The sequence below is a fragment of the Acinetobacter sp. BEC1-S18-ESBL-01 genome (genome assembly GCF_014169935.1).
Taxonomy (GTDB): Bacteria; Pseudomonadota; Gammaproteobacteria; order Pseudomonadales; family Moraxellaceae; genus Acinetobacter; species Acinetobacter pittii.
The window spans coordinates 3,456,412-3,514,082 of the sequence record NZ_AP022302.1; the positions used below are offsets into that span (position 1 = coordinate 3,456,412).

Below are 57,671 nucleotides of genomic sequence, written 5' to 3' on the forward strand. Positions count from 1 at the left end.
AACGATTGGAATAACAATCATTTTAATCAGGCTAATAAAGATCTTACCAAGTGGTGTAAGAACATTATTCACAATACTGTCTTTGATTTCAGGCTGGTTATGTAAAACAGCCCCGACAACTATCCCTAGGATTAAAGCAATTAAAATTTGCCAAGCAAGGCTAAATTTAAAATTCTTCATAAGACAATCCTTATGCACCGCAAAGTATCAAATATGAGAGGGAGAAGACCACTAACTAAGAGTGAAACCTCAACATGTACACTAATTCCCAAACAGAAATTTAAATGTACAAACAAATCACAACCCGCCGATCCGGCGAAGTAAAAAACAATGCCTGTTGACGATCCAACATGTCAACGATCGGCACATTCTATTGAGATTTATTAATTAAACAACCCCAATTTATCTTTAAATAAATTAAAGCCTATATTTATTCGTCAATAAGCTATAAAAACAAAAACTTAGATAAAAAAAATTTTGTATCTTTTTTCATTAAAAATTGCGCACATGTACATGAAAATTTATGAAGGCTTAACGCGAATTAAATAGATTTTAAAAATAAGATAATCTTGGAAATTTTTATATGATTTACAATAAATTTAATAAGGTATATAAAAATATCAACCCGAGTTCTGCGTCCTGCAAAACTCGGGTAAATGAGGTTGTGCTTTCAGGTTAATAATTATTTTTATCGTTTCCGTTCCAACATCCGATCCGTGATGCTATTCCATATCAGCTTTGTGTATCCTTACGTGGGACTATCCATTCCCGGTTCCGTGTGCCGATGAATGTAGAATAAGGTTTTTATAACCCTCTGCCTATTCGCCCTAGACTCAAATCTTTGTACGATATTGCTTACATCACTTTTTATATTCTTTTTATTTATAAGGCTGTGCAATTTTATCAGTCACCACTTTTTCTTCGGCTTCAGCCTTTGCAATTCCTTCTTGGATGGCTCTTTGCGCCTCTTCTTCATCATCTTGAGTTTGTTCTAGCTCCTCTTGAATATGCTCAAATATTCGACTAGTCTGCAAAACCACATAGACAGGAAAATGATCAGATCCAACATGAGGTAAACGCTGCATCTTCACCAAACCGAAATCGGTACTATGGAAAATATGGTCTAAAGACCAACGCAACAATGGATAATCTGCATGAAAAGTATTAATGAAATGTCGCCCAACACGCGGGTCAAGCAATCCACTAATTCGTTGAAATAACCGTGTAGTACGTGACCATGCTACATCGTTTAAATCCCCCATCACAATACAGCTTTCATCTAGATCTTTAATTTGGTCGCCCACAATTAAAAGTTCAGCATCGCGTAAAGTCGAATCCTTCGCCTCAGTTGGACTAGGTGGCTTAGGATGCAAACAATAGAGTTGAACTGGCATACCAGACCGTAAAGTAACAGTTGTATGAATGGAGGGAATTTCATCACTGAGAATAAATTTAACTTCAGTATTTGATAAAGGTAGACGGCTATATAAATGCATGCCGTAGAGGTTATCTAAAGGTACAGGAACGCGATAAGGATAGTCACTTTCAATCTCTGTTAAAGCATTTTCCCATGTCGTATCGCTTTCCAATGTAAGCAGCAAATCTGGTTTTAATGTCCTGATCTGTTCAAGCAATAAATGATACTTATCATTAGGAGTGAGCACATTCGATACAATTAAGGAAATCTGCTTTTGTGGATCTAATTGAGATGTCTTCACCTGTTTAACCTGTTTTTTCCAAAACAAAGTATAGGGCAAAATCATTTTAAGCTGATAGGCAATGGCAGCAATGAGCGCAGCCAGCACGACTTCACGCCAGAGATTCCATTCGGTGGGCCAAAACAGCATTCCTATAAAGGCTAAAAGACCAACAAATAGAATCTGCAACCGAGGGAAGTCGGCACCACGAAACCACCACTCATCACGAGGAATAAGTGACCAGAAACTCAACCAAATCACCAGACCAGCTAGAACTTCGATATAAATCATTGAATTTTCTCTTTTAAGATGATTTGTTTTTTAAAGTTTTTGTCATCTTTATCAATTTTGTATGTAACATAAACAAGATATTCTACTCAATAAAGATGGTGTTTTGTTTCTGTAACGCTTGCAGTTGTGGACACTTTTGATACACTCAACTCCCCCTAACAATTTTAACGCACCGAGGCAAAATGACATGAAAGTAGGTCTGGTCGGTTGGCGCGGGATGGTCGGTTCCGTCCTTATGCAACGTATGGTTGAAGAGAATGATTTTGCTCATATTGAGCCATTTTATTTCTCTACCAGTAATGCAGGTGGTGAAGCTCCTTCATTTGGTGGTAAGACTGCCCCAGCACTTATGGAAGCTACAGACATTAATAGTCTGAAGCAAATGGATGTCATTATTACCTGTCAAGGTGGTGACTATACGTCTGAAGTTTTCCCACAGTTAAAAGCGACTGGTTGGGATGGCTACTGGATTGACGCAGCTTCAACTTTACGTATGTCAGATGATGCGATCATCGTTCTTGACCCAGTAAACCTTAACGTTATTAAAGACGGCTTGGTTAACGGCACCAAAACTTTCGTAGGTGGTAACTGTACAGTATCACTTATGTTGATGGGTGTAGGTTCACTTTTCCAAAATAATTTGGTGGAATGGATGACTGCTATGACTTATCAAGCAGCATCAGGCGCTGGCGCACAAAACATGCGTGAGCTACTAACTGGTATGGGCTACTTATACAACAATACTAAAACATTGTTAGATGATCCTAAATCTGCAATTTTGGATATTGATCGTCAAGTTGCCGAGTTACAACGTGGTGAAGGTTTCCCATCTGCTAACTTTGGTGTGCCATTAGCTGGTTCATTAATTCCTTATATTGATAAACAGCTCGAAAGCGGTCAATCAAAAGAAGAGTGGAAAGGTCAGGTTGAAACCAACAAGATCTTGGGTAACTCACAAATTGTTCCTATCGACGGCCACTGTGTCCGTATTGGTGCGATGCGTTGCCACTCTCAGGCGCTTACTATCAAGTTGAAAAAAGATGTGCCGCTTGATGAAATCGAAGATATGATTCGTACTTCAAGCCAATGGGCGAAAGTTGTACCAAACACTCGTGAAGCGTCTATGACTGACCTTACACCTGTTGCTGTAACTGGTACCTTAACTGTGCCTGTAGGTCGTCTACGTAAACTCAACATGGGTAAAGAGTATCTAGGTGCATTTACAGTCGGTGACCAGTTACTTTGGGGTGCTGCTGAGCCTTTACGTCGCATGTTACGTATTTTAGTTGAATACAAAAGCTCATAATTTGATTTGAATTATTCAGTCAAAATAAAAAGCCGATCACATTAGATCGGCTTTTTCGTAACTGGTTTGTGAAAATTTTACAATTTATTTACATTTCATTATTGTATAATTTTGAATGACTTTACGACTTATTAGGTCATGGATTGAGATGACTGTTTATAACAAATTAAAAATTGCCATTTTCACCATTATGTCTTCGCCTTCTATTTATGCGATTACATTAGACCCTATACAAATTCAGTCCGCACCTGGCGATTTGTTATATGCCGAAATGAATTTTCAACAAGCTGACCCCAACGCTAATCTAAAAGTCAGTCTAGCGACTCCTGAAGATTTAAGCGCGTTAGGCGTAACTCATCAGCCGCCCGGAAATCTTAATTTTTATACACGCCAAAACGGTCAAGGCTCAGGGGTTATTGTAATTACCTCATCTCGCCCTGTGATTGATCCTGAACTAAATATTGTAGTAAAAATTAGTGAAGGTTCTGCCACACGTTTGCAGCATATCAAAACCGTAATTAAGCCTTCTTCTATAAAAAAGACTGAAAATAACGAAAGTACTTTGTCACCTCAGTTTATTGTCAATGAAAAAGACATTGCTCTAAATCTGCCAGAAAGTACTAGATATGCATCACCAACTTCGGCCTCAACTACAAATAATTCAAATGGTGAACACAGTCTTAGTATTAACGTTGGAACTGCTCCAGCAATAAACACAAATTCATCCAATACACTTAGTGCAAATCCTTCTACTCAGGTTGCTCAACAAGTTACAACAGCTACTACTCCAGATCAGACAGAAATTAAACCAACCAGCGCTAAGACAGCTACAAATAATTCACCAAAAACTCCGGTCAAAAATCTAACAGCGCAAAAGAAATCTGTATCTCAAAAAGCGCTTAACCAAAATCCTGCGAAGAAACAATCGTTAAGTTCCTACAAAGGACCAGCATCATCAGGTAAATATGTGGTACAGCGAAATGAGTCTTTATGGAGCATTGCTAATCGTATTGCCGCGAAAACAAAACAACCTGTTGCGAAAGTCATGCATGATATTCAAACACAAAACCGACATGCTTTTATTCAAGGTGATGTAAATCGTTTGCGTCAGGGAATCGCACTTAACCTAGCTCACTCTCCTGCAGCTAAACCTCATCAAAACAAGTCAAAAACAGATATCGCACATACTGCAAAATCAACTTCTGGCAAAGCAAAATACCGTTTACAACAAGCCGAAATGAGTATTGTGGCTGAAAACAGTCAAAATTCTACACATGGAAGTGCTAAAAAGAGCACACAACAAAGTCAAAACAATACTGAGTTAGCAGTAAAAGTTATGACAACAAGAGAAAAAACCGTTACATTACAAAGGAATGTAACCAAACTAAATCAAACTTTACGTTTAAAAGACCAACGTATTCAACTTCTGAATGCACGTTTGGCAGAGTTACAACAGCAGTTACAAGCACAGCAACAGACTCATAAGCAAAAGCATTAAGTTAAAACCAGAGTCAGCTCGCTTTATATTGCAAATATTTATTTTTTAAGGGGAAAGTAATGTTATATGTGATTCCATTCATCATATTGCTCGTGGTCGCTGTCATTTTAAAAAAACGCGAAAATAGCCAAAAGCAAGAGTCGAATTCCCCTAAAACAATAAATAGAAAAACCAATAAAAAAGCGAACTCTAAATCAAGTAAAAACTCGCGTGAAAAAACTAAAGTAAATGTAGTTGAAGAATCTATTCCCTCTACTCCACAAAGCAGTCCTGTTCCAGACGCTGTTCGTCAGAAGATTCAGCTACTTATTCAAGAAAAACAATTCTCAGCCGCTGAAGCTCAAGTCAATCAGGCGCTCAAAAAAGATAATACGCAACATGAACTTTATTTATTGCTACTTGAGATTCATATTGCACAAAAAGATGAGTTTGCAATAACTCAACTGATTAGCCATATTCGTAGCTTAGCGCTCAATGAAATAGCCATTCAAGCAGAAGCCAGACAAAAAGAATATGAGTCATCAAGACAACCAGATGCGATCGATTTTCCTCAAGCTCAAACATACCAAGAGCCAAAAAATACATCTGATGCAACAGCTCAGTTTGACCAATTAACAACAAGTTCTTCTGAAACTTCTTTTTTTAATGAATTGCAGCAAGACTATACCCCTGTAAAGCAAGAACCTGCTGTTGAAGTTGAACCTTTAGAGTTTAACTTTTCATTTGAGCAAACCACGACTACCGAAAGTACCAGCCAACCAACACAGAAATCAGAGTTATCGCTATCTCAAGAAACAAATGAGCTAGCTGACCTAGAGTTTTCTTTTGACTTGGTACCTCTGCATGAATCTGAGGAAAAAAACCAGACAATAGCGGCACCAGCAGCTCAAGAGAACACCAATGCTTTGGATTTTAATCTTGAATTAACCCATGAAGATCCAGAAGTAAAACCTAATGAACAGATCTCATCATTAGATGAGCTTCAACTCGTAGAACAAGCGCCATTAGACTCGAATTCAATCGCACCTCTTGAGTTTTCGCTAGACGAGCCTGCATTAGTTACAGCACCAGAGATTGAAACTCAAAACCTTGTAGACTTAGTACGTGAAGAAACTACCCCAGATCAAACCAAAGATCCCCTTGTAGAAGCTTTTCCAGAATTAAAACAGTTAGATGAAAATGAACTTGATCTAAAACTAGCTGAGCAATACATCAAGTTAGGAGCCTACCCAGCAGCTCAAGCCTTATTGGCAAGCAATGAGCAAAAATTCAACACAGAACAACAACAACGCGCGAAAAACTTACTTAATCGCATAGCTTCTTAGAACTGTTCGATTTACCATAAGCAGTCAGAGATGACTGCTTTTTTATGCCTGCAAAAATATGAAAAAAATAGCCTTATTTTATATGGGTGGTACTTTTGGTTGCATTGGTGAACCTCTAGCTCCTATGCCTTATGAGCAATTCTTACCTCAACTTGAAAAAGTGATTCCCCCACACTTAACAGTTGACTGCTTTGCTGCACCCAATATTGTTGATAGCAGTGCATGCACGGCACCTGATTGGTTACGCCTGATTCAACGTATACAACAACTACAACTTGAAGGTTATCAGCATTTCGTTGTTATTCATGGTACAGACACGCTCAGTTATGCGGCTGCGACCCTAGCCCGCTTTTTGGGCCAAAGCTGTCATATTGTGATTACCGGTAGCCAATACCCGTTACTCAATATTCAAGGCGATAACACCCGTGAATTTACTGATGCAATTGAGAACTTATATCTTGCATTAGAACAAGTGATTGCTTTACCTGTGGGTGCTTATCTCGCATTCCACCATCAAGTATTCCACGCGCAAACTGCATTAAAAACGCATACGACTGAACTCGATGCATTTTCAGGGTTAAATAGTGAAGCTGAGTTTACGCCTCAGCAAAATGAATTGATCGTACAAGATGCCCAAATTGAACGAGCTGCTTCCTTCCAGATTTTAAACTGGATGATGCAACCCATTGCAACACAGCACTTAGTACAACAATTACGTCACTTACTTTCAGCCCCACCACACTTTTTAGTGTTACAAGGTTTTGGTACTGGCAATATTGCAGTAAACCAAGAATTACTCGCAACATTAGATGAGCTTTACGCACGTGGCTGTGTTCCAATTCTTACCACTCAGGTGACATTCGGTGGTATTGATCAACGTTATGCGATTAGTGCATGGGCCAAAACTGCAAAAATTGTCATCAGTGATGCTCATAGCCATGCAGATCTCTATGCAAAAGCACTTCAAATCTATTTAAAATACCCAAGCCCAGAACAATGGCTCAGCCATTGGAATGAAAATTAGCATTAAATAGAGGTAAAGCTATGCAACGTTATGCGGTCGGTATTGAATTTAGCGGAGTTCAATACCGAGGTTGGCAAACACAACAGCCAGGCGTTGCCAGCGTTCAGGAAACGATCGAGCGTGTACTGAGTAAAATTGCAGATGAGCCCATTGCACTTCACGGTGCGGGTCGTACTGATGCGGGAGTACATGCAACAAATATGGTAGCACACTTCGACACGAACGCTATTCGTCCAGAAACGGGGTGGTTAAGAGGGGCAAATAGCCAACTACCTAAAGATATTTCCATTCAGTGGATTAAACTGATGGATGAAAATTTTCATGCCCGCTTTAAAGCGACTGCTCGACGTTACCGTTATATCATCTATAACGCACCTCATCGCCCAGCACTATTACATAAGCAAGTTACGCACATTTACCAAAAGCTAGATGTGCAAAAGATGATTAAAGCTGCTAGTAAGTTCGAAGGAACGCATAACTTTGAAACTTTCCGCGCAGCAGCATGCCAGTCCAATAAGCCTGTACGACATGTAACGCATTGCCTTCTATTTGAACATGGACGCTATTTAGTTTTAGATATTCAAGCAGATGGTTTTTTACACCATATGGTGCGCAATATTGTTGGTTGCTTACTCGAAATTGGTCAAGGTATGTATGAGATTGATCATATCGATGCAATGTTTGCGGCGCAGGATCGTAAGGCAGCTGGGGTAACCGCCCCACCCGATGGCCTTTATTTTATTCAGTGTAATTATCCTGAGCAGTTTGATTTACCGCAGCCACCACTTGGGCCACATTGGCTAAACTTACCAGATTAAAACATTTAAAACTCAATATCCAAATTAAGCATTAAATAAGATACGCGACAAAGTCATACGCAACCTGCCCTAAATATATAACTATATGTTTTTGCGATGTATTAGATATTGATAATTATCTAACAGGTTTTGCGTATGACAATGGTTTTGGTTACTTTTCCCGAAAGAAAAGTAACTCTAGCTGAAAGCCAATCCAATTATTAAAGCCTCAATGGCACGACTCCGTCATGACATTGAATAAATTAACGGTGTTGTTTACGCTTACGGTATTCCACAGGTGTTTCATTCGTCCAACGCTTAAATGCACGATAGAACGTACTTGGTTCAGAGAAGCCAGTTAAATACACAATACGTTCAACACTCTCATTGGTATTTGCCAGAAGCTTTTTAGCCAAACGACAACGATAGTCAGAAAGTATTTGTTGAAAACTGGTATTTGCCTCACTGAGCTGAGTACGTAAACGACGCGGCGTAATATTCAACTGAGCAGCAACCGTCTCTAAAGTTGTTTCTCCACTTTCAAGTGTCGAACCAATCGCACGACGAACCTCACCCACTAAATCATAACGGGCGAGTTCTTGTAACTTTTCAATCGCTAATTGTTCATGCAATTGAAGTAACTCAGGCTCTGCCTGCCAAAGCTGAAAATCTAGAATAGCTGGATCAAAATATAAACGTGTCTCTTTCTGACCTAAGCTAACTGGGCAGCCAAATACACGGAAATATTCATCCTCAGAAGCCCCTTCGCTAAAATTAAAATCGATGAAGATAGGATGAAATTGTCCTTCAGTAATGAACTTAAAAAATCTAAGCACGCCCGAAATTGCACATTCAGAGAAATGACGATTGACGAGATTGTCAGCACCAATCTGTTCGCCATTGGTTAAATAACAACGTCCTTCTTCAACGACTAGTTTTGCATCAAATGCATCACTAATCAGTCGTTGATAAGCTAAGGCTCGTTTTAAGCCTTCACCAAAGGTTTCACTACTAATAAATAGATGTTCAATCACCTGCCCTCGATACAAAGGCAAATGTTCACCTAAATGCAGACCGATGTCTGGATCTTTACTGACTTCCTGAGCGGCAGTCCAAAAGGCGTACTGTGCACTTAACGGTGTACGTGCATTGGTATCGACCTGATTTAAAGCAACTCCCGCTTTGGTTAATATTTCTTCTGTTGGCAAACCCGCACGACGAATCGCTTGGTAGCCAAAGCGTAATACAACTGATGCATCTGTTAGCTGACCCACGCAGTGCCCTTCCATGTAGATACTTCATTGATATTTAGGGCTGTTGACCTTTATGCAATTAACAGTCCCTAATAACTATGATTTTAGATTAGCGTTGATTGACCAAACTGACAACAGAATTACACTTCTTTTGTGAAAAAAATTACATCTTTTTTTATTAGTCATACTTTAACCAGATGCTTTAGCAGAAGTGTGTCTATCTTGTTTTTTTTAAAAAAATTGACTATAATTTGCGCCTTTCCAATTTGATCATCAGGTAGGCTATGGCCAATAAAGAGGAACTCATTGAGTTCGAAGGCGTTGTCACCGAAACGCTTCCTAATACGATGTTCCGTGTACGTCTTGAAAACGGTCACGAAGTTATTGCACACATTTCTGGTAAAATGCGTAAACACTATATTCGTATTCTTACTGGCGACAGTGTAAAAGTCGAAATGACTCCATATGACTTAACTAAAGGTCGTATTACGTACCGTGCTCGCTAATTAGTGAATGCAAAAAAGCCACTTTATGATGTGGCTTTTTTATTGCGTTATTTATTCACTTAAGCGACTGGTTTTACATCCCACCGTTTGGCATTCACGCAATCTTTCTTGCAGCCAATGGTTTCTTTCTTGCGTTGTCTGTAAACGACATTGCACGTCTACACTATTCCTATTTGAATCTGTACACTCGGCATCACGTTGACGTATCCATGCAAGCTGAGACTTCTTAAGAATATTTTTCTGCGCGGTGTTTAACTTTACTCGCAGTGCTTGATAATTCTTATTCAGATCAGCATCAGCACTCGCATAAATTTTATTTGTACAGTAAATATCATCGTAAGTATTGCGGGCACTATCACAGTTATCTGCATAGACTGAAGTCACGCCAAAGCTGCATAAAAATGCAAAAAATATTTTTTTCATCATGTTTTCCTTAAGTTTTTTACAAAATAATTATAAAGCCTTTTGAATATTAGTATGAATCTCTAAATAAACTTATTCTCCATTTATCTTAATCCTCCTTTTTTGCTTTACAAGCTTGTAAATACAACCTATTGTTCTTTAATAATAAATATAATTTCATATAGTGAGAAAAATGAACATATATACCCGCTGCCAAATTGGCTTATTATCTTTCATCATTATTTGTCTTAACGGTTGTGCTAGCCACCCACGTCAATCCGTAGATTTACAGGAATATTTAAAAGGCTTTTTAGGAAAATCATCGGCAACCATTCAACAAGATATCAATCTACGTAGTCTTGGTTTTCAAGTCGCCAATACACCGCAAAAAACACCCAATCAGCTCATCTATACGATTTTGCGTCCTTTAAGCATTCCTATTCCGATGGTAAGTAATGTTGATATGAGAGGAAGCTCTATTCCTGTCCAATCAGGAAATCTGAGCGGCAATTTTTATGATATTAATTTCAATTGCAAAGTGATTTTCCAGCTTAAAAATGACATTGCCGAGTCAATTCAATATGAGGGTAAAGCCTGTTAAAACATCGGCACAAAAAAACGCAGCTCAACGCTGCGTTTTTTTATAATAAGCTTTTAAGCAAGAGCAGCTACAACAGCCTCACCCATTTCAGCCGTACCTACTTTTGTCATACCTTCAGACATAATATCTGCTGTACGCAAACCTTGATCAAGCACTTGACCTACTGCATCTTCAATTGCTTTTGCAGCCGCTTCTTCACGGAATGTGTAGCGAAGCATCATTGCAACTGAAAGAATAGTTGCTAATGGGTTTGCCACATTTTGACCCGCGATATCAGGTGCAGAACCATGGCAAGGCTCATACATACCTTTGCCATTTTCATCTAACGAAGCCGATGGCAACATGCCGATTGAACCTGTAAGCATTGCTGCTTCATCAGATAAGATATCGCCAAACAAGTTACCCGTTACGATCACGTCGAACTGCTTCGGCGCACGTACAAGTTGCATGGCAGCGTTATCGACATACATATGTGAAAGCTGAATATTTGAATAATTTGCTTGCTGTAAATCAGTGACTGTTTGTTTCCAAAGCTCTGTAACTTCTAAAACGTTAGCTTTATCTACAGAACAAACCTTCCCACCACGTAGACCTGCAAGTTCAAAAGCTACTTTTGCAATACGCTTAATTTCACTTTCAGAATAAACGTCGGTGTTATAACCTTGTTTTTCACCGTTTTCGAGTTCGCGGATACCACGTGGCTGACCGAAATAGATACCGCCAGTTAATTCACGAACAATTAAAATATCTAAGCCAGCAACAATTTCAGGCTTCAAACTAGAAGCATCTGCTAATTGCGGATATAAAATCGCTGGGCGCAAGTTAGCAAACAAGTTAAGTTCACTACGAATTTTTAAAAGACCACGTTCAGGGCGAATAGAGCGCTCAATAGTGTCCCATTTTGGTCCGCCTACCGCACCTAATAAAATTGCATCAGCTTTTTTTGCTTGTTCACTTGTTACTGCTGGGTACGGTTCACCATGCGCATCAATTGCCGCGCCGCCTAATAAGCCATGTTCCCAAGTTAACGATAAATTAAATTTTTCATTTACTGTATTTAATACTTTTTCTGCTGCCCCAACAATTTCAGGACCAATACCATCACCAGCTAAAATTAAAATCTGTTTAGACATGAACTTTTTCCATTTTCCAAAGACAAGCAGTGCTACAACTACCGCGGTGTTAGTTTTTTCTGCTCAAGGAATTCACCTAGTCCTGTTGTAACATCAAATGGTCGACAAAAACGGCGAATGACATGCCCATCTTGTTCTAAATCGACACATAATGGATCTGGTACAGAAACATTCAGCAAACTACCCGAACGGTTAGATTTGTCTCGGTACATTTTAAATGTATAGCGATGGTTAGCATTAAACTGGTGAATCACATGGAATGTTTCTGCACGATCCGGAGAGATCGGATAGAAACGGATCACCACTTCATATTGTTTAGCAGGCACTGATAAATATAAGCTGTTAGTTTGGCTAAGTACTGAACCTTGTAATCTCACAATCCCTTGATGAATTGCCTGATTACTAATTCTTCGTGTTTGCGCATCCACTACAGTAATATCATTTAGTCGTTCAAATTCACAACTCTTCGCGCCCGAACAATATATTGCTGCATTCTGCCCCAAATTTTCTTGTTCAGCCTGCTTAATGCGGACAGTATCCACTACATTGTAAGTGCTTTGACAAGCACTGAGTGTTATTGCGCACAGGCTCAACAAAAAGCTATGAGTAACGTTCCTCTTCATTGTTCAAGCCCAATCCTCATCTAGTGCATAATTCTAAGGTGTTTTTATGCTTTAGCATGTTAGCAAGAGTTTGAACGCTACGCCATGGCTATGTTTAAAATGTACCGAAAGGTTAATTCAACTCTTGGAATACCCAAGGACGAACTTGTTTAGTTTTTTCTTCATAAGCGCGAATTGCGTCCGCATTTTGAAGAGTTAAACCAATATCATCCAATCCATTTAACAAGCAGTGCTTACGAAACGGATCAACTTCAAATTTAAATGCTTCACCTGTTGGAGTACGTACTTCTTGAGCTGCTAAATCAATTGTTAATTGATATCCCTCATTAGCAGCACATTCTTTAAATAACTGCTCAACTGTTTCTTCTGGCAAAATGACAGGTAACATGCCATTTTTGAAACAGTTATTAAAGAAAATATCAGCAAAGCTTGGTGCAATAACGGTACGGAATCCATATTCATTTAATGCCCAAGGCGCATGCTCACGACTTGAACCACAACCAAAGTTAGTACGAGCAATTAAAACTGTTGCTCCTTGATAACGAGGCTGGTTTAAAACAAAGTCCGGATTTTTTGGACGTACTGAATTGTCTTGTCCCGGATAGCCTTCGTCTAAATAACGAAGCTCGTCAAATAAGTTGTCGCCAAAACCTGTACGTTTAATCGACTTTAAAAACTGTTTTGGAATAATTAAATCTGTATCAACATTGGCACGATCTAATGGTGCAACGATACCTTGTTCAACTGTATAAGCTTTCATGGTTTGCTCCAGACCGAATTAAAATGAACGAACATCAACGAAGTGACCAGCGATTGCAGCCGCTGCCGCCATTGCCGGGCTCACCAAGTGAGTACGACCACCATTGCCTTGACGACCTTCAAAGTTACGATTAGACGTCGAAGCACAGTGTTCACCTGGTTGTAACTTATCAGCATTCATTGCTAAACACATTGAACAACCCGGCTCACGCCATTCAAAGCCAGCTTCCAAGAAGATTTTATCCAAGCCTTCTTTTTCAGCTTGTTGTTTGACTAAACCAGAACCCGGAACAATCATGGCTTGCTTAATGGTGGATGCCACTTTACGACCCTTAACCACCTCAGCAGCAGCACGAATATCTTCAATACGTGAGTTCGTACAAGAACCAATAAACACACGATCAAGCTGAATATCAGCTAATGCTTGACCTGCATTTAAACCCATATATTGATAAGCACGTGTCCAGTCATTGCGTTGTACGTCATCTTTCGCTTGTTCTAAAGTTGGCACAGCTTCAGTAACAGGAATAACCATTTCTGGTGAAGTTCCCCAAGATACTTGTGGTTCGATTTCTGCGCCATTTAACTCAACTACAGCATCAAACACAGCATCTTCATCTGAATGCAATGTGTTCCAGTAAGCAACTGCTTGTTCCCATTGCTCGCCTTTTGGTGCATAGCTACGGCCTTTCACGTATTCAATAGTTTTGTCATCAACTGCAACCATACCGACACGAGCACCGGCTTCAATCGCCATGTTACATACCGTCATACGCCCTTCAATCGACATATCACGGAAAACTTGGCCACCGAATTCGATTGCATAGCCCGTACCGCCAGCAGTACCAATTTTACCGATAATGGCCAACACAACATCTTTTGGTGTTACGCCTTTACCCAATACGCCATCTACACGAACTAACATGTTTTTAGATTTTTTCTGAATCAGGCACTGTGTTGCTAACACATGTTCAACTTCAGATGTTCCAATACCATGCGCCAAGCAACCAAAAGCACCGTGAGTCGCTGTATGTGAATCGCCACATACGACCGTCATGCCCGGTAAAGTTAAGCCCTGTTCAGGTCCAACCACATGCACAATACCCTGACGGATATCATTAATACTAAACTCAACAATATTAAAGGCTTTACAGTTGTCATCTAAAGTTTGAACTTGAATACGAGATGTATCATCTTCAATACCAGCGATGCCTTGGTCACGTTCCTTTTTAGATGTTGGAACGTTGTGGTCTGGTGTAGCAACGTTTGCACTTAAACGCCATGGTTGACGATCCGCAAGTTGCAACCCTTCAAATGCTTGTGGACTAGTCACTTCATGCAATAAATGACGGTCAATGTATAGTAAACATGAGCCATCATCACGCTGTGAAACAACGTGGTCATCCCACAATTTGTCATATAAAGTTTTGCCTGCCATGTCGTCTTGCTCCATTGGACTGGGTAATTCTGATCTTTCTTCGATTATAGCCAGAGTTTCACATAAATCTAATTTATCATTTTTATAAATTAGAAAACTTTTTGGAATAAATTATAATTTCCATAACGTACATCAAATTTAATAAATCGTTTTTGTTAATGATTATCATTTGCATAATTAATTTTTAATCTTATACTCTAATGCCTATACTAAAAATATCTAAAGTGGCTAAAGAGAATGATCATGGCTAATATCCAAAAATTCGTTATAAATAATCAACGTACCTTAAAGAAAACCTTAAGCTATTACATTATGCATATTACTGTCGCAATGCTAGTCGCATACTTTGTAACAGGTAATATCTGGATGGCTTTAACATTAAGTATGCTTGAGCCAACCGTACAAGCTTTTGCTTTTTTCTTCCATGAAAAAGTTTGGGCTGCTAAAGATCGCCGCGTATCAGCCTTAGCTGAAAAAGAAACAACAGCTTAGGCTAAGATTAGTGCGGTAATTCGCAACTTTCTCACTCGTTTTGCTGCAAGCATGATACGATTTTGGCTCGGCAACTTTAGCCCCTCGATTTTTCTATTCCAAGTTGAGTTGTATTATGAATCTTGCAGCCTTTGAAGCTTTTGTAAAAGTTATGGAAACAGGGTCTATCTCTGTGGCAGCAGATCAGTTATTTATTACTCAACCTGCTGTTACCAAACGAATTCACAGCTTAGAAGAATATTTTGGCGTAAAACTATTTGAATCTGCAGGCCGAGGTGTTCAGGCAACTCATGCCGCACATTCATTACTTCCTAAAGTTAAAAACTGGTTAAATGAGCTGGGTGATATTCACCATACGCTGAGCCATGAACAAACTCAGGTACAAGGCCGCTTAAAAGTCGGTACGAGTCACCATATTGGTTTGCACCATTTACCCGCACCACTTAAACATTTTGTTCAGCAATTCCCTCAAGTTACCTTAGATGTGCATTTTGTTGATTCAGAGCAAGCCCATGAACAAGTACTGGCTGGTGATTTAGAACTAGCATTTTTAACGCTTCCTCCTTCAGGAGATGAGCGTCTTAACTACATTACAATTTGGAATGATCCTTTAGTTTTTGTTGCTGCCCCTTTTCATCCGCTGGCACAAAAGAAGAATCTTACCTTACAAGATTTAATTGAATATCCAAGCTTATTACCTGCTGCACAAACTTATACTGCTCAAATCACTTTAGCTGAGTTTGAAAAACAAGGACTTAAACCAAAAATCACCATGAGCAATAACCCTCTTGAGTCTATTCGTATGTTGGTGTCAATTGGTTTGGGTTGGTCAGTTTTACCAAAAACTCTATTGAATCAGGATATGCAGCAGCTTGATTTAAATGTTGAGATGAATCGTCAATTAGGTATGGTATGGCATCCTGCACGTACTCAATCTAGAGCCATGCAGGAGTTAATTAAAATGATGCAGGATGCATAAAAGGCTCTTATTTATTAAGCATCTAATTTAATTTACCCAAGCTTCAAGAGGCTTCTAATTTGTTGCACCATTTGGTTTTCATCAAGCATATGGTGTGGAATCGTCATCGTTAATAGCTGATCTGATCGAAAATGGCGGTCTACTTCAAGCATAACGTGAGTTTGGTTAGGTTCAGCAACGAAAGAAACTTCAACCTCATTAAATCCGCTAAACATATGTGAAGAGACAAATTCAAGCTCTTGGTAACAACCAATCGTTGATCTAAAATTTCGCGCAGTAAGCTGCCCTTTTTCTACATCTACTGTCGATAAAACAAAGCCACATCGCTGCATAGCCTGTAGAAACATTTGCATGGCTGGAGTTGGCAGAACCTTTAGATAATCACGATCAGTTGCATCTAATCCCCAATCAACATCCATATGGGTTTGAATCCAAACACGTGCACCATTTCTTCGACAAGCAACCTCAGTAATTGGTGTCTCAAATGGTAGTTGAATACTAAAAGGGAAAGAATGTGCTTGATGTGCCGGCAAGAGGAATCGAGAGTTCACTAACCACTCTTGTAAAACTAAAGGTTGGTTAAACTCATGATCACCAGATTCAACTTCTGCCATCGTTACCAATTGCAAATAAAGACCATTAATCTCTTTATCAGACGATCCACCTTTAAAGCTAATTTCTCCATGCAATGTACTGCCTGCTTGCAAGCTTGGGTTCTGTAAAACAGTTTCTACCGTCACACCTTGAAGACCCAAACCAGACATAATTTTACTAAACATTTTTTCTCTAACCTTTCGAATTATTTCATGTCATCTGTAGCAGCATACTTATTATTAAAGTGCATCATCTCCAGCGAGCTGAATCTTACCATCTGCAACTTCATTCATAAATTGGTCATAGTCATTTAGATTACGTTCTGCATATTCTTCTGCATACGTTTGTAATACTTCTACTATCGTATTACCTTCGCCAAGGTATCCCATAAGTACATCTGCATTTCCAGATTTAGCATGGGCATGAGCCAAGGCTAAACCACAACTTTCGGCATACTCATAGAAATACTCATCATCCATGTCACTAAGATCAACCGAAATTTTCATATCACGTAACTGACGTACATGAAAATGTTGATTTGATATGGAAGAGAACCCAAGAAATATATCACTTGCGGCCTGCATGAGCTGCTGACCATGCACTACACGCTCACCTTCGTGATTTACCTTGTCTACAAATAACGGGCTAAGAATTGATGGATTCGCTTCTTTCATTTGTAAAATTAACGGTTCCCGATCTGCATCTTGAAATAATGCAATTGCGGATCGTGTACCAACACTTCCGACACCCACCACTTTAAAGGCCACATCTGTACGTTGATAACGATCAAAAAGTACTTGGCGATCATATTTTAAAGAATCACGGTATTGTTGAAAGAATACATCAACATCTTTACCAAATGGCTCATCTACACTTGGATGCCATAATAACGGCGCATCATCCATAAAATGACGAAATCCTGTATCTTGATCTTGCTGGGTAAGCTTCGGCAAAACAGAGTACGCCGTTCTTTTCTGTGCTGAATCAAGATGCTTCTCGCGTTTCTTTCTTAGTTTTCGACACTCAGTATTTTCTAATAATGTACTGGCATCAACTTTTTCATACCAAACTTGGAGTGGTGAAAGTTCCGTAATTTCTAATAAGTGCTGACGATAACTATTCAGCATTATTTTAATTGCTTTTAACCCGACTTTCTCTGCAAGATTAATATCACGCGCCGCAATCACAAAACTGGTTGCTAAGCGCTTTACATCCCATTCAAATGGGGCAACTAAAGTTTCATCAAAATCATTAATTCCAAATAACAGGTTACGTTCGGGACTTGCAAAACCGCCAAAATTACTTAAATGACAATCACCACAAATCTGTTGAAATAAGCCTGAATTTGCTTGCTCCCACGCTTGGTCAAATAGCATCAAAGAAGGCATGCCACGATAAAATGTAAATGGAGAAACACTCATCCGTTTTGCACGAATCGGCTTGAGCTTTTCTAAACGTCCTTGGTTGCTCCAATCATAGACCGTTAAGGCAGTTGTACCTTTTGGTCGTTCAGAAAGTTTTGATAGCTGTTCACGTGGAACTTTTTTACGTTGAGCCTTACCTAATTTAAAGCCTTCGCTTTTATTAAGTAATTTCCCCTGATAGCTATGACGTGTTAAATCAATACTTTCATCATTCCAAAGTTGTTTTGGTAATTTAATTTGTGCTGTTTTTGACATTATTTCCTCATTTTTAAATTAAAATTTTTTATATTCTGAAATCTTTACCAAGATAGAATTTATTTTATTAATCATAGCAATATCTGTTTTTAGCTAAGATTTATAAGAGATATTAAAAAATGATTTTAAATATAATTAAGAGTTGGAAGACCTCAAAACTTTTTAAACTGTTCTTCCAACTCCACAATTTTAAATCGACCAGTCCTGAATGTCCCAATTGTGTTCTTGGGCCAGTTTTTCAAGACGATCATCAGGGTTTACTGCAATTGCATGCGTTGCATATTCAAGTAAAAAACGGTCATTAATTGAATCGGAATATGCCCAAGACTCAGACACGTTACGACCTTCTAACCATGCATCTAGACGTGCAAGTTTGCCTTTTTGATAACACGCTAAACCAGCAACTTTACCTGTATATTTTCCATCAGCCACTTCAGCATTGGTTGCTAAAATTTCGGTAATCCCAAATTCACGAAAAATCGGTGCAGTAATAAAATCACTTGTTGCCGTAATACCCACAATAGTATGGCCTAAATCTTGATGTTTTTTGATTGCATCAAAACCTTTTGGACGCATTTGCGGACGAATGACTTTTTGCATGAATAATTGGTGGAGCTCAGTTAAGTAGTCATTGTCATGCTGCGTTAAAAATCCAAAAACAAATTCATTATAAGCATATGGGTCAAGTTGGCCTGCTTTGTAATCTTCATAAAATTTATCATTCATCTGACGATGATGAACCGGATCAACCAAACCTTCATTGACTAAAAATTCACCCCAAGAATGGTCTGAATCGGTATTTAACAAGGTATGGTCTAAATCAAACAACGCCAGTTTCATGAAAATTCTCGTTTAAACTGAAATTTAAGAAAAAAAATGTAAATCTATCTCCGCTAGTCGATAGAAATTCGTTAAGATCGTAGCAATTTAAACATTTTACTTTGATCTTTTCGAGCTGGACATAAAAAAGTGTTTGTCCCCGCGATTAAAGTCAACGATATAGACAATATTTAGGTAGCCAAATGATCGATTCAGAAGGTTTCCGACCGAATGTCGGGATCATTTTGGCAAACGATGATGGACAGGTTTTATGGGCAAAGCGCATTGGTCACAATGCTTGGCAATTTCCACAAGGAGGCATCCAGTTTGGAGAAACCCCTGAACAGGCACTTTTTCGAGAACTGAGAGAAGAAATCGGCTTATTGCCCGAACATGTCCAGATTATTGCGCAAACCAAAGGATGGCTGCGTTATCGTTTGCCACATCGGTACATTCGGTCAGACTCTGACCCCGTATGTATCGGACAGAAACAAAAATGGTTTTTACTGAAGTTAACTGCGCCTGCAAAAAATATTCAGTTAAACCTTTCCGACCCGCCCGAATTCGATGAATGGCAGTGGGTTAGCTATTGGTATCCTCTTGGCCAAGTGGTGAACTTCAAGCGTGATGTTTATCGTAAAGCCATGGTGGAGTTGTGTACACAGTTGCCGATGCAACAATTACCCTAAAAATCATTTATCTAGCAAATGATTTTTATTAAAAGTGCTGTTATAAATACATTCATAGTCTAAAAAAATACTGGAGTATACATCCATGTCAAACATGCAACTCGACACTCTACGGCGCATTGTCCAAGAGGTTAATGCGTCCGTCAGTTTGCATGAATCATTAGACATCATGGTTAATCAGGTTGCTGAGGCCATGAAAGTGGATGTTTGCTCTATTTATTTACTCGATGAACGCAATCAGCGTTATGTATTAATGGCCTCTAAAGGCTTAAATCCAGAATCTGTAGGTCATGTTTCTTTGCAACTCGGTGAAGGCTTGGTTGGTCTGGTCGGGCAACGTGAAGAAATTGTTAACCTTGACAATGCGCCAAAACATGAGCGGTTCTTGTATTTACCTGAAACAGGCGAAGAAATTTATAACTCATTCCTTGGCGTACCGGTCATGTATCGTCGTAAGGTTATGGGTGTTTTGGTTGTCCAAAACAAACTTCCTCAAGATTTTAGTGAAGCAGCTGAGTCCTTTTTAGTTACGCTATGTGCTCAGCTTTCTGGCGTTATTGCTCATGCTCATGCAGTAGGTAATATTGACGTATTTCGTAAGCCGAGTAATGGTCCTGCCTACAAAACCTTTCAGGGTGCTTCAGGTGCAGGCGGTGTTGCTTTAGGCCGCGCTATTATTTTATATCCACCTGCCGATTTGGGTTCTGTACCCGACCGCGAAGCAGAAGATATTAGCGATGAACTTCGAATTTTAGATCAAGCCATTTCATCAGTACGTTCAGAGATTCGTTCTCTGGATGAAAAAATGCATGATTCTCTCATGGCTGAGGAGCGCGCTTTATTTAGTGTTTTCTTAAGAATGCTAGATGAAAATGCATTGCCAGCAGAAATTAAAGAACTGATTCGTGATGGACATTGGGCACAAGGTGCAGTACGTCGTGTCATTGAAAAACACACTGCCCTATTTGCACAGATGGAAGATGACTATCTTCGTGAACGAGTTTCTGATCTTAAAGATTTAGGGCGACGTATTTTAGCCTCTTTGCAAGAAGAAGACTCTAGCCATCGTGACCTGAGTCCAGACAGTATTTTAATTGGTGAAGAGATTAGTACTGCGGCACTTGTAGAGTTGCCAGTAGACAATATTGCAGCGATTGTGACATCCGAAGGTGCAGCCAACTCACATATGGTAATTGTGGCTCGTGCATTAGGTATTCCAACCGTAGTTGGTGTAACTGAACTGCCAGTGAACACACTTGATGATGCAGAAATGATTGTGGATGCCTATCAAGGCCGTGTTTTTGTAAACCCTCCACGTCGTTTACGTCAACGCTATAAAGAAATTCAGAAAGAAGATGAACAAATCGCAAAAGATCTCAAACAATACGAGACCAAAGAAGCGATTACTCCAGATGGTGTATCTGTTCAGCTTTATGTAAACACGGGCCTCATGATTGACGTCGTACGTGGTGTACAACGTGGTGCTCAAGGTGTAGGTCTATACCGAAGTGAAATTCCATTCATGTTACGGGAACGTTTCCCAGGTGAAGAAGAACAACGCGCAATCTACCGTCAACAGTTGAGCCATTTCGCCAACAAACCTGTGGTGATGCGAACTCTGGATATTGGTGCCGATAAAGATTTGCCGTATTTCAGTATTGAAGAAGAAAACTCGGCATTAGGCTGGCGTGGTATTCGTTTCACGCTTGATCATCCCGAGATTTTTTCTTCGCAAATTCGCGCCATGCTCAAAGCCAGTATTGGTTTAAATAATTTGCATATTTTATTGCCAATGGTCACTACAGTCAGTGAAGTAGAAGAAGTACTTTATTTACTTGAGCGTGACTGGATTGCAGTGCAAGAAGAAGAGCAAGTTAAAATTACCAAACCAAAAATTGGAATTATGGTTGAGGTGCCGAGCGTACTGCTACAAATTGATGAGTTTGCTGAACTCGTCGATTTCTTCTCGGTCGGTTCAAATGACTTAACTCAGTATTTACTTGCAGTTGACCGTAATAATCCACATGTAGCAAACGTTTACTCACACTTTCACCCATCCATTCTACGTGCGCTAACCCGCTTAGTTAAAGAATGTCATGAATACAAAAAACCTATCAGTATTTGTGGTGAAATGGCAGGTGATCCATTATCAGCAATCCTGCTCATGGCAATGGGCTTTAATACCCTTTCAATGAGCTCGAGTAATATTTTGCGTGTACGAAAAGCAATTTGTCATGTACCAATGACAGATGCACAAAAATTGCTGGATGATGTCATGAAAATGAATAATCCACTCATCGTGAAAAGTTGGCTTGAGTACTATTTTAAAACTCATGGTTTAGCTGATATGGTTAAATCGAATCGAATCGTAAATGTTTAATATATAAACAATAAAGGAGAACACTGCTCTCCTTTATTCATTTGAGATCGCTTCTACTACAACTAAATATAAAAATTTCATCTCACTATTGCCGCCATCTTAATCTATTAAATAAACATATAATCGGTTTTTTAAATCAATATTGACAGTTTAATCCATTTGAAAAATAAGACTCCTACTCCTAGTATATTTACAGAGCGTTATTAAAAGATCTTACGTTGTTCCAACAATTGAAGAGGTAATTCTATGCATCGTTATTTACAAGTTTCATCTTATTTTTCCTCTTGTTTTTTAACCTTCATGCAGTAAATTGGAGGAATAACAAGTAAAGGAATCTGATGCATTATTAAATAAAAAATAATGGCCGACATCTCAGTGAAAAGACTTTTTAAACAGTTTCCCTCACCATTTGTTCTCCCATTTCTTTATTTAGTAAACATGAGTTTTTAAACCAGAAGTCTAGGAAAATGAGCCCTAACATTTTTACGAAGAGCTCAATAATTATTACCCAGAGAGTATATAACCATGTCAGACGAATCAAAATGCCCTTTTTCAGGCCATAAATCAAAACCAGAGGTAACGGTCGGTGGTGGCACGCCTAGTTTACACTGGTGGCCAAAACAACTACGCGTCGACCTACTCAATCAACATTCAGAACGCTCTAATCCACTCGGTAAAGAATTTAATTACCGTCAAGAATTTAAAAAACTCGACTACTACACCCTCAAAGCTGATATCAAAAATGTATTAACCGATTCTCAAGATTGGTGGCCAGCCGATTGGGGAAATTATACAGGCTTATTTATTCGATTAGCATGGCATGCTGCCGGTACATATCGCATGGGCGATGGTCGTGGTGGTGCTGGTCGTGGTCAACAACGTTTTGCGCCATTAAATAGTTGGCCTGACAATGCAAGCTTAGATAAAGCGCGCCGCTTATTATGGCCAGTTAAACAAAAATACGGTCAAAAAATATCGTGGGCAGATTTATTTATTCTTGCTGGAAACATCGCACTTGAATCTTCAGGTTTCCGCACCTTCGGTTTTGGTGCAGGTCGTGAAGATGTTTGGGAACCAGACAACGATGTAAACTGGGGCGATGAAAAAGAATGGTTAGCTCATCGCAACTCTGAAGCATTGGAAGGCAGCAATCTAGCTGCAACCGAAATGGGTCTAATTTATGTAAACCCTGAAGGCCCACAAGCCAGCGGTGACCCTAAATCAGCTGCACCATTTATTCGCGCGACTTTCGGCAATATGGCAATGGATGATGAAGAAATTGTTGCCTTAATCGCAGGCGGTCATACTTTAGGTAAAACTCACGGCGCTGCCTCTGCTGACCATGTTCAGGCTGATCCTGAGGGAGCATCAATTGAACAAATGGGCTTTGGCTGGTCAAACAGTTTTGGCACTGGTGTTGGTAAAGATGCGATCACTTCAGGTTTAGAAGTGATTTGGTCACAAACACCAACACAATGGAGCAACTACTTCTTTGAAAACCTATTCAAATACGAGTGGTTACAAGAGCGCTCACCTGCTGGTGCAATTCAATGGGTAGCAGCAGATGCTGAGGCAATCATTCCAGATCCATTCGACCCATCAGTTAAACGTAAGCCAACAATGCTTACTACAGATTTGACCTTACGTTTTGATCCTGAGTTTGAAAAGATCTCTCGTCGTTTCCTTAACGATCCACAAGCATTTGCCAATGCTTTTGCTCGCGCTTGGTTCAAATTAACTCACCGTGATATGGGGCCAAAAGCACGTTATTTAGGTCCTGAAGTTCCGGCTGAAGATTTAATCTGGCAAGACCCATTACCTGCTGCCAGCGCTCTACCATCTGCTGCTAGCATAGATGATGCAAAAGCAAAAATTGTTGCATTGGGATTATCTGCTGGTGAGCTAGTTTCCCTTGGTTGGGCTTCGGCATCCACGTTCCGTGGTGGAGACAAGCGTGGCGGTGCAAATGGTGCACGTATTGCTTTATCACCACAACGTGAATGGGACGTAAATAAAAAAGCAGTTGAGACTTTAACTAAAATTGAAGAACTCAAAGCTTCTACTCAATTATCATTAGCTGATTTAATCGTGCTTGCAGGTAATGTTGGTGTAGAACAAGCTGCGCAAGCGGCAGGTTTCAACATTAGCGTTCCATTTGCCCCTGGTCGTGTTGATGCAATACAAAGTCAAACTGATGTCGAATCTTTCCAATTACTCCTTGGCCTTGCCGATGGTTTTAGAAACTGGAAAAAAGAGGGTGTCAGCGCAACAACTGAGGCATTATTAATTGATAAAGCACAACAACTGACTTTGACTGCACCAGAGTTAACTGCATTGATTGGTGGCTTACGTGTACTGGGCACCAACTGGGATGGCTCACAACACGGCGTATTCACTCAGCAAGTTGGTGTACTCAGCACAGACTTCTTTACGAACTTACTCGACATGTCAACTGTATGGGCACCTGTTGACTCAACAAGCGAAGTATTTGAAGGCAAAGATCGTAAAACAGGCGCAGTAAAATTTACCGCAACACGTAATGATTTAGTCTTCGGTTCAAACTCAATCTTACGTGCATTAGCCGAAGTTTATGCTCAGGCAGATGGTAAAGAAAAATTTGTTCAAGACTTTGTTGCTGCATGGACTAAAGTCATGAATCTTGACCGTTTTGACTTAGCCTAATTTAAGTCAAAATAGTAAAAAGCCAGTTCAATTTGAACTGGCTTTTTTAATATCAAGCATCGTTTTTTAAACAGTAAGTTTGTGTCCTTCCCGAATGCAATAAAAAGGATTTGCAAGCTTTGACGAAGCTTTAATTGCCTGTGCTAGAGCATGCTCTGGATCTTCTCGGTCTTCATCAGTCAACTGGAAAGTCCGATAATGAATCGCAATAGAACGATGAGCCTGTAAATCGAAGTGCGCATGTAGCGCATCTTGCGGGTTCATATGAACATAGCTCATCAGTTCACGTGGCTCATACGCACCTATTGGAAGCAAGGCAACTCGCGGCGCGCCATAACGGGCATGTATTTGCTTAAAATGACCCGCATAACCGGTATCACCCGCAAAGAAACAATGACCTGTTTTAGCCACAACCGAAAAGCCGCCCCAAAGTGCCTTATTCTGGTCGCGCAAACCACGACCTGAACCATGCTGTGCAGGTGTATAGATTATTCTTAATTCGTGATAAGGAATTTCTTGCCACCAATCCATCTCAATGACATGAAACTCTTTAGGTAGATAAAAACCATTCCCGAGTCCAGTGTAAATTGGCATTGCGAATTTTTTATGTAGCCATTCAAGTGTCGCCAAGTCCATATGATCATAATGATTATGGCTGAGCAAAACTCCATGAATCGTCGGTAATTGTTCTAGTGCAAAACCTGCCGGGCATACACGGCGTGGGCCACGCCCTTGTGAAGGACTTGCATAATCACACCACACCGGGTCAGTAATAAAGTTATAAGGGCCAATCTGAACCAATACCGTTGCATGCCCAACGAACCAGACTTGCCAATCATCCAGATCTGCCTGAGGTCGATTTTGCGGCAAAGCTACAGCCGTATTTACACGAGTTTCATATTCATTTTGAATATCCACTTTCCATGTAAAAGACTCACGCGTAACTAACCAACGCAATAACTCTTTTGAGCCACGAGCAGGTGACTTAGGCTGTTGATTATAAAAACGTGTATCCGTTTCATGCCCAGACTCGGGATGACAAAAAGGAGGTTTTATCCATGTATGCGTCCAACAGGACTGAGTCGGCAATTGATATGTTAATGTCGGCTTGTCTTTCATGGGCTTTTCTATGTTTTAGCATCAGCAGAATGGATGTGATCAGGTTTCTATCTTAACGATTAAAACAAATTAAGCTATGGCACTTACACTTATTTATCATATAAATATCCATTTTATCGTGGTCATAGCCAACCTAAGTTAAATTAGAGTGCCATAAAAAGCACTTAGATGTGTTGAGTTTATGCGTCAGTAATTACCATTCTTACTAAGACTTCTTGTATAACATAACAATTAGAAGATGACGAAAAGCCGCCATAGAACCTGTCTATTTCATCTTTGTCGCCCGTAATTTTTAACTTAAGATTCTTCTGTGCAATGAAAACAATATATTTAGTAACAATTACATTTGGGTAGATCTTAGCGACCTCTAGGTTATAAATTTATTTTATTATTCTAGTTTTTGCATAATATGAGAATTTCTTAAATGAATATTTAAATCCTTTAAAAAATTCTTTGATTAATTAAAAATAATGTATTTATTATTTAATTATTAATATATTTTATGAATTATTTGAGCTTATATTCCCATATTAAATCTTTAATGAAAATTAAAATTCCATTTATTTTATAAATACCTAAATCACCTTCACGCTATATCTATTTATGCTTTATACTTCACTTAAATCATAGTAAGACATTTTTTGGATTAGTCTTATGGAACTACGCCATCTCCGATATTTCATTACCGTTGCTGAAGAATTAAATTTTAGTAAAGCCGCTCTTAAACTTTTTACCGCACAGCCCTCTCTTAGCCAACAAATTAAAGATTTAGAAGAAGACGTTGGTGTACGACTTTTAAACCGCACAAAACGCAAAGTTGAGTTAACAGAAGAAGGCGAAGTATTTTTAGAACATGCTCGACTCACCCTCGCTCAGGCTGAAAAAGCGGTCGCTATGGCACGACAAGTTTCTAAGGCTAAACAGCAATTGTTACGTATCGGTTTCGTTCCCATCGCAGAAATGAAAATTTTCCCTTATGTACTTCCTAATCTGCGACTACAACACCCAGACCTCACCATTGAATTATCTAATTTAAACAATACTGAACAGCTTAAAGCCTTAAAAAAAGGAGAGCTGGACATTACGTTTACTCGTGAAAATACAGATAGTGATGAAATACAAAGCCAATTTGTTTTAACTGAACCCCTGATTTTCTTACTTCCTAAAAATCATCCACTTGCTCAATATGATCGAATCCCAGTCCATGCTTTACAAGGTATTGACTTTATTATCCCAGCAGCCGAACAATCACAAACCTTACATAACACCATTTTAGATTTCGCTAAAACTCATAACATCGAACTGAATATTGTTCAAAAAGCAGACAGCATATTATTCAATATTAACTCTCTTGGTTCTGGATTAGGCTGTACAATTTTACCTGCCTATGTTGCGCCTTTAGGCATCAAAAACACGATAGTTCGTCCACTTGATGTCGACTTACCAACACTTGATTTATTCGTAAATTACCGTAAAAACTCACAGTCTTTAGGCGTTCAAAAATTCATTGACCAGCTCACTAAAGTATTTCATTTAGATAAAAACTTAAACCACGCTTAATTATTACGAATAATTTTATTATTAAGCGCATGATTAATAAGATCATCTTTATAAAAAAGTATAAATAAATATTCCTTTTATTTATTTTATACTTTTTATAAATAGTTTAATCCACGGTAATGTCCTATTTTACCTAACAGGTAAAATTAAATATCTCATGAATACAAATGAAAAGAATTGAAATAAAATCCATATAAAACCGTATATTATTTTCACCATTTAATAAAAAATAATATATTTCCCGTATAATAAAGGAGACTAGGAAAATGGTTGGCGTATTTCAACATCTAGGACGTAGTGTACAAAACCGCCCACATTTCTTTATTGCTTTATTCATAGGTATTGTCACAGCCGGTATTTTGACATGGTTAACGTCATGGAAATGGTCAACTATTTTATTAGTCAGCTGGAATGCTTCCGTTAGCATATATTTACTACATGTTTGGCAACTCATGAAAAGTGCCGACCATTCACAAATGCAACAGCAAGCTAAAAAACAAGATGAAAGCAAATGGGTCATTATGCTGATTGTTTTATTAGCATTAATCATGTGTTTGGTTGCTATTCTAATTCAACTGTCACAACTCCCTTCCGACAGTTCTGCAAAGTTAGGTCATGTGGCTTTAGCTTTACTCACCATTGTGTCTGCATGGCTTTTTATGCATACCGTTTTTGCTCTACATTATGCCCACGATTTTTATATAGCTTTATCTAGAAATGAAGAAAATGGAGGGTTAGATTTCCCTGGCACAAAACAGCCAACTTATCCTGATTTTCTATATTTTAGTTATATTATTGGTACTTCTGCTCAAACTGCGGACGTGTCAATTACCACCAAGCATATGCGTCTTTTAAACTTATTTCACGCTGTGTTGTCTTTTGGATTTAATACCACCATTTTAGCGATTTGTATTAACGTTGCTGCTGGCTTTCTTACCAATTAAAATCTTTATTTGAAAACAAAAAAGCCACCCTTTTGGGTGACTTTTAAGAATATTAGGTTTACAGCAGTTGCCCCATAGTACTTTGTTTTAAGCCTTCACGCTGTTTGATCGTTTCAACATAACGGGTAATAGCAGGATGTGATTCAATCGCATTCATTTTTAACTGCCATAAAAGCATTGCTCCCACACTTACATCTGCTGCGGTAAATTGCTCACCACATACATACGGATTCGCTTCACTCAATCCCTGAACTAAAGCTTGATAAGCATCGTTGTAATCGCCATAGCCAACAAACATTTTTTGCTCCGGTGATACTTCTATTCCTAAAGCTTTATCAACACCCGCAGCTTCCCAAGGGCCCGCCATCACAAATAACCAACGATAGTACAAACCACGTTTCGGATCATCTAAAGCTGGAGCCAAACCTTTATCACTAAACTTATCAGCCAAATAAGCACAGATTGCACCCAACTCATAAATCACGACATCGCCATCTACCAATACCGGCACTTTTCCAAAAGGATTAAGTTTTAGATATTCAGGCGATTTCATTTCGGTCTTATATGCGACCTCAATTCTTTCACATTCAACACCTAACTCGACCAAAAGCCAGTCAATAACGACACCACGTGACTCTTTGTTAGTATAAAGTTTAAGGCTCATTCTTATTGCTCCTTGTTTATCGTAGTTCCTAGTTTACAAATAACTTTTGTCAGTTTTTGTCAGTAATCTTCGATTCCTGTGCCCACCATTGCTGAAATAGTTGTTGCTTAAATGATGGGTATAATTCTTGAGTTAAACTCAACTGTTGAATGCGATCGATTCTAAAATGTCGAAAGTCTTGTCTTAGTTCACACCATGCAGCCAACACAATTTTGTCATTAAAATATCCCAAGGCAAAAGGCCACAAAGTTCGAATACTACTTCGTTGCTGCTCATCATGATAATGCAACGAAATTTTGACTTGCTGCCGAATAGCTAAGCGCACTTGTTCGACTTGATTTTCATCCACAGGTAGCCATGTGTTAAAAGCTCTTAGAGTCGTTTGCTGTAACAAATATTGGCGATGTTCAGGCAAAACAGAATTTAATTTAGCTAAGATCGATGTAGATGCCGATTGTAAGGATTGATCAGGCACACTCTTTAACCAATACAATGCCAGAAAAATAGCTTCAACTTCATTTTCATTGAGTGTCATTGGCGGCAATACAATGTCTTCTTTGAGCTGAAACCCAAGACCTGCCGATGCCTCAATTTTTACACCTTGCTCACGTAAGCTATCAATATCTCGATAGACACTTCGCACACTAATGTTTAGGCGTTCAGCCAAGACTTGTGCTGTGATTGGGTAACGGGCTTCACGGAGCTGTTGCAAAAGATTTAATAGGCGAATTGAACGGCTCATTTTTCTCTTCTTATTGTTTTGTTATTTAATTTAAAGAAAGAGGGAATAAATCCCTCTTCTTCTATCATTCTAAACTACGCTACATCGACAGTAGGTAATTGAGCATACCCTCTCAAAAAGCTGTGAAGCTCTTGTACATTTTTAGCAATCGTTAAAGGTTGAAACTTTTGCAGAACTTCAACCGAATGTACGCCATAGCCTACTCCAATACGCGGCATCTCTAAACGCTGTGCCATCTCAAGATCATAGCTGCTGTCACCAATCATAACCGCTTGCTCAACATTCACACCAGTTACAGTCAATATTTCTTGCAGCATGAGCGGATCTGGTTTTGAACGTGTTTCGTTGGCTGCCCGAGTCACATCAAAAAGATGAGTACTTTGTGTTTTTGCGATTACACGGTCTAACCCACGGCGGTTTTTACCCGTTGCAACTGCAAGCTTTAAACCTTGGGCTTTTAAATCATGGAGTAGTTCAGAAATACCCTCAAACCATGCGTCACTAGTCGAGTTCGCAATATAGTGATCGCCATATGCCTTTAAGATCGAGTCATGCAATTCTGGCGCTTCTGGAAATAAGGTCTGCATAACCTCAGGCAAGCCTAACCCAATAATACTTTTTGCAGCTTCATCGCTTAGAGACAATTCATGTTGCTCTGCTGCATGTTGTAGGCTCGCAACAATCTGGCCAACAGAGTTATATAAAGTTCCATCCCAGTCAAAAATTACTAATTCGGTTTTCAGACTCATTTTGCTACTCTCAAAGCCTTTAATAACTGGGTCATGTCTTCTGGTAACGGCGCTTCAATCGGTGGATAACCCGGAATATCTAAACGCATCGCGTGTAAACATAAACGTCGTGCCTGCGGACCTGCGTACTCAGTGGTGTGTCCATATTTATCATCACCCAACAACGGATGTCCAATACTTAAACCATGGACACGAATTTGATGAGTACGGCCTGATAAAGGTGATGCATGAACTAAAGTTGCATTTTTAAAACGCTCTGCAACCACCCATTCGGTTTTACTTGGTTTGCCTTCTTTAGATACACGTACACGACGCTCGCCATTGGCTAACTCATAACGAAATAAAGGAGCATCAATGAGTTGTTTATCGAGACTCACCTGACCTTTTACAATTGCCGCATAAGTCTTACGAATTTTGTGCTCACGCAACATATCTTGTAGCAGCTTTAAAGTACTACGTTTTTTGCTAATCATGACCAGACCAGAGGTATCACGGTCAATGCGGTGAATTAGTTCTAAATATTTTTTACCTGTCGCTGCGCGTAAAGCCTCAATCAAACCATACGCCACACCACTACCGCCATGTACAGCAATACCTGATGGTTTATTGATAACTAACAGGCCTTCATCTTCATAGACCACACGGCTGAGTAGGCTCTGTGCTACACTATCACTTACAGGAGCAGCGGTTTCATCCTTTTGTTCATAACGAATAGGAGCAACACGAATCTGATCCCCAATCTCTAATTTGGTCTCAGCTTTAATACGTTTTTTGTTTACTCGAACCTGACCTTCACGAATCAAACGATAAATACGACTCTTAGGTACACCCTTTAAACGCGAAAACAGGAAATTATCAATTCGCTGTCCTGCTTGATGTTCATCCACCTCAAACCAAGTGACACTTTGCCATTGCTGTGTAGAATTCATACTAATATTTAAACCTGAAATTTTGCTAAATTTGATTAATAAATGACCGATTAGCTTAGTTTTTTCACAAGAAATCTAAGCTTAGCCCATAGGCAGATGCTGCAAGGTTTGATATAGTCAGCGCACGGATACCGCCGTAAGTGAACATCTAATAGGGAATTTCCCTGATTGAAACCTCAATCAAAATGATGCTTTCATCACCAGCTCGGATTGGTCCTAAAGAATTATGCCGACGCCGAAGGCTTATTATATCGGCAAAATGACAAACTGTTGCGTTTAATTCAGTTTGTTCAAAAAAATATGTTACCAACTCTAGTTGGTTATGGAACGTAAACTGATACACATCAGACAAATCGCTCCTTAATGTTGCCTTCAGGCTAAAGCGTTGATGCATTGGAACTGCCGAAAGCACCGATACGATGAGCATTCCGTATCAAACTTCCAAAAAGAAGTCACTTCGCGCCCAATGACAGTGAAAGTCATTAACCAATGCACCGCTCACCCGCCAGTGAAGCACTAAGGAAGTCCGATTTAAAGGTTGAAGCAGTATTGCCTACATCACAGACGAGAATCGAAGCTAAGGCTAAATGTAGCCGGTAACAGATGACTCAGACCACAAATATTTTGAGATCTGGGAAATGATCCGTCATGTTCGATGTTCGTTCAGAACCTTTAAGTTTGTGCGATATGTTTGTGTGGGTCACTATTAGGTGTCACACCCATGAAACGTATGTTGATTAATGCAACTCACGCAGAAGAAGTCCGCGTTGCACTTATCACTGGTAATCGTCTTTACGATTTTGATTTAGAGAATCGTACCCGAGAACAGAAAAAATCCAATATCTATAAAGGCCATGTAACCCGCGTAGAACCATCTTTAGAAGCTGTTTTTGTTGAATACGGCGCAGGCCGTCAAGGCTTCTTGTCTATGCGCGAAATTGCTAACAGTTATTTCCAAGCAGACCCACGACAAACTTCAAACATTCGTGAACTTATCACTGAAGGTACTGAATTACTTGTTCAAGTCGAAAAAGAAGAACGTGGCAATAAAGGTGCAGCCCTTTCTACATTTATTTCACTTGCAGGACGTTATTTGGTTCTTATGCCAAACAACCCGAAAGGTGGCGGTATTAGTCGTCAAATTTCAGGTTCTGTACGTGAAGAATTAAAAGAAATTCTAGCTTCTTTAAATTTACCGCGTGGTATGAGCGTTATTGTACGTACCGCTGGTATTGGCCGTACCCAAGAAGAATTACAGTTAGACTTACAGCATTTGCTTGACCTTTGGGCACAAATCCAAGGTACAGCGAGCTCTGGTCCTTCTCCAATGCTGGTTCATCAAGAAGCTGGTGTTGTTACTCGTGCTATCCGCGATTATTTACGTGATGATGTTGCAGAAATTTTAATTGATAGCGAACAGGCTTATAACGAAGCTTATAACTTTGTTAAAGCAGTGATGCCTCGTCAATTAGACAAACTTAAAACTTATACTTTAAACGAGCCATTGTTTGCTCATTTTGGTATTGAAAGTCAAATTCAAACTGCTTATGAACGTGAAGTAAAACTTCCTTCTGGCGGTTCAATTGTGATTGACCAGACTGAAGCTTTAGTTTCAATCGATATTAACTCTGCGAAATCGACTCGTGGACATGACGTTGAAGAAACTGCGCTGAATACTAACTTAGAAGCAGCAGAAGAAATTGCTCGCCAACTTCGTCTTCGTGACATTGGTGGTTTAGTTGTAATCGACTTCATCGATATGACTAAAGAGCGCAACCAACGTATGGTTGAAGCAAAACTTCGTGAAGCAACACAAAGCGATCGCGCACGTATTCAGTTTGGACAACTTTCTCGTTTTGGCTTAATGGAAATGAGCCGTCAACGCTTACGTCCATCTCTTGAAGAAGCAACAGGTTATGTGTGCCCACGCTGTCATGGTACAGGCATGGTTCGTGACTTACGCTCACTTTCGCTTTCAATTATGCGTAAAGTAGAAGAGATCGCGCTTCGTGAACGTCATGGTGAAGTACAAGTAGAAGTGCCTGTTGAAATTGCAGCATTCTTGCTCAATGAAAAACGTCATAGTCTTGTTTATTTAGAACAAACTTCTAGTGTTCGTGTGACTGTTTTACCTCACCCGCACTTAGAAACCCCTCACTACGAAATTCAGTACAATCCAGATGGATTTGCACCATCTAGCTACGAACGTACTGAAGCAACTCGTTCAAGTGAAAAAGAGTTAGGTTATGAATCTTCTGAATGGCATTTAGAAGAAGCCGATCATGGCCATACTCATGCTGCTCCTGCTGCCAATAATGCAGCTAATCAAAAGAAAGCAAATCAAGCGGCTCAACCTGCTGCTCAGGCAAGCGCTCAAAAAGCAGCAAGCCCTTGTGCATGGTTAGAAAACCTTTTTGTTCAAAAACAAGCTCAAACAGTTGATCAATCTCGCTCAGCACAAAATGCTGCTGCCGCAATTGAACAAATGGTGAATACTGGCGCTGTTAGCCGTGGGCAGTTTGGACAAGTTGTAGCACCAGCAGTTGCAGAAGTTACTTCGGCTCCATCTAACAATGCTTATATTTCTCAATCTCCTGTTAAGCAGGAAGCACGTGAGAATGTTGAAAAAGACGATAAAGTACAACAGCAGCGTCCAAACAACAAAAAACGTAAGCACAAAGAGCAACGTGAACAACATCAGCACCACCACAATCAAGAACCACAGCAACAACAGGTTCATGAAGAGGTTGTACAGTTATCACGCCAAGAGCAACGTGAATTAAAACGTCAACAAAAGCGTCAACAACAAGATCAGCCGCATGCGCAACATCAAAATGATGGGCAACAAGCTGAACATGCTGTACCGCGTCGTGACCGTAATAATCAACAACGTCCAAACCGCCCGAATCGCCACCGCGATCCAAGCGTATTAAATGAAAATCAAAATACGCCAGCAGCAGCAGCAGTTGTTGATGAAAAACAAATTAAGGTTGATTTGATTGATGCTCCACAGCATGAAGTCATGAATACAGCCTTAGTCATCAATGTTGATCAAGCACAAAGCGAAATTATTGCTTTAACGCCTGAGCAACCTGTTGAACGCACTGAAAAAGCACCTGTTGTTGAAGCTACTCAAGAATCAGCTCCAGCACCAGTTGTGTCAGTGGAAGAGACGGTAACTGCTGAAGCAGAAGCTCCTCAACCAAAGGCTGAGAAAACTCAACCGCAAGTTCAACGTGCAAGTAATGATCCTCGTATGCGTCGCCGTGAACAACGCAATGCAAAACGTGCTAAAGCTGCTGCACCATCAATTGCCCCATCGCAAATTCCAACGTTGGCGCAATATACAATTGGTAGCTTGATCCGTCATGTTTACGGTGAAGACTGCACAGTACTGATTGAACAGTTTGGTTTAGTTCCAACATTCAACCGTGCATTGCAGAAATTTGCAGAGCAATACGCAAGTACTCTAGTGACTGAAGTCGCAGCTGAAGCTGAAGACAAAAAGCCTGTTACTCGTGATGCCGAGCTTCCAAGCAATAAGCCTTCACAAGAAGCAGAACCTGCGCCAGTACTTCCGTTGACGCCACCAAAAGAAGCGACACCACGTGTTGCTAATGATCCGCGTGAACGCCGTCGTTTAGCGAAACTTGCAGCTGAACAAGCTTTTGAGCAAGTTAAACAACAACATTCTGCACCAGAAGAAGCTGCCCCTGTAGCTGAGACTGTGGAAGAAGCCGTTGTTGCTCCTACTGCTGAAACACAAGCACCTGTTGAATCAAAGCAACAACCGCTTGCGCTTGATCAGGAAACTGAAGTAGCAGCTAATGTAGAAGAGACACCAGCTGAACCTGCAGTAGAAGCTCCGGTTGCAAAACAGCCAAAAGCAGCTGCAAAAGCCAAAGCAGCTACAGAACAAGCTGTAGAGCCGACTGAAGCTCCTGCCGAGAGTGAATCGGAAGATTCTAAAGCTGATAAGGACAAACCAAGTCGTCCTCGTCGCCCTCGCGGCCGTCCACCAAAGAAAGCAAATCCTGTAGCTGAGTAAATCATTTGCTCAATTGCAGCTAATTTAAACAAACCTAGTCATTTCGATGACTAGGTTTTTTTTGTTATTTTTAACCAATTAGGTTGATTGCACTAGAAGAAAAGTTTTAAAAGCATGGTGAACCATGAAAAATACTGTACTTTTGCCAACGCAACCTTTTTTGGATTGATCGAAAAATAAATAGGATTGATATGAGCCAGACAACACAGACCGATATCATTACGCTTGGGGATGTTGCCACTAGACTTCCTAGCTTCATTCCCAAAGTACCCCATATCCTGAATGGTCTTAAACAGGCTTATTTAAGAACAGCAAATACACCAACTGGATTAGGTGTAGCTTTTGAGAAAGCTGTTAAGCGAAATCCGAAAGGTATTGCTTTATTATTTGAAGATCAAAGTTACTCATATGAAGCTTTAAATGAATGGGCTAACCAGATTTCTCACTATTATTTATCTCTCGGCGCACGTAAAGGCGATGTGATTGCCGTAATGGTTGAGAACCGTTCAGAGCTCATTGCTACTATTGTGGGTTTAGCTAAAATTGGGGTAACTATTGCGCTTGTAAATACATCTCAAGTCGGTAAAGTTCTCGCTCATAGTATCAATCTTGTAAAACCAATTGCAGTCATTGCAGGTGAAGAAGTTCGTGTTGCAATTGATGAAATTCGTCAAGACTTAAACGTTCCTAAAGACCGTTTCCACTGGTTTGCAGATCAGGCTACTCGTCAAGATGCAGGAACAGCACCTCAAGGTTATGCCAATCTTGCAATAGAAATTGATCAATTCCCGAAATTCAATCCATCGACCACACAATCCGTTCATGGAAATGATGGCCTGTTTTATATTTATACTTCGGGAACAACAGGCTTACCAAAAGCAGTTATTTTTAAACATAGTCGCTGGACACTGGCCTATGGTACTTACGGCCACATTTTAAACCTTGGCCCAGATGATGTGATGTATGTCACTTTGCCGCTATATCATGCAACAGGCGTAGTTGTTTGCTGGTGTGGTGTGATTGCAGGAAGCGCTACCCTTGCCATCCGACGTAAATATTCAACCAGTGCATTCTGGAAAGATGTTCAGAAGTTTAATGCGTCTGCAATCGGCTACGTAGGTGAACTTTGCCGTTACTTAATGGATGCCCCAACTACAGAACTTGACCGTGCTCACCGTGTAACCAAAATGATTGGTAACGGCATGCGTCCAAACATCTGGGATAAATTCAAACAGCGTTTTGGTGTGCAAGAGGTTCTAGAGCTCTATGCTTCAAGTGAAGGCAATGTCGGCTTTAGTAATATTTTCAACTTTGACAATACGGTAGGCTTCTCTCCTACGCCATACGCAATTATTGAATTTGATAAAGAGAAAAACGAACCGATACGCGATAAAAATGGCTGGTGCAAAAAAGTTAAAGCTGGTGAAGTCGGTTTATTGGTAGGCAAAATTACTAGTCGCTCCCCATTTGATGGCTATACCGACCCAGAAAAGAATAAATCTGTGATTATGCAAGATGTCTTCAAAAAAGGTGACTCATATTTCAACACAGGTGATCTTGTTCGTAATATTGGTTTCCGTCACGCTCAGTTTGTTGACCGCTTAGGTGATACCTTCCGTTGGAAAGGCGAAAATGTATCTACCACAGAAGTTGAAAACATGGTGTGTGAATATGACAAGATCGCTGAAGCTGTGGTTTACGGTGTAGAAATTCCAAATACTAATGGTCGTGCAGGTATGGCAGCAATCATGCTTGCTGATGGTGCCGAGTTAAATGACGCTGATTTAACAGAAATGGTGACTGTATTTAAAAAATGCTTACCTGCTTATGCGGTACCAGTGTTTTTACGTATACAAGCTAAAGTTGAAACTACAGGTACTTTTAAGTACCAAAAGAATAAATTGAAGGAAGATGCGTTTAATCCAAGCAAAACTTCTGAACGTTTACTCGCTTTATTGCCTGGTGAAAGCAGTTACTGTGACATTACAAGTGAAATTTTTGACAACATTCAGGCATATAAATACCGTTTTTAGTTCATTTTTTAGCTAAACAAGAGGAAATCGTGCTTTTTATAGGCAATCATGCAAATGTTTTTAAATTTCCTCTTGTGTTAGTTGAATAACTTGCTAAAATACGCGACATCAAAACAAAGGTGGTGTTAGAAAACTTTTAGTTATCTTGCACTTCACATTCAAATGATATTTGAATGTTTGTTCAGGGTCGTTAGCTCAGTTGGTAGAGCAGCGGACTTTTAATCCGTTGGTCCCGCGTTCGAGTCGCGGACGACCCACCACTTATCTGTTTTGAACCTATTTGGGTCGTTAGCTCAGTTGGTAGAGCAGCGGACTTTTAATCCGTTGGTCCCGCGTTCGAGTCGCGGACGACCCACCAAATTCTAAAAAGCCTCTCAGTTCGAGAGGCTTTTTTTATTGTTAATGTATTTTAGTTTTATGACTAAAAGATGACGATGCACTTCTTATAGAGAACATCCCTAGCCCATTCCATAAAGATTTCCAAGCGTTTAGGAATATAACTTCGGTTCGGATATAGAATATTAAGTGGAAGTGATTGAGCCGTATAAGTGCTTAACACTTCAACTAAAGTTCCCTGCTCAATTTTGTCCTGAACATCGTAGTATGGAAGTTGGATAATTCCTAAACCTGCACTAGCTGCTGCAATATAGGCTTCCGTATTATTTACGCTTAAAGCACTATCCATCATCACAGCTCCATCTTGATATAAAAATACGCCCTGTTTCTCTCCTACCGCTCCTGCATAGTTAATAAGTTTGTGTTGAGATAGATCTTCTAATTGTTCAGGAATACCGTACTGTTCTAAATAGTCAGCACTTGCACAGTTCACCATAATCAAGTTACCAACGAACTTCGCGATCAAACTACTATTATTTAGCTGCCCTACTCGAACAACACAATCAATTCCTTTCTCGATTAAATCAGTAATGTCATCAGAGCTATGAAGTTGTAAATGAATGTCTGGATAGCGGCTATAAAAATCGGACAGTTCAGGAATAATCACTTGATGCACGATTCGGCTGGGCATTGAAATTTTTAGCGTGCCACGATAATGCTGCTTTTGCGTCTGTATGAGTTGTTCGAGCTGTTCATAATCAAATAACAGGTTTTGGCATTCGGGCAATATTCTTTGTCCATCTTGGGTGAGGCTTACTTTACGCGTAGTACGATGAAATAAGCGTACCCCATAGTGAGTTTCTAGCTGTTGAATTGCGCTCGTTACTGTCGAGCGAGGTAAATCAAGCTGATTTGCCACTTCACTAAAGCTTTGTCGTTTAGCGACTTCTGTAAAAATAAAAAATTGCTGCAACCGATCCATTTAATTGTTCGTATTTTCTGAATAGTTAAACCAAACTAGCATAATTGATCAAAAATTACCGCCAATCTAGACTAAAAACACATTAAAACAAGTCATCACAGGAACAACCATCATGGCAACTCATACCCTAAAAGATAAAGTTGTACTGATTACAGGCGGTGCAAAAAACTTAGGTGGACTCATTAGCTGTAAATTTGCAGAACAAGGTGCAAAGCTTGCGATTCACTACAACAGCGCTGAAACTCAGACAGACGCAGAGCAAACGCTCGCAGCAGTTAAAGCATTGGGTGCAGACGCTGTTTTAATTCAAGCAGACCTAACGGATATTGATAATATCGAAAAGCTATTCTTAGACACTAAGCAGCATTTTGGCGGAATTGATATTGCCATTAATACAGTTGGAAAGGTTTTAAAGAAATCTTTTTTAGATACCACAGAACAAGAGTTTGATAGCATGAGCGATATCAACTCAAAAATTGCCTATTTCTTTATTCAATCGGCAGGTCGTCATTTAAATGACGGCGGCAAGATTTGTTCAATCGTGACTTCTCTTCTTGCAGCCTACACTGGACTCTATTCAACCTATGAAGGTTTAAAAGCACCTGTTGAGCATTACACACGTGCTGCATCAAAAGAATTTGGTGATCGTCAGATTTCTGTGACTGCTGTTGCACCTGGGCCTATGGATACTCCCTTCTTTTATGGTCAGGAATCTGCCGAAGCAGTGGCTTACCATAAATCAGCTTCAGCTTTAGGTGGGCTTACCAAAATTGAAGATATTGAACCTCTAGTTCGCTTTTTGGTAACTGATGGTTGGTGGATTACAGGACAGACTATTTTTGCAAACGGCGGCTATACCACTCGCTAAAATCAAAAAGCCGCATCTCAATGTGCGGCTTTTTAATTTGCTTCTTTATAAGAACTCTTCTAGTACCGAATTTAAGAAAATATGTCCCTGCTCAGTACAAGCCAAACGACAATGATCATCGACCAATAGCTTTCTAGCTCGTAGTGAAGTGAGTACTTCATTTAAGTGATCTAGGCTTAAACCTGTGCGCTGCTCATATAACTCAGCTTTTACCCCATCATTTAGACGTAAAGCATTCATCATAAACTCAAAAGGTAGCTCTTCTGCTTCAATCTTTTTCATTTGCAAATGTTCGGCTGGAACCTTAGCCAAATAGTCTTTCGGTAAACGAGTCTTTTGGAAACGATACACGCCATCTGGTCGGGTTACTTTGCCATGTGCTCCTGCACCAATTGCAAGGTAATCACCAAATTCCCAATAATTTAAATTATGAGCTGAAGGCTGCTCTTTACGCCAAGCCGATACTTCATAGTTTATAAAACCATTGGCTTTTAGATAAGCCTCACCCTGCTCTTGAATATCTTCTAGCACTTCATCTTGAGGTAAAACGGGCTGCGTACGGAAGAATACTGTGTTTGGCTCAATAGTCAGTTGATACCAACTGATATGTGTCGCGCCATGCTCTACAGCCATCTTTAAATCATAAAGTGCTTGCTCTAGCGTTTGCTCAGGTAGGCCATGCATTAAATCGACATTAACTCGCTTAAAGCCTGCTTGTCGTGCCTGCTCTATTGCATCCATAGCATTGTTGGCTGAATGAATACGCCCAAGCTTTTGCAAGTGCTCTGTATTAAAAGTCTGCACACCAATCGATAAACGGTTAATACCTGCTTCTAAATAGCCTGCAAACGGGTCATGTTCTAGTGTTCCGGGATTTGCCTCTAGGGTGATTTCACAGCCATCCTCAAATTTGAGCAATGACTTAAGCTGTTCAAACAGCCACGCATAGCCTTTAGCAGAAATAAGTGAAGGTGTTCCACCACCAATAAATACACTATGAATTGAACGTCCCTGAGCCATCTCAACTTGAGTTTCAAAGTCGACCTCCAATGCTTTTAAATAGGTTTGCTCGAGTTCTGCCGAAAGCGCTCCCTCTGGTACGGCATGCGAGTTAAAGTCACAATATGGACATTTACGCACGCACCAAGGCATGTGGATATATAAAGATAAAGGAACAGAAGCAGGATTTAATACGGCCAAGGAGCAGGTCCAATTTACACAATATTTCTATTTTAACATGACTGCATCAATGGGCTTATGAAAACATACCTTAATTGCTTTAGACTGTTTTTAAACATACTTAAATATTGATAAAAATGATGAAATTCTCTAGTCAACTTTTCCTGATCTTACCTCTAGCTATGGGAATCGGTGTTGCCATGGCTTTTCAAACTGCAATCAATGCTCAACTGCGCGAGCAACTACACTCACCGTTGCAGGCAGCTTTATTATCATTTTTCATAGGTACTATTGTTTTAGCCGTTATGGTTTTTTTCCAAAGTGCCGAAAAGCCCTCTTTAAGTGAAATATCAAATATTCCATGGCTTCTTTGGACAGGAGGATTCCTTGGGGTTTATGCAATTAGCATGAGCATTTATACTGCACCTAAACTTGGTTTTTTAACCTTTACAGGGCTAGTCGTTTTTGGGCAATTGCTCATTTCAATGTTGCTTGACCATTTTGGTTGGTTAGGTACAGAAAAGACACCTGTTACATGGCAACGGTTTCTTGGTGGCGTGATCATCTTTGTCGGTGTGTTACTCACTTTGCAACGTTAGCTTCATTTTTATATTTAAAAAGAGTACCTTTTGTGTCGAATGTCACATCTTTTCGGTCTGAATTAAAACAACTCTTCCACTTAATGCTACCGATTTTAATTACCCAGTTTGCTCAAGCGGGATTTGGGTTAATTGACACTATTATGGCTGGGCATTTATCTGCAACCGATTTAGCAGCAATTGCGGTAGGTGTGGGCTTATGGATTCCAGTCATGCTCCTGTTCAGTGGCATTATGATTGCGACTACACCTTTGGTCGCTGAAGCAAAGGGCGCAAGAAATACAGAACAAATTCCTGTCATTGTCCGTCAATCCTTATGGGTCGCCATCATTTTAGGCGTAATGGCTATGCTCATTTTGCAGCTCATGCCGTTTTTCTTGCATGTGTTTGGCGTACCGGAGAGCTTACAGCCTAAAGCAAGTTTATTCTTACATGCGATTGGTTTAGGTATGCCTGCTGTGACCATGTACGCAGCCCTACGCGGTTATTCAGAGGCTTTAGGCCATCCACGTCCTGTAACGGTCATTAGCTTACTGGCCTTAGTGGTTTTAATCCCTCTAAACATGATTTTTATGCATGGCTTAGGACCAATACCTGCTTTAGGTAGTGCAGGCTGTGGTTTTGCAACATCCATTTTACAGTGGCTCATGCTAATTACTTTAGCTGGCTATATTTACAAAGCTTCGGCTTACCGAAACACGTCGATTTTTAGCAGATTCGATAAAATTAACCTGACTTGGGTAAAAAGAATCTTACAGCTTGGCCTACCCATCGGTTTAGCCGTGTTCTTTGAAGTCAGTATTTTTAGTACAGGTGCATTGGTGCTTAGTCCACTGGGTGAAGTATTTATTGCAGCACATCAAGTCGCAATTTCAGTCACCTCTGTGCTGTTTATGATTCCGCTTTCACTTGCGATTGCCTTAACTATTCGCGTGGGAACCTATTATGGTGAAAAGAACTGGGCTTCGATGTACCAAGTGCAAAAAATTGGTCTAAGCACAGCAATATTTTTTGCCTTATTGACCATGTCTTTTATTGCCCTAGGTCGTGAACAAATTGTTTCAGTTTATACTCAAGATATAAATGTTGTGCCTGTTGCAATGTATTTACTCTGGTTTGCAATGGCTTATCAGTTGATGGATGCATTGCAAGTGAGTGCCGCAGGCTGTTTAAGAGGTATGCAAGATACGCAAGCACCGATGTGGATTACACTCATGGCGTATTGGGTGATTGCTTTCCCTATTGGGCTTTATTTAGCGCGTTATACCCATTGGGGTGTAGCTGGTGTGTGGCTAGGCTTGATTATTGGTTTAAGTATTGCCTGTGTTTTATTGCTCTCACGGCTTTATTTAAACACTAAACGTTTAAGCCAGACCTAACAAAAAAGCCGATGAAACATCGGCTTTTTTATTTTATGCAGACTTTGCCCGCGGGCTTGCTCCAATTTGCCAAACAAATGGTAAATCGGTACGGTTCACTTCCCAATCTCCAATCACTTTTTCTTTGTAAATAAGTGGATTATGTGAAGACACCGTTCGAGCATTACGCCAGAAACGGTCGAGTTGTTTGACCTGACTACTTGCCGATGCGCCTAAAGCATTAAATAATTGACTGGTTAAATCGAGTACCAAATTAGAAATCACCACCTGCCCTTGCGCCGACTCAAGCTCTGCATCTACGTTAAACTGATGTTCTTTTACCTCTAACTCGCTAAAGTGACTTTCATAAGCCTTCTGTAATGCTTCTGCTGTTTTAATCGTAATTGCTAGACTTCCATAGGCTTGAGCAGAGGCTTTACCTACCACCTGTAAAACTTGTGGGTCGTGACGAACAAGGTCACCATTACCATGACTAAAAATACGCTTTCGCTCACGTATTTCTTGGCTAAAAGTTTCGACCGCAGCATGCGCAATCCCTGTTAGAGTTGCAAGATGTACTACTTGATAGAAAGCAGTTTGATATTTAAAACGTTGGTCAAATGGAATAAGGTGCGAAGCTGGTAAATGCACCTGATGTACTTTTAAAGTACCACTGCCCGTTGTCTTTTGACCAAAGCCATCCCAATCATCAATCACACTCACGCCTGTTTCATGACGATAAATAGCAGCAATCACATGGCGGTCATTTACTTCATCATAAGCAAATAAATCGATCCAGTCAGCAAAGATACTTCCTGTTGAATAGTACTTTTCTCCATTTACCACCAAGTTACCCGAAGCATCTTTGGTTACTCGTGTAACAACATCACCAATCTGTACATTTCCAACTTCGGTCCATGCATTCCCAACTAAATCACCTTGTACAAAACGCTGAAACCAAACCTCCTGCGAATGCTCTTTATGGGCAACTAAGCGGTCTTCAACAAAAGCAAAGTGTCCACGCAATGCTTGCACAATATTCGAATCTGCTTGCGCCAATTCTGCTAGAAGCTGGAAAAGTTGTGGCAATGATACCCCATCTCCACCATATTTAACGGGTACCCGTACTGCACCTAACTTGAGTTCTTTTAACCACTGAATCGGTTCAAAAGGCAAGATTCGTTCTTTTTCCCGTTGAATTGCACCTTGGGCAATTTTTTCAAAAACTAGACGAAATCTACTTGCTACCTTTTCATAATCGGCGCCTACTGATAGCTCTTCTAATTCAATTTGGGTAATTGTCATCTTTATTCTCCTAATCTTATTTTTTATTCACTTTAGCTCCATGCATGACGCGGTGGATGAACACCATTGAGGTAATAATTACCAACAATGTGATATTTCCAACGCACGGGATCATGCAAGGTGTGAGTGCGAGCATTACGCCAATGTCGGTCCAGATTAAGCTCAGACAAGGTCGATCGTGTTCCAGACAACTCAAAAAGCTTATTCGCTGCTAAAATCGCAACTTCTGTAGTGAGTACTTTTGCTTCAGCAACCAGTAATGTCGCTTGATTTACATGTTCTTCTGTCGTGTCGGCAATCGCTTGATCAATCGCATCTCCAGCCAAATCTAATACCGCTTCTGCTGCACGCAGTTTGATTTTTAAATCACCAATGTTTGCAATCGTATAGGGATCATCACTCGCTTTTTCTAAACCTGAATCGACCCATGCGCGGCTATGATTTTTGACATAGTGGATTGTTTCTTCAATTGCGCCACGTGCAATACCAGCGTCGACAGCAGCTTGAATAAATTGTGAAATTGCACCTGCCGGTGTAGGACGTTCGAAAGCCTGATAAATCGGGATTAGATATTCTTCACGTACTGGAACTTGATTAAGTTCAACGGTCCCACTGGCTGTGGTTCTTTGCCCGAAACCAGACCAGTCATTAATAATATTAACCCCTGAAGTTTCCCGAGGAACTAGCGCCGCATAAGGCTGCCCCTCTTCATTTACAGCGACAATTGGAACCCAATGCGCAAGCAATGCACCAGTTGCAAAAAACTTCTTGCCATTAATTTCATAACCGTGCTCGGTCTTTCGTAATGTGGTAGTGAGGTCAGCCACCGTTTTGCTATGCTTTTCTGAAAAGGCATTGCCAAAACGAATCCCCCTCAACACTAAGTTAAAGAAAAATTGTTGTTGTTCTGGGCCTGCATCAAGGCGTAAATGTTCAATAAAAGCTAAATGGTTTTGAGGAAGCTGTGCAAGAGATGGATCAACACTCGCAATTGTTTTGATGACCTCAGCCAAGGTTCGATATTTAACTTGGGCACCACCAAATTGCTTGGGAACCGTAATAGCCCATAAGCCACTTTGTGAGAACTGTTGAATTTCGTTTAGAGGTAAACGGCGCTCTCTGTCTCGCTCAGATGCTTCTTGTGCAAACTCTTGAGCAAGTTGTTTGGCAAGCTCAATTGCTTCTTCATCAGAACGAATAATATGCGCATCTTTTGACTGCTCAAACACAGATAAAGGAACCGCCTGAGACCGCCCATGGGCCGAACTTAAACTTGTCATAACTTTTGTTATCTCTATTTTTATTTAACCTGTTATTCACATTACCACCAAAAAAACAGGCACTTTATAGATATTAAAGCTTTGTTTATGAAATGGATTTTCACAAGCTTTTCATATTTTTTACTATAAAAATAACATTTTGTTTTTCGAAAAATTTCTTACATGAGATAAACAATTTCATATAGGCTTTTTAAGCTTTGTCACCTATGATCAAAACTAGGCAATATTATGTTGTAGTCAATGAGGTATCGAAGATATGGCAAAGAATGCAAGTTCACCCGGCAAACGATTTATGAAACTTGCAGGAATGACCGCGAGCATTGCAACGAAAACCGTTTCTAACTCGATTCGAAACTTGACCGCAGATGAAGAGCAAAAGCTGGCTTCAAAAACCAAGTTATTTCAGGATATTGGTTTACAAATTGCCGATACCTTAGGTGAAATGAAAGGTGCCGTCATGAAAGTCGGCCAAATTGCATCTCAATATAAAGATATTTTCCCACCCGAAGTCGCCAAAGCAATTTCAAAGTTACAACGCCAAGCTCCAGCCATGCCTTTTGCTGCCATTCAGCAACAAGTTGAACGCGAGCTTGGAAAGCCACTGAATGTTGCCTTTAAATCTTTTGACCAAGAACCTTTTGCAGCTGCTTCAATTGGCCAAGTTCACAAAGCTACCCTACCTAGTGGCGAACAAGTTGTAGTGAAAGTTCAATATCCTGGTGTTGATGAGGCCTGTGAAAGTGACTTAAAACAAGTGCGTTTAGCCCTTCGTTTAATGGGCGTACTTAAAATTGATAAAAAGCTACAAGATCAGCTTTTTGCAGAGATTCAAGATAGTCTATCAGCAGAACTTAACTATGAAATCGAGGCTCAAAACCTTGAAGTTTTTAAAACATTTCATAGCCAGTTAGATGACAAAATTATCATCCCTACTGTTTATAAAGATTATTCTTCAAGACGTATTTTAACCTTGAGCCTCGAACAAGGTGACAGCATTGAAACTGCCAGCGCTTGGCCTATTGAAGTTCGAAATACGATTGGACGTCGTTTGATTCGTGCTTTAGGTCAGGAAATGTTCTTTTTAAAACGTTTTCACTGTGACCCCCACCCGGGTAACTTTGCCTTCCGCCAAGATGGTAGTGTCATTATTTATGACTATGGCAGTGTTAAAACGCTTTCAAATGAAATCGTGCAGCACTTTAAACGCTTAGTAAATGCAGCTCGCCATGAAAATATTGAGCTAATCGAAACAGAATTATTTGAACTACATTCACTTGCTGAAAAAGGCAAATTCCCGAGTGATCTATATAAACTCTGGATTGAAGTATTATTACGTCCGCTTACCACCACTTATAATTTTGCAGAGAACTCATCACATCATGATGGCATGTTACTTGTGAAAAAATCTTTGAAGTATTGGGATGTCTTTAAACCATCACCAGATACTTTAATGGTCAACAGAACCATTTCAGGACATTACTGGAACCTGATTCACTTAAAAGTTCATGACAATCTAAACGATCTATTTGAAGAGCTTGTACCGCCTTCTAACTAACTTAATTTACTGATCAATGTAGCCTTTTATGGGTTACATTGACTTTTCAATTGTTATGTTATAACATTTCTTTAATCAAAAATAATTTAGGACAATCTCTCATGCGTAAAGATATTCATCCTGCTTATCAACAAGTGTTATTTCATGACACCAATGCAGACGTGTACTTCTTAATTGGTAGTACTCTTCAGTCTAAACAAACCAAAGAATATCAAGGGAAAGTCTACCCTTATGTCACTCTTGATATTTCAAGTGCCTCACACCCTTTCTACACAGGTGAAGTACGTCAAGCAAGTAACGAAGGTCGTGTAGCAAGCTTCAATAAACGCTTCGCTCGCTTTAATCGTAAGAGTTAATCTTGCGTTAAGATTCGACCAATACACTTAAATCATTGGAAGCCTAAGACTATCTCCTCCACTTAGGCTTCTTTTTTTATGTGCATTTTTTCGATCATTTATAAACTGTGTATAAAAGAAAACTTATCCACAATTTGTCTAAAAACTCTTCTGATTTTTTTCAATAACCCCTCAATTTTTATAATTGCCAAGCTTCCAAAGCGCCTATTCGATGCTATGCTTAAGCCCTCATTTGTTAGGAAGTTTAAGATAATGGCACAAGAGTTACTTGCCCAATTACAAGCAGGCACAGCAAAATTTTCAGACGTTTTAGCTCATATTGAAGCACGTTACCAACATACTCCAACAGCTTTTCAAAATGGTGCACAGCATAATGCTGCTACTGAAAATCAAGGCAGTGCAAAAGTTTTCTCTTTTGCCAAGCTACAAGGTTTAGACCAAGCACAAACTTTAAGTTTATTTGCAGAACACTACGCATCTGTATTGGCTACACCAGAAGGAACTGATCATCAAAATATTCGTCAGTTTATGCAAAATGGTTGGGATGGTGTGAAGTTTGAAGGTCAAGCTTTAACTGAAAAGTAATAGATTTAAATAAATAATAGAAACGACTTAATTTTTATTATGAGCACTGCCTTAAATGGAAGTGATATCCAAATGATGGATTGTATAGGCTAAGCTTACTTTTCAAGGATGAAAAGTAACAAAAATCCTTTGTTACGCTGATGCTACATCCATGTAACACAGCGAAACGACGGCATCCATGCCGTCTATCACGATAGTAAATGCCTTATTTTTCTTAATTATTTTATTGGCCCCTTACATTTGATACGCGATAACGTCATTCGCAGCCTGCGTGGTGTCAATAAAAGATCGTTTTTGCAAAGCATAAGATAAATGGATTCAGTGAACAGGTTCTGCGAATGACAGATGCCTTTGGTTACTTTGGGCAAAACCAAAGTAACTTAATTAGCTGCTTCCATTAGATAACTCAACGGTAAGACTCCGTCGTGAAAATCCTACCCAACACTCAACTTCGATGAGCTCTCACAACTTGAAATCATGGTCGATTCTTAAATATAAAAACTCAATGCCCCGCTACCCAATGATAAGTCGCCAATCCCAAACACGTAAAAATTAAAGACCCAATTAAATGGATGGAAATCCCCAACATCGCCATACCCAACTTACCACTTTGTAATAAAGTGACGATCTCAATCGAGAACGTTGAAAACGTAGTTAAAGCACCACAAAAACCAGTAATCACAAAAAGCTTATAGTTCGGACTTAAATCACTTTGAGCAAAATAGGCAATTGCAAAACCAATAATAAAACCACCGACCAAATTAACAGTGACGGTACCCAGTGGAATTTGCGGGTAAATCGGGTTAAGTTTTAAACCTAAAAACCAACGCAACCATGCCCCTAGAACTGAGCCTAAAGCAATTGAAAGTAGAGAGTAATACATAGGACCACCCCTTTAGATAGACGCTAAAAGAGCAAAAAATAATGAAGGGAAATATGACACAGCGTACTCCAAAAATAAGCAGAGTACGCAATAACCTACGTACCCAGCGATATAAATACATGAGGGTAACGTAGGCATCATTAGCCAATACGGCGGTTTTTCAAGGGAGGAATGCCATCTCCCTGTTTTAAGTATATTAGATCATCTTGAATTTGATTTAAACATACTTTTTAAATCATGGGCGTTCATCGTATTGCGGTAAATCATCACAAATGCTTTCCCACTCTGCTTTTGAACCAGCAAAAATATGCATTGTCGGCTTTTGGTCTAGTGGTGTATCAAGTGTCCCAATTCTTAAGCGATATAATTCAGGCTGCGCATCACGCGAGCTAATAAGCGGTGAACCACATTCGCTACAAAACCAACGATACACTCCGTTCACAGCAAATTTTTTGATAAGGTCTTCACCTTGGGTAATTTTAAAATCTGTACTTTTAACAGGAGCATTTGTTGCAAATGCTGTTCCATTGGCTTTTCGGCAGCGTTGACAGTGACATTGAATAATATCTCCGATATCGCCCTTAATTTCATAGCGAATACCTTGGCACAAACAACTTCCTTGATAAACTGGTGATGCTTGAGACATGTTCTCGTAAATCCTATTATTATTGATCGCTCAAAAATAACACTTTTCACATATCAAACATAGCACCAAATTATCCTGTTATTTTTCTAAAAAAGAATGCACACCTTCACCAGCCGCTCGCCCTGTAGCAAAGCATGCTGTAAGTAAATATCCACCTGTAGGAGCATCCCAATTCAGCATTTCACCACAGCAAAAAACACCTGAGGTTTGTTTAAGCTCTAAGCTTTCAGTTAGTGCATTCTGCTTAACACCACCAGCACAGCTAATCGCTTCTTCAATGGGTCTAAACCCTTCTAGCTTAATTTGGAGCGCTTTGATTCGCTGAGCCATAGCCTCTGGTTGGTTCCATAGTGCTTTATCAACCACTTCTCGAATTAAGTTAATCTTGGTCGTGTCTAAGCCTGCTTTACGCCAGATATTAGTGAGCGATTGTTTTTTGCTAACTTGTAATTTTTTAACTAACTGTGACAACTCTACATCAGGCAATAAATCTAAAAACAAATTTAAGCTTTGCCCTTGTTTTTGTTGTTCTCGTAAAGCACGTCCGAGTTTATAAATAACACCACTTTCTAAACCATAGTGAGTAATCACAATATCGCCATGTGCAATCTGGCTAGGATCAACCCATGCATTGATACGTTTTAAAGGTTCACCAAAACAGCTTTCCATAAAAGCTGACCAAGTGTGAAGTACACCTGCATTACTTGGCTGGAAAGGTTCAATATTGGATTGATCCATCCATTGCTGCCATGCACCATCACTACCTAATTGTGGCCAAGACACAGCACCACAAGCCAATACGACCGCATCGTATTGCTGGGTAAAGGTTTCAGTGCTTTGATTATTTTGATTTTCTAAAGTTACCGAGGTACCTTGTAAAGTAATACAACGATGTCGATAAAAGAATTTAACTTGCTGTTCTGCTAAGCGTTTTAGCCAAGCACGTAATAGAGGGGCCGCTTTCATTTCGACAGGAAAAATGCGACCTGAGGTGCCAACGTAAGATTCTATTCCCAGATTTTTCATCCAGTTTTGAATCCAGACTGCATCCCATTTTTCCACCCACGGTTTGAGCCATTCTACACGGTCATAGCGCTCAATAAATTGCGCTAAAGGTTCGGCATGCGAGATATTTAACCCCGTTTTACCTGCCATGAGAAACTTACGCGCCGCTGAAGGTTTCTGCTCGTATACATCAATATCATAAGCATATTGGCTCAACACCTCAGCTGCCATTAAACCAGCCGGACCTGCACCAATAATGGCAACCCGCTTATTCGCCATACACTTGACCTTGTAATGGGGCAAACTCATCAAAACGTGTGCTGTAACCTTCAGGTTTAGTGATCACAAGCTGTTGGCAAAGTTCTCCACGTTCTAAATACTTAATTTCAAAATGAGTACGTGCAGATGTTTGAGCAATTTTTTCTTTTTGATAAGGCAGCTTCCAGACATTAATTAACTGTTGTTCTGCTTCTTCAATATATTCAGGGATATTACTTGCCAAAGTAATAGTTCCCCCTGTTTGCAGGCGTGAGATTAAAAACTCAAAAAATGGCATATTCAACCAGCGCTGTGCTGGATTATGGGGTTCTGGGTTTGGATAGAGAATAAAGAAATGTTCAACTTGAGCAGGATGTAGTGCATGTACCACCCACGGTAAAGCATCTGCATGTACAGGAATTAAATTATCTCTTGGTTCCAGACCATGCTGTTTTTGCATTGCCAAGAATTTTTCTCGGGTTCGTTCAATTGCATACAATGTGTGCTGCGGCTGTTGCCCGCTAAAAAGCAAAGCATGTTTACCCTTGCCCGCTCCAATTTCTACACAAATTGGGGTATTTTCAATTGGGGTAAAATCGCGAGGCGCTTGCATACGTTGTGCTTGAAATTGACGAATCGGCATAATCACATCAAACTAAATAAAAATCGGCATAAGTCTAACAAGTCACCTGACTTTTGCCTAATCTATTTCTCTTCACTTTGAGGATATCGCTTTATGCCACGTACATTCCCCTGCCCACGTTGTGGTGAACCAAGTGTTTGGGAAGGTAATGAATTTCGTCCATTTTGCTCTGAACGCTGTAAATTAATTGATTTAGGTGCTTGGGCAAATGATGAATATAGACTGCCTACCCAAGATGCGCCTCAGCATAACAAGGGTAGTCAAAATGAAGATGATTACGAGGATTAACCTGCTTTACCCGCGACAAACGGGTTAAATTGTTTTTCATAGCCAATGGTACTCATTGGACCATGTCCAGAAATAAACTGAGTATCATCTGGCAAACTAAAACACTCTCGTTTAATCGATTCAATCAACTGATCATGGTTTCCACGCGGAAAGTCTGTTCTGCCAATTGAGCCTTTAAACAAGACATCACCAGTCCAAAGCAAGCCATGATTTTTATTATAGAAAATAACATGTCCTGGTGTATGACCCGGCGCAAAACGTACCTCAAACTCATCTTCACCCAGTTTTAGCACTTCACCGCCTTCAAGCCATTGATCGACTTTAACAGGCTGTGGAATTGGAAAGCCATAACGTGCTGAAACTTCCTGAATCATATCTAGCCAAAACTGATCTTCTTTATGGGGACCAATAACTGGAACATTCCATTCTTTGGCAAGTTCACCCACTGCTCCTGCATGGTCTAAATGCCCATGAGTGAGCCAAAGAGCTTTCACTTTTAAACCTAAGGCTTCTACTTCTTTTTTCAAAACCGAAGCGTCACCACCCGCATCAATCAAAACTGCTTCTTTAGTTTCACTGTCCCAAACAAGAGAACAATTTTGGGCAAATGCAGTAACTGGAACAATTTTAACTTGCAGCATAAGAACCTCTGGCTAAAACGCAATTAACGGTGGGCTAAGGTATAAGTAAGGGCATCAAGATTAGCCTGAACTAACCCTGCAAGCAAATCAATATGAGCTTGATCGCTATTTAAAGCAGGAATATAAGCATAGCTACCACCACCCGCTTCTTGAAACAACTCAGCATTTTGTATGGCTAACTCTTCAAGTGTTTCCAAGCAATCAGCAGAAAAAGCTGGGCTTAATACCTGTACTGACTTAACGCCTTGCTTCGCCCAATCTTGTAAAAGTTGGTCTGTATAAGGCTTAACCCACTCTTGTTTCCCAAAACGTGATTGGAAGCTAATCGCCCATTCATCATCTTTTAAATGCAAAGCTTCAGCGACTAACTTTGCAGTAATGCGACAACGGTCTGCATACGGGTCGCCTTTGTCTGCATACGGCTGTGGAATACCGTGAAATGACATCAACAGTTTTTCAGGCTTACCATGTTGCTCTTGATAAGCTAAAACACTTTCTGCCAATGCCTGAATAAACATTGGATGCTGATAGTAGTCTTTGATAATTGTTAGACCTGGCAAGTTTCGCTGGGCTGGAATCCACTTGGCAAATGCATCGTATAGCGGTGCTGTAGAAGTGGCTGAATATTGAGGAAATAAAGGCAATAAAATGACATGCTCTTGCGGATTAGCTGCCAGTTTTTCTAAAACTGCGTCAATACCCGGATTACCATAGGTCATCGCTGGTATCACGGTTAAATCAAACTGATTATTTTCTCGCTGCAAATAAGCCTGAATACGTTGAGTTTGCTCAAACACAATTTCACGCATGGGCGAATCTTTTGACCATACCGAAGCATAGGCATGTGCTACCCTTTTTGGGCGAAAAGGTAAAACAAACAGATTTAAAATAATCCACCAAATGAATTTCGGTATTTCAATCACGCGTGAATCAGATAAAAACTGCTTTAGAAAACGGCGAACCGCTGGAACAGTGGCCTCATCCGGTGTACCTAAATTCGCTAAAATGACAGTAACTTTCGGTTTTTGTTCAAACGACATGTGTAAATGCCTTTCAATTCATCTTATGTCACTAATGTAACAGCTTTTATTGTCATATATAAATTGAATCGCTCTAAGCTTTTAATCGAATGCCCCGATGGCTCCATTTATAGCTAAGTAATAACTTTTGAGCTTTAGCTGTGACTTTCCATAAGCTATAGGATTGTTCAGTCTGAGTTGGAACAATCCAGCCCTGTGACTGCATTTGCTTTTTTATCCGAAACAATGCCTTATGGTTAATCTGAGCGCAGGCGACAGCATGAGCACGAGGTAACTCCTGACGAGCATCTTCTAGGCCAGCCTGATTCAAATATTCATTTAAACATGTCCCAAAATTCTCTTCTGGTGTCGCTGTTTCAAACTGCTTTGCCAATATACTTAACAACTGCGACCAAGTCATTTGTCGTTGTCGTTTAAGCTCTTTAAAATTCCCATCCTGAAATGCTTGAATTTGATATTCAAATGCAAAAATATCTTGGGGAGCAACTTCGTTTACTTGAGCTGATGACTCTGTTAATTGCTGTTCTAACTGTAAAATTTTACTTTTTAATAGCTTAATTTCATCTTCTAAGTGATGAGCCTGATGAGCAGGCACCCAACCTTGCCCCATATGTTGTTCAACCATTAAAGGCATATTTAAACGAACAGCCAACTCTAGTTCACGTGGCGTTTTAAAGTAAAATACGTGCTGAGCTTCATGTAATAGTTTTTTTCTAAATACGAGAAATTTATCTTTAAGCTGTGGATGTGTTTCTTGTAAATGCATTTCACGACTTTCAGGCTGCTCATGCATGAACACAATAATGGGTTTAGCCTGACTTAACGCATATTCATATTCTAAAGATAAATAACTCACACCAGCAATCGACTGCTCTCCATACTGGCTGCCTAAAAGTAGGATTACATAATCACACTCATCAATTTGTCGACGAGCAAGCGTAGTGGTTAGGGGTGTTCGTTGTTCTAATCCCCAAGCAAAGAAACCCATCCCTACCAAGGTTTGAGACAAAACCATTCGCTCTGGCTGCATATCGCGGCCGGATGTTGAAATAAAAATCTGATAGCGTGTATCGAGCATAAAAATACCCTTTCGCCCCATGATCTGTCCGTAACTTAATATCAGCCAAGATCATGAACCGCCCCAAATAAAATAATAAATCTAAAAAACACTAGTTTCTAAATGATGCTAAAAGATCAGTTCAGATTATGAAGTGTCCAAGTTAACTCTTGTGGAATCAAATGTTGTAAAACAGGTTGCAGTGCCTCAGCATTATTACCGCTGACATAACATTCAATACGTGCAACATTCTGACCTATTTGGTCACATAATAACTCATTTTTTATTAAAATACGGGCTGTTTGTCGGGCAACTGCCAATCCAGAATCAACCAGTGTGAATTGGTTATCAAAAAGATGATGAATTGCTTGATTTAAGAAAGGATAATGCGTGCAACCGAGCACTAAATAGTCGGCACCTTGCTCAGCGGCGGGCTGTAAAACTTCTTTTAATGCCTTTAAACATGCCTCACCCATTTGCTGACCTGCCTCTACACAAGGAACGAGTTCAAGGCTAGTTAAAGTCATCACCTTAACGCCTGCTGGAACAGCAAACTTCTCGACTACATCTTTAATAAGCTGGCCGCGAAAAGTAGCAGGTGTGGCCAACACAGCAACCACTTTAGAGCGAGTCTGTAATACAGCAGGTTTTAATGCTGGAACCAACCCTACAATTGGAAAGTGTTCTCCATAATGCTCGCGCAAATGATCAAGGCTAAATGCAGAAGCCGTATTGCAAGCTACGACTGCAATTTTACAGCCTTGACGATATAACCAATCGACTGCTCGAGCCGTGAGTTCCCTGATTTCTTCATCCGAGCGTGGTCCATAAGGAACGTAGGCAGTATCGGCATAATACACAATACGTTCATTTGGTAAATATTTGGCAATTTCTGCTGCAACTGACATCCCTCCAATTCCCGAATCAAAAATACCAATTGGGGCATCTGCTGATGCTTTAGGCATAGGTTCTAGCTCGGAAAATAAAGGTTGTATGGCGGTCATAGCTGTACTGAAGTGTCAGAAAATTTCACTCCCTAAAGCTTAAACCTCAAGTGCCTAATTGCAAGAGCAAATTACCACTTTTTAGCTCTAAAATAGTTTCACCTTTATCGTTTTCAATTAGTGTCCCATAGTTCACCAAATGATAGAAAGCCTGACGTTGAATCAGCGCATTAATCCCAAAACGGACATGCACATAAGGACGCAACTCTCCTGCATATTCACGCATAAAAATAGGATGTTCTGCATCAACCAAAATTACATCTTGGTTAGTGGTGGTCAGTTGTAAAAATTGCTCACCTGAAATTTCGACCTGATCTGCCTGATTGACTAATAAAGGTTCATCTTCAACTTCGATTTCAATTTGTTCTACAGGGGTTTTCAGGTAGAATTTGCCTTCTTCTTTCCATAGGACTTTGGTAAACAGATCTAATAGAGCTTGGCGCTTGATTAATTGACCTTCGTGCCACCATTCTCCATTGGATTTCACCGTCAAATCCATTTTGCCGCAATGCTTTGGATGCCACTGCTCTAAAGGTGGAATTGACCTTTTGTGACTTTGCTGTACACCTTTTAAGTATTGTGCAATGTTCATTAAGTTTTTATCATCAGATAACGGTATTTTTCCCATATCCGATGGTGAATTATTTTGATTTACCATAGTTTATGCCTTGCTGACGAAAAAATGTTACGACTCAGCCAATTGGCTAGATCATGGTTTAAAACTATACTAGCCCAAACGATAAAAGGCACAATAGCATATTTGCGCCTATGGATTAAAACACTCACGGCAGCACCGAATTATCTGAATATGACGGTTGCCACCTTTAAGTATTGAGGAGTCCTACATGGAACACATCGAACGTGAATCGATGGAGTTTGACGTTGTCATCGTAGGTGCAGGACCTGCAGGTCTATCTGCTGCGATTAAGATCCGTCAATTAGCGATTGAAAAAAACTTACCCGATCTTTCTGTTTGTGTAGTTGAAAAAGGCTCTGAAGTAGGTGCGCATATCTTGTCTGGTGCTGTGCTTGAGCCACGTGCCATCAATGAACTTTTCCCAAACTGGAAAGAAGAAGGCGCGCCTCTTAATGTCCCTGTAACTGAAGACAAAACTTTCTTCTTACTTTCAGACACCACTTCTAAAGAAGTACCTCACTGGATGGTTCCTAAAACCATGCATAACGATGGTAACTATGTGATCTCTTTAGGAAACGTAGTTCGCTGGTTAGGTCAAAAAGCTGAAGAATTAGAAGTCTCTATCTTCCCTGGCTTTGCTGCATCTGAAGTACTTTACCATGAAGACGGTACTGTAAAAGGTATTCAAACAGGCGACATGGGTATTGGTAAAGATGGCGAACCAACGCATAACTTTACTCCAGGCTATGAGCTTCACGCTAAGTATACCCTCTTCGCTGAAGGTTGCCGTGGTCACTTAGGAAAACGCCTAATTGCGAAATACAACCTTGATAAAGATGCTGATCCTCAGCACTACGGTATCGGGATTAAAGAGCTTTGGGAAATTGACCCAGCAAAACATAAACCGGGCTTAGTCATGCACGGTGCAGGTTGGCCTTTAGCAGAAACAGCTTCTTCAGGTGGCTGGTGGTTATACCACGCTGAAAACAACCAAGTTACTTTGGGCATGATTGTGGACTTGTCTTATGAAAATCCACACATGTATCCATTTATGGAAATGCAGCGCTGGAAAACTCACCCACTGATTAAACAGTATTTAGAAGGTGGTAAACGTATTTCTTACGGCGCACGTGCGGTAGTGAAAGGCGGTTTCAACTCTCTTCCTAAATTAACTTTCCCGGGCGGTTGCTTGATTGGTGATGATGCAGGTTTCTTAAACTTTGCAAAAATCAAAGGCTCACACACTGCCATGAAATCAGGCATGTTATGTGGTGAAGCTGTATTTGAAGCAATTGCTGCGGGTGTAGAAAAAGGCGGTGATCTTGCGATTGCACGTGTTACTGAAGGCGAAGATTTATTCGTTAAAGAATTGACTTCATACACTGACAAATTTAACAACAGCTGGTTAAAA

General features: G+C 40.0%; 53 protein-coding genes, 2 tRNA genes and 1 riboswitch (2 of these 56 only partly in view). Of the genes, 26 read left to right on the forward strand and 29 right to left on the reverse strand.

Features of this window, described 5'->3' with window-relative positions; genetic code table 11:
* Positions 1–180: the 5' portion of a glutamate/aspartate:proton symporter GltP gene (gene gltP / locus H7R46_RS16440; RefSeq protein ID WP_002114864.1), read on the reverse strand. 1,107 nt of this gene lie to the left of the window's left edge; the window shows 180 of its 1,287 coding nt (coding positions 1–180); the start codon lies at positions 178–180; its stop codon lies beyond the left edge, outside the window.
* A gap of 698 nt (positions 181–878) precedes the next feature.
* Positions 879–1,988 carry an endonuclease/exonuclease/phosphatase family protein gene (locus H7R46_RS16445; RefSeq protein ID WP_005066047.1) on the reverse strand — a complete coding sequence of 370 codons (1,110 nt, stop codon included), beginning with the start codon at positions 1,986–1,988 and terminating at the stop codon, positions 879–881.
* A 187-nt stretch (positions 1,989–2,175) separates the two neighbouring features.
* Between H7R46_RS16445 and asd the strand changes: the two genes are divergently transcribed.
* The 5 genes from asd (at position 2,176) to truA (ending at position 7,959) form a co-directional block, all read left to right on the forward strand.
* Positions 2,176–3,294, forward strand: a complete 1,119-nt coding sequence (gene asd, locus H7R46_RS16450; protein WP_005066045.1) for an aspartate-semialdehyde dehydrogenase — start codon at positions 2,176–2,178, stop codon at positions 3,292–3,294.
* Positions 3,295–3,442: 148 nt separating this feature from the next.
* Positions 3,443–4,792: a FimV family protein gene (locus H7R46_RS16455; RefSeq protein WP_005066043.1), complete on the forward strand. Its 1,350-nt coding sequence runs from the start codon at positions 3,443–3,445 to the stop codon at positions 4,790–4,792.
* Positions 4,793–4,851: 59 nt separating this feature from the next.
* Complete coding sequence (locus H7R46_RS16460) at positions 4,852–6,117, forward strand: hypothetical protein (protein ID WP_005066041.1); 1,266 nt, start codon at positions 4,852–4,854, stop codon at positions 6,115–6,117.
* Between the two features lie 58 nt (positions 6,118–6,175).
* On the forward strand, positions 6,176–7,141 hold the full coding sequence (locus H7R46_RS16465) for an asparaginase (protein ID WP_002114731.1): 966 nt from the start codon (positions 6,176–6,178) through the stop codon (positions 7,139–7,141).
* A gap of 20 nt (positions 7,142–7,161) precedes the next feature.
* Entirely contained in the window at positions 7,162–7,959 is a 798-nt protein-coding gene (gene truA, locus H7R46_RS16470) for a tRNA pseudouridine(38-40) synthase TruA (RefSeq protein WP_005066033.1), read from the forward strand.
* 242 nt (positions 7,960–8,201) lie between these two features.
* Here truA and H7R46_RS16475 read toward each other — a convergent pair whose 3' ends face one another.
* Positions 8,202–9,212 carry an AraC family transcriptional regulator gene (locus tag H7R46_RS16475; RefSeq protein WP_005066032.1) on the reverse strand — a complete coding sequence of 337 codons (1,011 nt, stop codon included), beginning with the start codon at positions 9,210–9,212 and terminating at the stop codon, positions 8,202–8,204.
* A 263-nt stretch (positions 9,213–9,475) separates the two neighbouring features.
* On the opposite strand from H7R46_RS16475, the gene infA reads away from it, so the two are divergent.
* Positions 9,476–9,697 (forward strand): translation initiation factor IF-1, encoded by a 222-nt coding sequence (infA, locus tag H7R46_RS16480; protein WP_001284370.1) that lies wholly within the window; start codon positions 9,476–9,478, stop codon positions 9,695–9,697.
* A gap of 51 nt (positions 9,698–9,748) precedes the next feature.
* On the opposite strand, the gene H7R46_RS16485 is transcribed toward infA, so the two are convergent.
* The gene (locus tag H7R46_RS16485) at positions 9,749–10,123 is read right to left on the reverse strand and encodes a lysozyme inhibitor LprI family protein (RefSeq protein WP_002114916.1); all 375 of its coding nucleotides are present in this window, start codon (positions 10,121–10,123) and stop codon (positions 9,749–9,751) included.
* Positions 10,124–10,292: 169 nt separating this feature from the next.
* Here H7R46_RS16485 and H7R46_RS16490 point away from each other — a divergent pair, with 169 nt between their 5' ends.
* The gene (locus H7R46_RS16490; RefSeq protein ID WP_005066027.1) at positions 10,293–10,700 is read left to right on the forward strand and encodes a hypothetical protein; all 408 of its coding nucleotides are present in this window, start codon (positions 10,293–10,295) and stop codon (positions 10,698–10,700) included.
* Positions 10,701–10,753: 53 nt separating this feature from the next.
* Here H7R46_RS16490 and leuB read toward each other — a convergent pair whose 3' ends face one another.
* The 4 genes from leuB to leuC all read right to left on the reverse strand — a co-directional run bounded on the left by leuB (position 10,754) and on the right by leuC (position 14,653).
* Positions 10,754–11,833 (reverse strand): 3-isopropylmalate dehydrogenase, encoded by a 1,080-nt coding sequence (leuB, locus tag H7R46_RS16495; RefSeq protein WP_002114882.1) that lies wholly within the window; start codon positions 11,831–11,833, stop codon positions 10,754–10,756.
* Positions 11,834–11,871: 38 nt separating this feature from the next.
* A complete protein-coding gene (locus H7R46_RS16500; protein WP_005066026.1) occupies positions 11,872–12,456 on the reverse strand; it encodes a hypothetical protein in 585 nt (194 codons plus the stop codon).
* A gap of 112 nt (positions 12,457–12,568) precedes the next feature.
* Entirely contained in the window at positions 12,569–13,216 is a 648-nt protein-coding gene (leuD, locus tag H7R46_RS16505; RefSeq protein WP_002114814.1) for a 3-isopropylmalate dehydratase small subunit, read from the reverse strand.
* Positions 13,217–13,234: 18 nt separating this feature from the next.
* A complete protein-coding gene (gene leuC / locus H7R46_RS16510) occupies positions 13,235–14,653 on the reverse strand; it encodes a 3-isopropylmalate dehydratase large subunit (RefSeq protein ID WP_002115007.1) in 1,419 nt (472 codons plus the stop codon).
* Positions 14,654–14,890: 237 nt separating this feature from the next.
* On the opposite strand from leuC, the gene H7R46_RS16515 reads away from it, so the two are divergent.
* A complete protein-coding gene (locus H7R46_RS16515; RefSeq protein ID WP_017482004.1) occupies positions 14,891–15,145 on the forward strand; it encodes a DUF2061 domain-containing protein in 255 nt (84 codons plus the stop codon).
* A 115-nt stretch (positions 15,146–15,260) separates the two neighbouring features.
* Entirely contained in the window at positions 15,261–16,124 is an 864-nt protein-coding gene (locus tag H7R46_RS16520) for a LysR family transcriptional regulator (RefSeq protein ID WP_005066023.1), read from the forward strand.
* Between the two features lie 32 nt (positions 16,125–16,156).
* Here H7R46_RS16520 and H7R46_RS16525 read toward each other — a convergent pair whose 3' ends face one another.
* From H7R46_RS16525 to H7R46_RS16535, 3 genes are all read right to left on the reverse strand, one after another.
* Entirely contained in the window at positions 16,157–16,903 is a 747-nt protein-coding gene (locus tag H7R46_RS16525; RefSeq protein WP_002115100.1) for a sporulation protein, read from the reverse strand.
* Between the two features lie 54 nt (positions 16,904–16,957).
* On the reverse strand, positions 16,958–18,397 hold the full coding sequence (locus H7R46_RS16530; protein ID WP_005066020.1) for a DUF2252 domain-containing protein: 1,440 nt from the start codon (positions 18,395–18,397) through the stop codon (positions 16,958–16,960).
* 189 nt (positions 18,398–18,586) lie between these two features.
* Positions 18,587–19,237: an HAD family hydrolase gene (locus H7R46_RS16535; protein ID WP_002115098.1), complete on the reverse strand. Its 651-nt coding sequence runs from the start codon at positions 19,235–19,237 to the stop codon at positions 18,587–18,589.
* 182 nt (positions 19,238–19,419) lie between these two features.
* Between H7R46_RS16535 and H7R46_RS16540 the strand changes: the two genes are divergently transcribed.
* From H7R46_RS16540 to katG, 3 genes are all read left to right on the forward strand, one after another.
* On the forward strand, positions 19,420–19,905 hold the full coding sequence (locus H7R46_RS16540; RefSeq protein WP_000567255.1) for an RNA pyrophosphohydrolase: 486 nt from the start codon (positions 19,420–19,422) through the stop codon (positions 19,903–19,905).
* An 85-nt stretch (positions 19,906–19,990) separates the two neighbouring features.
* On the forward strand, positions 19,991–22,285 hold the full coding sequence (ptsP, locus tag H7R46_RS16545; RefSeq protein ID WP_005066019.1) for a phosphoenolpyruvate--protein phosphotransferase: 2,295 nt from the start codon (positions 19,991–19,993) through the stop codon (positions 22,283–22,285).
* A 525-nt stretch (positions 22,286–22,810) separates the two neighbouring features.
* Entirely contained in the window at positions 22,811–24,967 is a 2,157-nt protein-coding gene (katG, locus tag H7R46_RS16550; protein ID WP_005066016.1) for a catalase/peroxidase HPI, read from the forward strand.
* 66 nt (positions 24,968–25,033) lie between these two features.
* Here the strand turns inward: katG and H7R46_RS16555 are convergent, their stop codons facing one another.
* Complete coding sequence (locus H7R46_RS16555; RefSeq protein WP_005066015.1) at positions 25,034–26,086, reverse strand: MBL fold metallo-hydrolase; 1,053 nt, start codon at positions 26,084–26,086, stop codon at positions 25,034–25,036.
* 654 nt (positions 26,087–26,740) lie between these two features.
* Here H7R46_RS16555 and hcaR point away from each other — a divergent pair.
* On the forward strand, positions 26,741–27,646 hold the full coding sequence (hcaR, locus tag H7R46_RS16560; RefSeq protein WP_005066014.1) for a DNA-binding transcriptional regulator HcaR: 906 nt from the start codon (positions 26,741–26,743) through the stop codon (positions 27,644–27,646).
* 266 nt (positions 27,647–27,912) lie between these two features.
* Positions 27,913–28,590, forward strand: a complete 678-nt coding sequence (locus H7R46_RS16565) for a DUF1345 domain-containing protein (protein WP_005066012.1) — start codon at positions 27,913–27,915, stop codon at positions 28,588–28,590.
* Positions 28,591–28,648: 58 nt separating this feature from the next.
* Here H7R46_RS16565 and H7R46_RS16570 read toward each other — a convergent pair whose 3' ends face one another.
* From H7R46_RS16570 to H7R46_RS16585, 4 genes are all read right to left on the reverse strand, one after another.
* Complete coding sequence (locus tag H7R46_RS16570) at positions 28,649–29,254, reverse strand: glutathione S-transferase family protein (protein WP_032013168.1); 606 nt, start codon at positions 29,252–29,254, stop codon at positions 28,649–28,651.
* Positions 29,255–29,303: 49 nt separating this feature from the next.
* Positions 29,304–29,996 (reverse strand): helix-turn-helix transcriptional regulator, encoded by a 693-nt coding sequence (locus tag H7R46_RS16575; RefSeq protein WP_005066009.1) that lies wholly within the window; start codon positions 29,994–29,996, stop codon positions 29,304–29,306.
* Between the two features lie 74 nt (positions 29,997–30,070).
* Positions 30,071–30,745: an HAD-IA family hydrolase gene (locus H7R46_RS16580; RefSeq protein WP_005066007.1), complete on the reverse strand. Its 675-nt coding sequence runs from the start codon at positions 30,743–30,745 to the stop codon at positions 30,071–30,073.
* Positions 30,742–31,674 carry an RluA family pseudouridine synthase gene (locus H7R46_RS16585; RefSeq protein ID WP_005066005.1) on the reverse strand — a complete coding sequence of 311 codons (933 nt, stop codon included), beginning with the start codon at positions 31,672–31,674 and terminating at the stop codon, positions 30,742–30,744. Before H7R46_RS16585 ends, H7R46_RS16580 begins: the two co-directional genes overlap by 4 nt.
* Before the next feature lie 721 nt (positions 31,675–32,395).
* Between H7R46_RS16585 and H7R46_RS16590 the strand changes: the two genes are divergently transcribed.
* The 4 genes from H7R46_RS16590 to H7R46_RS16605 all read left to right on the forward strand — a co-directional run bounded on the left by H7R46_RS16590 (position 32,396) and on the right by H7R46_RS16605 (position 38,113).
* The gene (locus H7R46_RS16590) at positions 32,396–35,722 is read left to right on the forward strand and encodes an Rne/Rng family ribonuclease (protein WP_005066004.1); all 3,327 of its coding nucleotides are present in this window, start codon (positions 32,396–32,398) and stop codon (positions 35,720–35,722) included.
* A gap of 191 nt (positions 35,723–35,913) precedes the next feature.
* Positions 35,914–37,755, forward strand: a complete 1,842-nt coding sequence (locus tag H7R46_RS16595) for a long-chain-acyl-CoA synthetase (RefSeq protein WP_005066002.1) — start codon at positions 35,914–35,916, stop codon at positions 37,753–37,755.
* 184 nt (positions 37,756–37,939) lie between these two features.
* A tRNA-Lys gene (locus H7R46_RS16600) sits at positions 37,940–38,015 on the forward strand.
* Positions 38,016–38,037: 22 nt separating this feature from the next.
* Positions 38,038–38,113, forward strand: a tRNA-Lys gene (locus tag H7R46_RS16605).
* Between the two features lie 63 nt (positions 38,114–38,176).
* Here the strand turns inward: H7R46_RS16605 and H7R46_RS16610 are convergent.
* Complete coding sequence (locus H7R46_RS16610; RefSeq protein WP_005066000.1) at positions 38,177–39,073, reverse strand: LysR family transcriptional regulator; 897 nt, start codon at positions 39,071–39,073, stop codon at positions 38,177–38,179.
* Positions 39,074–39,185: 112 nt separating this feature from the next.
* Here H7R46_RS16610 and H7R46_RS16615 point away from each other — a divergent pair, with 112 nt between their 5' ends.
* Positions 39,186–39,941, forward strand: coding sequence for an SDR family oxidoreductase (locus H7R46_RS16615; RefSeq protein ID WP_005065998.1), 756 nt, complete (start codon positions 39,186–39,188; stop codon positions 39,939–39,941).
* A gap of 45 nt (positions 39,942–39,986) precedes the next feature.
* Here the strand turns inward: H7R46_RS16615 and hemW are convergent, their stop codons facing one another.
* A complete protein-coding gene (gene hemW / locus H7R46_RS16620; RefSeq protein ID WP_005065995.1) occupies positions 39,987–41,141 on the reverse strand; it encodes a radical SAM family heme chaperone HemW in 1,155 nt (384 codons plus the stop codon).
* A gap of 116 nt (positions 41,142–41,257) precedes the next feature.
* Between hemW and H7R46_RS16625 the strand changes: the two genes are divergently transcribed.
* Both H7R46_RS16625 and abeM read left to right on the forward strand, forming a co-directional pair.
* Positions 41,258–41,719 carry a DMT family transporter gene (locus tag H7R46_RS16625; RefSeq protein WP_005065993.1) on the forward strand — a complete coding sequence of 154 codons (462 nt, stop codon included), beginning with the start codon at positions 41,258–41,260 and terminating at the stop codon, positions 41,717–41,719.
* 32 nt (positions 41,720–41,751) lie between these two features.
* Positions 41,752–43,098, forward strand: a complete 1,347-nt coding sequence (abeM, locus tag H7R46_RS16630) for a multidrug efflux MATE transporter AbeM (protein ID WP_005065991.1) — start codon at positions 41,752–41,754, stop codon at positions 43,096–43,098.
* 33 nt (positions 43,099–43,131) lie between these two features.
* Here the strand turns inward: abeM and H7R46_RS16635 are convergent, their stop codons facing one another.
* Both H7R46_RS16635 and H7R46_RS16640 read right to left on the reverse strand, forming a co-directional pair.
* Positions 43,132–44,382 carry an acyl-CoA dehydrogenase family protein gene (locus tag H7R46_RS16635; protein ID WP_005065990.1) on the reverse strand — a complete coding sequence of 417 codons (1,251 nt, stop codon included), beginning with the start codon at positions 44,380–44,382 and terminating at the stop codon, positions 43,132–43,134.
* A gap of 32 nt (positions 44,383–44,414) precedes the next feature.
* Positions 44,415–45,662 carry an SfnB family sulfur acquisition oxidoreductase gene (locus tag H7R46_RS16640; protein ID WP_005065988.1) on the reverse strand — a complete coding sequence of 416 codons (1,248 nt, stop codon included), beginning with the start codon at positions 45,660–45,662 and terminating at the stop codon, positions 44,415–44,417.
* 256 nt (positions 45,663–45,918) lie between these two features.
* On the opposite strand from H7R46_RS16640, the gene H7R46_RS16645 reads away from it, so the two are divergent.
* From H7R46_RS16645 to H7R46_RS16655, 3 genes are all read left to right on the forward strand, one after another.
* Positions 45,919–47,217: an ABC1 kinase family protein gene (locus tag H7R46_RS16645; RefSeq protein ID WP_032013055.1), complete on the forward strand. Its 1,299-nt coding sequence runs from the start codon at positions 45,919–45,921 to the stop codon at positions 47,215–47,217.
* A 101-nt stretch (positions 47,218–47,318) separates the two neighbouring features.
* Positions 47,319–47,573, forward strand: a complete 255-nt coding sequence (locus H7R46_RS16650) for a type B 50S ribosomal protein L31 (protein WP_002114896.1) — start codon at positions 47,319–47,321, stop codon at positions 47,571–47,573.
* A gap of 252 nt (positions 47,574–47,825) precedes the next feature.
* The gene (locus H7R46_RS16655) at positions 47,826–48,158 is read left to right on the forward strand and encodes a HopJ type III effector protein (protein ID WP_002114866.1); all 333 of its coding nucleotides are present in this window, start codon (positions 47,826–47,828) and stop codon (positions 48,156–48,158) included.
* A gap of 502 nt (positions 48,159–48,660) precedes the next feature.
* On the opposite strand, the gene crcB is transcribed toward H7R46_RS16655, so the two are convergent.
* From crcB to H7R46_RS16675, 4 genes are all read right to left on the reverse strand, one after another.
* On the reverse strand, positions 48,661–49,041 hold the full coding sequence (crcB, locus tag H7R46_RS16660; protein WP_005065982.1) for a fluoride efflux transporter CrcB: 381 nt from the start codon (positions 49,039–49,041) through the stop codon (positions 48,661–48,663).
* Positions 49,042–49,165: 124 nt separating this feature from the next.
* Positions 49,166–49,232: riboswitch (Fluoride riboswitch) on the reverse strand.
* Between the two features lie 44 nt (positions 49,233–49,276).
* Positions 49,277–49,687: a GFA family protein gene (locus H7R46_RS16665; protein ID WP_005065978.1), complete on the reverse strand. Its 411-nt coding sequence runs from the start codon at positions 49,685–49,687 to the stop codon at positions 49,277–49,279.
* Between the two features lie 78 nt (positions 49,688–49,765).
* The gene (locus H7R46_RS16670; protein ID WP_005065974.1) at positions 49,766–50,971 is read right to left on the reverse strand and encodes a TIGR03862 family flavoprotein; all 1,206 of its coding nucleotides are present in this window, start codon (positions 50,969–50,971) and stop codon (positions 49,766–49,768) included.
* Positions 50,961–51,599: an SAM-dependent methyltransferase gene (locus tag H7R46_RS16675; protein WP_080630993.1), complete on the reverse strand. Its 639-nt coding sequence runs from the start codon at positions 51,597–51,599 to the stop codon at positions 50,961–50,963. Before H7R46_RS16675 ends, H7R46_RS16670 begins: the two co-directional genes overlap by 11 nt.
* A gap of 87 nt (positions 51,600–51,686) precedes the next feature.
* On the opposite strand from H7R46_RS16675, the gene H7R46_RS16680 reads away from it, so the two are divergent.
* The gene (locus H7R46_RS16680; protein ID WP_002114956.1) at positions 51,687–51,881 is read left to right on the forward strand and encodes a DNA gyrase inhibitor YacG; all 195 of its coding nucleotides are present in this window, start codon (positions 51,687–51,689) and stop codon (positions 51,879–51,881) included.
* Here the strand turns inward: H7R46_RS16680 and H7R46_RS16685 are convergent.
* The 5 genes from H7R46_RS16685 to H7R46_RS16705 all read right to left on the reverse strand — a co-directional run bounded on the left by H7R46_RS16685 (position 51,878) and on the right by H7R46_RS16705 (position 56,281).
* Entirely contained in the window at positions 51,878–52,522 is a 645-nt protein-coding gene (locus H7R46_RS16685; protein WP_005065967.1) for an MBL fold metallo-hydrolase, read from the reverse strand. The two genes, H7R46_RS16680 and H7R46_RS16685, sit on opposite strands and share 4 nt — an antisense overlap.
* 23 nt (positions 52,523–52,545) lie before the next feature.
* The gene (hemH, locus tag H7R46_RS16690; protein ID WP_005065964.1) at positions 52,546–53,562 is read right to left on the reverse strand and encodes a ferrochelatase; all 1,017 of its coding nucleotides are present in this window, start codon (positions 53,560–53,562) and stop codon (positions 52,546–52,548) included.
* Positions 53,563–53,635: 73 nt separating this feature from the next.
* On the reverse strand, positions 53,636–54,640 hold the full coding sequence (locus H7R46_RS16695) for a DUF4062 domain-containing protein (protein ID WP_025469761.1): 1,005 nt from the start codon (positions 54,638–54,640) through the stop codon (positions 53,636–53,638).
* 116 nt (positions 54,641–54,756) lie between these two features.
* Entirely contained in the window at positions 54,757–55,623 is an 867-nt protein-coding gene (gene murI, locus H7R46_RS16700; protein ID WP_025469760.1) for a glutamate racemase, read from the reverse strand.
* 46 nt (positions 55,624–55,669) lie between these two features.
* Entirely contained in the window at positions 55,670–56,281 is a 612-nt protein-coding gene (locus tag H7R46_RS16705) for a DUF1285 domain-containing protein (protein WP_002114653.1), read from the reverse strand.
* Between the two features lie 187 nt (positions 56,282–56,468).
* Between H7R46_RS16705 and H7R46_RS16710 the strand changes: the two genes are divergently transcribed.
* Positions 56,469–57,671: the 5' portion of an electron transfer flavoprotein-ubiquinone oxidoreductase gene (locus H7R46_RS16710; RefSeq protein ID WP_005065953.1), read on the forward strand. The gene runs 510 nt beyond the window's last position; only the first 1,203 of its 1,713 coding nucleotides appear in the window; it begins with the start codon at positions 56,469–56,471; its stop codon lies off the right edge, out of view.

Bases quoted from the DNA above. Each gene is read 5' to 3' on its own strand.
- H7R46_RS16445 (WP_005066047.1), bottom strand. From the start codon at position 1,988: ATGATTTATATCGAAGTTCTAGCTGGTCTGGTGATTTGGTTGAGTTTC.
- asd (WP_005066045.1), top strand. From the start codon at position 2,176: ATGAAAGTAGGTCTGGTCGGTTGGCGCGGGATGGTCGGTTCCGTCCTT.
- H7R46_RS16455 (WP_005066043.1), top strand. From the start codon at position 3,443: ATGACTGTTTATAACAAATTAAAAATTGCCATTTTCACCATTATGTCT.
- H7R46_RS16460 (WP_005066041.1), top strand. From the start codon at position 4,852: ATGTTATATGTGATTCCATTCATCATATTGCTCGTGGTCGCTGTCATT.
- H7R46_RS16465 (WP_002114731.1), top strand. From the start codon at position 6,176: ATGAAAAAAATAGCCTTATTTTATATGGGTGGTACTTTTGGTTGCATT.
- truA (WP_005066033.1), top strand. From the start codon at position 7,162: ATGCAACGTTATGCGGTCGGTATTGAATTTAGCGGAGTTCAATACCGA.
- infA (WP_001284370.1), top strand. From the start codon at position 9,476: ATGGCCAATAAAGAGGAACTCATTGAGTTCGAAGGCGTTGTCACCGAA.
- H7R46_RS16485 (WP_002114916.1), bottom strand. From the start codon at position 10,123: ATGATGAAAAAAATATTTTTTGCATTTTTATGCAGCTTTGGCGTGACT.
- H7R46_RS16490 (WP_005066027.1), top strand. From the start codon at position 10,293: ATGAACATATATACCCGCTGCCAAATTGGCTTATTATCTTTCATCATT.
- leuB (WP_002114882.1), bottom strand. From the start codon at position 11,833: ATGTCTAAACAGATTTTAATTTTAGCTGGTGATGGTATTGGTCCTGAA.
- H7R46_RS16500 (WP_005066026.1), bottom strand. From the start codon at position 12,456: ATGAAGAGGAACGTTACTCATAGCTTTTTGTTGAGCCTGTGCGCAATA.
- leuD (WP_002114814.1), bottom strand. From the start codon at position 13,216: ATGAAAGCTTATACAGTTGAACAAGGTATCGTTGCACCATTAGATCGT.
- leuC (WP_002115007.1), bottom strand. From the start codon at position 14,653: ATGGCAGGCAAAACTTTATATGACAAATTGTGGGATGACCACGTTGTT.
- H7R46_RS16515 (WP_017482004.1), top strand. From the start codon at position 14,891: ATGATCATGGCTAATATCCAAAAATTCGTTATAAATAATCAACGTACC.
- H7R46_RS16520 (WP_005066023.1), top strand. From the start codon at position 15,261: ATGAATCTTGCAGCCTTTGAAGCTTTTGTAAAAGTTATGGAAACAGGG.
- H7R46_RS16525 (WP_002115100.1), bottom strand. From the start codon at position 16,903: ATGTTTAGTAAAATTATGTCTGGTTTGGGTCTTCAAGGTGTGACGGTA.
- H7R46_RS16530 (WP_005066020.1), bottom strand. From the start codon at position 18,397: ATGTCAAAAACAGCACAAATTAAATTACCAAAACAACTTTGGAATGAT.
- H7R46_RS16535 (WP_002115098.1), bottom strand. From the start codon at position 19,237: ATGAAACTGGCGTTGTTTGATTTAGACCATACCTTGTTAAATACCGAT.
- H7R46_RS16540 (WP_000567255.1), top strand. From the start codon at position 19,420: ATGATCGATTCAGAAGGTTTCCGACCGAATGTCGGGATCATTTTGGCA.
- ptsP (WP_005066019.1), top strand. From the start codon at position 19,991: ATGTCAAACATGCAACTCGACACTCTACGGCGCATTGTCCAAGAGGTT.
- katG (WP_005066016.1), top strand. From the start codon at position 22,811: ATGTCAGACGAATCAAAATGCCCTTTTTCAGGCCATAAATCAAAACCA.
- H7R46_RS16555 (WP_005066015.1), bottom strand. From the start codon at position 26,086: ATGAAAGACAAGCCGACATTAACATATCAATTGCCGACTCAGTCCTGT.
- hcaR (WP_005066014.1), top strand. From the start codon at position 26,741: ATGGAACTACGCCATCTCCGATATTTCATTACCGTTGCTGAAGAATTA.
- H7R46_RS16565 (WP_005066012.1), top strand. From the start codon at position 27,913: ATGGTTGGCGTATTTCAACATCTAGGACGTAGTGTACAAAACCGCCCA.
- H7R46_RS16570 (WP_032013168.1), bottom strand. From the start codon at position 29,254: ATGAGCCTTAAACTTTATACTAACAAAGAGTCACGTGGTGTCGTTATT.
- H7R46_RS16575 (WP_005066009.1), bottom strand. From the start codon at position 29,996: ATGAGCCGTTCAATTCGCCTATTAAATCTTTTGCAACAGCTCCGTGAA.
- H7R46_RS16580 (WP_005066007.1), bottom strand. From the start codon at position 30,745: ATGAGTCTGAAAACCGAATTAGTAATTTTTGACTGGGATGGAACTTTA.
- H7R46_RS16585 (WP_005066005.1), bottom strand. From the start codon at position 31,674: ATGAATTCTACACAGCAATGGCAAAGTGTCACTTGGTTTGAGGTGGAT.
- H7R46_RS16590 (WP_005066004.1), top strand. From the start codon at position 32,396: ATGAAACGTATGTTGATTAATGCAACTCACGCAGAAGAAGTCCGCGTT.
- H7R46_RS16595 (WP_005066002.1), top strand. From the start codon at position 35,914: ATGAGCCAGACAACACAGACCGATATCATTACGCTTGGGGATGTTGCC.
- H7R46_RS16610 (WP_005066000.1), bottom strand. From the start codon at position 39,073: ATGGATCGGTTGCAGCAATTTTTTATTTTTACAGAAGTCGCTAAACGA.
- H7R46_RS16615 (WP_005065998.1), top strand. From the start codon at position 39,186: ATGGCAACTCATACCCTAAAAGATAAAGTTGTACTGATTACAGGCGGT.
- H7R46_RS16625 (WP_005065993.1), top strand. From the start codon at position 41,258: ATGATGAAATTCTCTAGTCAACTTTTCCTGATCTTACCTCTAGCTATG.
- H7R46_RS16635 (WP_005065990.1), bottom strand. From the start codon at position 44,382: ATGACAATTACCCAAATTGAATTAGAAGAGCTATCAGTAGGCGCCGAT.
- H7R46_RS16640 (WP_005065988.1), bottom strand. From the start codon at position 45,662: ATGACAAGTTTAAGTTCGGCCCATGGGCGGTCTCAGGCGGTTCCTTTA.
- H7R46_RS16645 (WP_032013055.1), top strand. From the start codon at position 45,919: ATGGCAAAGAATGCAAGTTCACCCGGCAAACGATTTATGAAACTTGCA.
- H7R46_RS16650 (WP_002114896.1), top strand. From the start codon at position 47,319: ATGCGTAAAGATATTCATCCTGCTTATCAACAAGTGTTATTTCATGAC.
- H7R46_RS16655 (WP_002114866.1), top strand. From the start codon at position 47,826: ATGGCACAAGAGTTACTTGCCCAATTACAAGCAGGCACAGCAAAATTT.
- crcB (WP_005065982.1), bottom strand. From the start codon at position 49,041: ATGTATTACTCTCTACTTTCAATTGCTTTAGGCTCAGTTCTAGGGGCA.
- H7R46_RS16665 (WP_005065978.1), bottom strand. From the start codon at position 49,687: ATGTCTCAAGCATCACCAGTTTATCAAGGAAGTTGTTTGTGCCAAGGT.
- H7R46_RS16670 (WP_005065974.1), bottom strand. From the start codon at position 50,971: ATGGCGAATAAGCGGGTTGCCATTATTGGTGCAGGTCCGGCTGGTTTA.
- H7R46_RS16680 (WP_002114956.1), top strand. From the start codon at position 51,687: ATGCCACGTACATTCCCCTGCCCACGTTGTGGTGAACCAAGTGTTTGG.
- H7R46_RS16685 (WP_005065967.1), bottom strand. From the start codon at position 52,522: ATGCTGCAAGTTAAAATTGTTCCAGTTACTGCATTTGCCCAAAATTGT.
- hemH (WP_005065964.1), bottom strand. From the start codon at position 53,562: ATGTCGTTTGAACAAAAACCGAAAGTTACTGTCATTTTAGCGAATTTA.
- H7R46_RS16695 (WP_025469761.1), bottom strand. From the start codon at position 54,640: ATGCTCGATACACGCTATCAGATTTTTATTTCAACATCCGGCCGCGAT.
- murI (WP_025469760.1), bottom strand. From the start codon at position 55,623: ATGACCGCCATACAACCTTTATTTTCCGAGCTAGAACCTATGCCTAAA.
- H7R46_RS16705 (WP_002114653.1), bottom strand. From the start codon at position 56,281: ATGGTAAATCAAAATAATTCACCATCGGATATGGGAAAAATACCGTTA.